The sequence below is a fragment of the Pseudarthrobacter sp. NS4 genome (assembly GCF_024758005.1).
Taxonomy (GTDB): Bacteria; Actinomycetota; Actinomycetes; order Actinomycetales; family Micrococcaceae; genus Arthrobacter.
In genome coordinates, this window is sequence record NZ_CP103288.1 from 3699120 (window position 1) to 3756790 (window position 57671).

At 63.4% G+C, this 57671-nt stretch carries 44 protein-coding genes and 1 pseudogene (2 of these 45 cut by a window edge); 23 read left to right on the plus strand and 22 right to left on the minus strand.

The window, feature by feature from the left end; all coding sequences use genetic code 11:
* Nucleotides 1–1210, plus strand: partial view of a PucR family transcriptional regulator gene (locus NXY83_RS17530; RefSeq protein WP_258803485.1) — the 3' portion only. The gene continues 359 nt to the left of window position 1, outside the view; 1210 of the gene's 1569 nt are visible here — the last part of the coding sequence; the start codon falls outside the window, past its left edge; its stop codon occupies nucleotides 1208–1210.
* 13 nt (nucleotides 1211–1223) lie between these two features.
* On the opposite strand, the gene NXY83_RS17535 is transcribed toward NXY83_RS17530, so the two are convergent.
* From NXY83_RS17535 to NXY83_RS17555, 5 genes are all read right to left on the minus strand, one after another.
* Nucleotides 1224–2063 carry an IclR family transcriptional regulator gene (locus tag NXY83_RS17535; RefSeq protein WP_258803486.1) on the minus strand — a complete coding sequence of 280 codons (840 nt, stop codon included), beginning with the start codon at nucleotides 2061–2063 and terminating at the stop codon, nucleotides 1224–1226.
* A gap of 84 nt (nucleotides 2064–2147) precedes the next feature.
* Nucleotides 2148–3401, minus strand: coding sequence for an aminopeptidase P family protein (locus NXY83_RS17540; RefSeq protein ID WP_258803487.1), 1254 nt, complete (start codon nucleotides 3399–3401; stop codon nucleotides 2148–2150).
* Nucleotides 3402–3458: 57 nt separating this feature from the next.
* Entirely contained in the window at nucleotides 3459–4868 is a 1410-nt protein-coding gene (locus tag NXY83_RS17545) for an MFS transporter (RefSeq protein ID WP_258803488.1), read from the minus strand.
* A gap of 245 nt (nucleotides 4869–5113) precedes the next feature.
* Nucleotides 5114–5626: an OsmC family protein gene (locus tag NXY83_RS17550; RefSeq protein WP_258803489.1), complete on the minus strand. Its 513-nt coding sequence runs from the start codon at nucleotides 5624–5626 to the stop codon at nucleotides 5114–5116.
* Between the two features lie 30 nt (nucleotides 5627–5656).
* Nucleotides 5657–6448: a GOLPH3/VPS74 family protein gene (locus NXY83_RS17555; RefSeq protein ID WP_258803491.1), complete on the minus strand. Its 792-nt coding sequence runs from the start codon at nucleotides 6446–6448 to the stop codon at nucleotides 5657–5659.
* 213 nt (nucleotides 6449–6661) lie between these two features.
* Between NXY83_RS17555 and NXY83_RS17560 the strand changes: the two genes are divergently transcribed.
* Together NXY83_RS17560 and NXY83_RS17565 are read left to right on the plus strand one after the other, a co-directional pair.
* On the plus strand, nucleotides 6662–8032 hold the full coding sequence (locus NXY83_RS17560; RefSeq protein ID WP_258803492.1) for a pectate lyase family protein: 1371 nt from the start codon (nucleotides 6662–6664) through the stop codon (nucleotides 8030–8032).
* Nucleotides 8032–9912, plus strand: coding sequence for a pectinesterase family protein (locus NXY83_RS17565; protein WP_258803493.1), 1881 nt, complete (start codon nucleotides 8032–8034; stop codon nucleotides 9910–9912). Before NXY83_RS17560 ends, NXY83_RS17565 begins: the two co-directional genes overlap by 1 nt.
* Before the next feature lie 216 nt (nucleotides 9913–10128).
* Here NXY83_RS17565 and NXY83_RS17570 read toward each other — a convergent pair whose 3' ends face one another.
* The 4 genes from NXY83_RS17570 to NXY83_RS17585 all read right to left on the minus strand — a co-directional run bounded on the left by NXY83_RS17570 (nucleotide 10129) and on the right by NXY83_RS17585 (nucleotide 14892).
* Entirely contained in the window at nucleotides 10129–10797 is a 669-nt protein-coding gene (locus tag NXY83_RS17570; protein WP_258803495.1) for a GntR family transcriptional regulator, read from the minus strand.
* 42 nt (nucleotides 10798–10839) lie between these two features.
* Nucleotides 10840–11826 carry an ornithine cyclodeaminase family protein gene (locus NXY83_RS17575; RefSeq protein ID WP_258803496.1) on the minus strand — a complete coding sequence of 329 codons (987 nt, stop codon included), beginning with the start codon at nucleotides 11824–11826 and terminating at the stop codon, nucleotides 10840–10842.
* A 72-nt stretch (nucleotides 11827–11898) separates the two neighbouring features.
* Nucleotides 11899–13233, minus strand: a complete 1335-nt coding sequence (locus NXY83_RS17580; RefSeq protein ID WP_258803497.1) for an amidohydrolase family protein — start codon at nucleotides 13231–13233, stop codon at nucleotides 11899–11901.
* A gap of 171 nt (nucleotides 13234–13404) precedes the next feature.
* Nucleotides 13405–14892, minus strand: a complete 1488-nt coding sequence (locus NXY83_RS17585; protein WP_258803498.1) for an amidohydrolase family protein — start codon at nucleotides 14890–14892, stop codon at nucleotides 13405–13407.
* A gap of 162 nt (nucleotides 14893–15054) precedes the next feature.
* Here NXY83_RS17585 and NXY83_RS17590 point away from each other — a divergent pair, with 162 nt between their 5' ends.
* The 4 genes from NXY83_RS17590 to NXY83_RS17605 all read left to right on the plus strand — a co-directional run bounded on the left by NXY83_RS17590 (nucleotide 15055) and on the right by NXY83_RS17605 (nucleotide 18729).
* Entirely contained in the window at nucleotides 15055–16509 is a 1455-nt protein-coding gene (locus NXY83_RS17590) for a DUF3100 domain-containing protein (protein WP_258803499.1), read from the plus strand.
* Nucleotides 16510–16596: 87 nt separating this feature from the next.
* On the plus strand, nucleotides 16597–17829 hold the full coding sequence (locus NXY83_RS17595) for an amidohydrolase family protein (RefSeq protein ID WP_258803500.1): 1233 nt from the start codon (nucleotides 16597–16599) through the stop codon (nucleotides 17827–17829).
* Between the two features lie 142 nt (nucleotides 17830–17971).
* Nucleotides 17972–18445, plus strand: coding sequence for an SRPBCC family protein (locus tag NXY83_RS17600; protein WP_258803501.1), 474 nt, complete (start codon nucleotides 17972–17974; stop codon nucleotides 18443–18445).
* Nucleotides 18446–18495: 50 nt separating this feature from the next.
* Nucleotides 18496–18729, plus strand: coding sequence for a hypothetical protein (locus NXY83_RS17605; RefSeq protein WP_258803502.1), 234 nt, complete (start codon nucleotides 18496–18498; stop codon nucleotides 18727–18729).
* Nucleotides 18730–18826: 97 nt separating this feature from the next.
* Here NXY83_RS17605 and NXY83_RS17610 read toward each other — a convergent pair whose 3' ends face one another.
* Complete coding sequence (locus NXY83_RS17610; RefSeq protein ID WP_397427606.1) at nucleotides 18827–19861, minus strand: hypothetical protein; 1035 nt, start codon at nucleotides 19859–19861, stop codon at nucleotides 18827–18829.
* Between the two features lie 415 nt (nucleotides 19862–20276).
* Nucleotides 20277–20723, minus strand: a complete 447-nt coding sequence (locus tag NXY83_RS17615) for an SRPBCC family protein (protein WP_258803504.1) — start codon at nucleotides 20721–20723, stop codon at nucleotides 20277–20279.
* Between the two features lie 275 nt (nucleotides 20724–20998).
* Between NXY83_RS17615 and NXY83_RS17620 the strand changes: the two genes are divergently transcribed.
* The gene (locus NXY83_RS17620) at nucleotides 20999–21580 is read left to right on the plus strand and encodes a GNAT family N-acetyltransferase (protein ID WP_258803505.1); all 582 of its coding nucleotides are present in this window, start codon (nucleotides 20999–21001) and stop codon (nucleotides 21578–21580) included.
* On the opposite strand, the gene NXY83_RS17625 is transcribed toward NXY83_RS17620, so the two are convergent.
* Together NXY83_RS17625 and NXY83_RS17630 are read right to left on the minus strand one after the other, a co-directional pair.
* A complete protein-coding gene (locus NXY83_RS17625) occupies nucleotides 21555–23006 on the minus strand; it encodes an HNH endonuclease signature motif containing protein (RefSeq protein ID WP_258803506.1) in 1452 nt (483 codons plus the stop codon). The two genes, NXY83_RS17620 and NXY83_RS17625, sit on opposite strands and share 26 nt — an antisense overlap.
* Nucleotides 23007–23206: 200 nt before the next feature.
* Nucleotides 23207–24094 (minus strand): class I SAM-dependent methyltransferase, encoded by an 888-nt coding sequence (locus NXY83_RS17630; protein WP_258803507.1) that lies wholly within the window; start codon nucleotides 24092–24094, stop codon nucleotides 23207–23209.
* A gap of 186 nt (nucleotides 24095–24280) precedes the next feature.
* On the opposite strand from NXY83_RS17630, the gene NXY83_RS17635 reads away from it, so the two are divergent.
* Both NXY83_RS17635 and NXY83_RS17640 read left to right on the plus strand, forming a co-directional pair.
* Nucleotides 24281–24847, plus strand: a complete 567-nt coding sequence (locus tag NXY83_RS17635) for a hypothetical protein (protein ID WP_258803508.1) — start codon at nucleotides 24281–24283, stop codon at nucleotides 24845–24847.
* Entirely contained in the window at nucleotides 24844–27732 is a 2889-nt protein-coding gene (locus tag NXY83_RS17640) for an ATP-binding cassette domain-containing protein (RefSeq protein ID WP_258803509.1), read from the plus strand. The genes NXY83_RS17635 and NXY83_RS17640 overlap by 4 nt, the downstream gene beginning before the upstream one ends.
* On the opposite strand, the gene metH is transcribed toward NXY83_RS17640, so the two are convergent.
* The gene (gene metH / locus NXY83_RS17645) at nucleotides 27722–31363 is read right to left on the minus strand and encodes a methionine synthase (RefSeq protein WP_258803510.1); all 3642 of its coding nucleotides are present in this window, start codon (nucleotides 31361–31363) and stop codon (nucleotides 27722–27724) included. The genes NXY83_RS17640 and metH overlap by 11 nt on opposite strands.
* A 430-nt stretch (nucleotides 31364–31793) precedes the next feature.
* Here metH and NXY83_RS17650 point away from each other — a divergent pair, with 430 nt between their 5' ends.
* The 4 genes from NXY83_RS17650 to NXY83_RS17665 all read left to right on the plus strand — a co-directional run bounded on the left by NXY83_RS17650 (nucleotide 31794) and on the right by NXY83_RS17665 (nucleotide 36051).
* Nucleotides 31794–32675, plus strand: coding sequence for a hypothetical protein (locus NXY83_RS17650; RefSeq protein ID WP_258803511.1), 882 nt, complete (start codon nucleotides 31794–31796; stop codon nucleotides 32673–32675).
* Between the two features lie 477 nt (nucleotides 32676–33152).
* Nucleotides 33153–34025: a sce7726 family protein gene (locus NXY83_RS17655; protein ID WP_258803512.1), complete on the plus strand. Its 873-nt coding sequence runs from the start codon at nucleotides 33153–33155 to the stop codon at nucleotides 34023–34025.
* On the plus strand, nucleotides 34025–35011 hold the full coding sequence (locus NXY83_RS17660; RefSeq protein ID WP_258803513.1) for a sce7725 family protein: 987 nt from the start codon (nucleotides 34025–34027) through the stop codon (nucleotides 35009–35011). The genes NXY83_RS17655 and NXY83_RS17660 overlap by 1 nt, the downstream gene beginning before the upstream one ends.
* Nucleotides 35008–36051, plus strand: coding sequence for an RES family NAD+ phosphorylase (locus NXY83_RS17665; protein WP_258803514.1), 1044 nt, complete (start codon nucleotides 35008–35010; stop codon nucleotides 36049–36051). Before NXY83_RS17660 ends, NXY83_RS17665 begins: the two co-directional genes overlap by 4 nt.
* A gap of 91 nt (nucleotides 36052–36142) precedes the next feature.
* Here NXY83_RS17665 and NXY83_RS17670 read toward each other — a convergent pair whose 3' ends face one another.
* The 3 genes from NXY83_RS17670 to NXY83_RS17680 form a co-directional block, all read right to left on the minus strand.
* Nucleotides 36143–38161: an ABC transporter ATP-binding protein gene (locus NXY83_RS17670; RefSeq protein ID WP_309484094.1), complete on the minus strand. Its 2019-nt coding sequence runs from the start codon at nucleotides 38159–38161 to the stop codon at nucleotides 36143–36145.
* Nucleotides 38158–39891, minus strand: coding sequence for an ABC transporter ATP-binding protein (locus tag NXY83_RS17675; protein WP_258803515.1), 1734 nt, complete (start codon nucleotides 39889–39891; stop codon nucleotides 38158–38160). Before NXY83_RS17675 ends, NXY83_RS17670 begins: the two co-directional genes overlap by 4 nt.
* A gap of 487 nt (nucleotides 39892–40378) precedes the next feature.
* On the minus strand, nucleotides 40379–41161 hold the full coding sequence (locus NXY83_RS17680; RefSeq protein ID WP_258803516.1) for a FadR/GntR family transcriptional regulator: 783 nt from the start codon (nucleotides 41159–41161) through the stop codon (nucleotides 40379–40381).
* A 203-nt stretch (nucleotides 41162–41364) separates the two neighbouring features.
* Here NXY83_RS17680 and eat point away from each other — a divergent pair, with 203 nt between their 5' ends.
* From eat to NXY83_RS17715, 7 genes and pseudogenes are all read left to right on the plus strand, one after another.
* Nucleotides 41365–42804: an ethanolamine permease gene (gene eat / locus NXY83_RS17685; RefSeq protein ID WP_258803517.1), complete on the plus strand. Its 1440-nt coding sequence runs from the start codon at nucleotides 41365–41367 to the stop codon at nucleotides 42802–42804.
* A gap of 76 nt (nucleotides 42805–42880) precedes the next feature.
* Nucleotides 42881–44263, plus strand: coding sequence for a glutamine synthetase family protein (locus NXY83_RS17690; protein ID WP_258803518.1), 1383 nt, complete (start codon nucleotides 42881–42883; stop codon nucleotides 44261–44263).
* A complete protein-coding gene (locus NXY83_RS17695; RefSeq protein ID WP_258803519.1) occupies nucleotides 44244–45005 on the plus strand; it encodes a gamma-glutamyl-gamma-aminobutyrate hydrolase family protein in 762 nt (253 codons plus the stop codon). The genes NXY83_RS17690 and NXY83_RS17695 overlap by 20 nt, the downstream gene beginning before the upstream one ends.
* Nucleotides 44986–46353 carry an aldehyde dehydrogenase family protein gene (locus NXY83_RS17700; RefSeq protein ID WP_258803521.1) on the plus strand — a complete coding sequence of 456 codons (1368 nt, stop codon included), beginning with the start codon at nucleotides 44986–44988 and terminating at the stop codon, nucleotides 46351–46353. Before NXY83_RS17695 ends, NXY83_RS17700 begins: the two co-directional genes overlap by 20 nt.
* A 28-nt stretch (nucleotides 46354–46381) precedes the next feature.
* Nucleotides 46382–47161, plus strand: coding sequence for a 3-oxoacyl-ACP reductase (locus NXY83_RS17705; RefSeq protein ID WP_258803523.1), 780 nt, complete (start codon nucleotides 46382–46384; stop codon nucleotides 47159–47161).
* 1106 nt (nucleotides 47162–48267) lie between these two features.
* Entirely contained in the window at nucleotides 48268–48525 is a 258-nt protein-coding gene (locus tag NXY83_RS17710; protein WP_309484095.1) for a DMT family transporter, read from the plus strand.
* Nucleotides 48526–48619: 94 nt separating this feature from the next.
* A pseudogene (locus NXY83_RS17715) lies at nucleotides 48620–48942 on the plus strand (DMT family transporter).
* A gap of 213 nt (nucleotides 48943–49155) precedes the next feature.
* Here the strand turns inward: NXY83_RS17715 and NXY83_RS17720 are convergent.
* From NXY83_RS17720 to NXY83_RS17730, 3 genes are all read right to left on the minus strand, one after another.
* On the minus strand, nucleotides 49156–50541 hold the full coding sequence (locus NXY83_RS17720) for an MFS transporter (protein ID WP_258803524.1): 1386 nt from the start codon (nucleotides 50539–50541) through the stop codon (nucleotides 49156–49158).
* 59 nt (nucleotides 50542–50600) lie between these two features.
* Nucleotides 50601–52547 (minus strand): FAD-binding monooxygenase, encoded by a 1947-nt coding sequence (locus NXY83_RS17725; RefSeq protein WP_258803525.1) that lies wholly within the window; start codon nucleotides 52545–52547, stop codon nucleotides 50601–50603.
* Nucleotides 52548–52664: 117 nt separating this feature from the next.
* Complete coding sequence (locus NXY83_RS17730; protein WP_258803526.1) at nucleotides 52665–53192, minus strand: MarR family winged helix-turn-helix transcriptional regulator; 528 nt, start codon at nucleotides 53190–53192, stop codon at nucleotides 52665–52667.
* 437 nt (nucleotides 53193–53629) lie between these two features.
* Between NXY83_RS17730 and NXY83_RS17735 the strand changes: the two genes are divergently transcribed.
* The gene (locus tag NXY83_RS17735) at nucleotides 53630–54679 is read left to right on the plus strand and encodes an MBL fold metallo-hydrolase (protein WP_258803527.1); all 1050 of its coding nucleotides are present in this window, start codon (nucleotides 53630–53632) and stop codon (nucleotides 54677–54679) included.
* Nucleotides 54680–54693: 14 nt separating this feature from the next.
* Complete coding sequence (locus NXY83_RS17740; RefSeq protein ID WP_258803528.1) at nucleotides 54694–56037, plus strand: MFS transporter; 1344 nt, start codon at nucleotides 54694–54696, stop codon at nucleotides 56035–56037.
* A 25-nt stretch (nucleotides 56038–56062) separates the two neighbouring features.
* Here the strand turns inward: NXY83_RS17740 and NXY83_RS17745 are convergent, their stop codons facing one another.
* Nucleotides 56063–56995 (minus strand): LysR substrate-binding domain-containing protein, encoded by a 933-nt coding sequence (locus tag NXY83_RS17745; RefSeq protein ID WP_258803529.1) that lies wholly within the window; start codon nucleotides 56993–56995, stop codon nucleotides 56063–56065.
* A 421-nt stretch (nucleotides 56996–57416) separates the two neighbouring features.
* A protein-coding gene (locus NXY83_RS17750) for an LLM class flavin-dependent oxidoreductase (protein ID WP_258803530.1) crosses the window boundary here: on the minus strand, nucleotides 57417–57671 show its final stretch. 813 nt of this gene lie beyond the right edge of the window; only the last 255 of its 1068 coding nucleotides appear in the window; its start codon lies beyond the right edge, outside the window; its stop codon occupies nucleotides 57417–57419.

The window sequence follows — 57671 nt, forward strand, 5'->3', positions numbered from 1 at the left end:
CGTCATGCAGGCCATCAACTCCATCCTGGTCAGCGAATCCGTGGGCCACCTCCAGCAGGCCGACGCCGCCACCCGCGCGATGGCGGCCGAGCTGGCGCACGGTGCGTCGCTGGACCAGATCCTCGGCGTCCTGGCGGGCATCATCAGCTCGGCGGTGAAGCTTATCTCCCCCTGGGGCGTCTCCCTTGGCAGCGGGGTGCCGGCTGACTGGCAGGGAAACGACGACGGCGGGAGCAGCCCGGGAGGAAAGGATGGCCTTCCCGAGGTGGCCCGGGGAACGGTGCTCAGCGTGGACATTCCCGTGCGCGGCGTGCTCATGGGCCGGCTTGAGGTGGAGATTCCCGACGGGGTGGATGCGGGCCTGGCGCGCGTGGCCGGTGACCGCGCGGTAGACATCCTGGGCCTGGCGCTCCTGCAGCACATGCCGCCGGGGCTGCATGCCCAGGCCGGGGCGGAACTGATGCGGGCCGTCCTTACCACCGCCCCGGCGTGGCGCCTGGAGCAGCTGGCTCCGGCCGCCGGTTTTCCGGCGGATTCCCCCGCCGTGGTGGTGGCCATCCATGCGGCGTCGCCCCAAAAGCTCCGTCGCGCGATCGAGTCATTCCTGAGTTCCAACCGGATCCCCAGTGCCGCCTACCAGGACGACGCAGAGTTGGTGGTGATGATCGCCCTGCCCCCTACCGACACTGCCGGTGAGCGGCGGAAGCTTCTGGACTCCATGCAGGGGCTGGACGGCGACCACGACGCGACCATAGCCGTGGGGCCGCTGGGAGGCGGGGTTGCGGAAGCTGCCTGGTCGCTGGCTGAAGCGCGCCGCGCCCTGGATGTGCGCCAAATCCGACGCCGGAATGCGTCCCCGCGCAGGCGGCACCCTTCCCAGGGCCTGGTAGTTGTTGATGCAGAGGACACCGCCGTGGAGAGTCTTGCATTGACTCGTATTGACGCATCGGCCCGGGACGCGTTTGTGAACCGGCAGCTGCGGGCGGTTTTGGACCATGATGCCCAGCGCCAGTCGCAGCTGCTGGAGACTCTGGAGGTGTGGCTGGACTCCGGCTGCAACACCGCCCAGTCGGCGCGGGAACTGCACCTGGAGCGGCAGTCGATGCACCACCGGCTGCAACGGATTTTCGAGCTCTGCGGCGGCGACCCGCGGGGCACGGGCCGGTTGGCTGCCCTGCATCTGGCGGTGCGGATGGCAGGCCTGCCTTAAGTGCGCCCCGGGCTCAGTTGGTGGTGCGGCCCCCAAGGCGGGTGGTCACCTGGGCCGCTGCCGTGACGCACGCCTCCCCCAGGTTCTCGAGCCGTTCACGGGAGACGCGGAAGCGGGGAGCAGGGATCAGCACGACGGCGACGACGTCACCGCGGTGGTCCTGGACGGGCGCGGCAACCCCCACTTCGTCCATGGAGGACTCGCCGTAGTTCTCCGCCCAGCCCCTGCGGGCAACGTCCTGCAGCCTGGCTTCGTACGCCTCGAGGCCGGCGTCGTCCAGGCCCGGGTAGGTGATGGTGCCGCTGCGGAGCAGTTCGCGGACCCGCTCGCCGGGCTGGGTGGAGAGGAAGACCTGCACCGAGGCGCTCATGGCATCGCGGTACCGCGCGCCGAGGGGCGTGGTGTGTTTGATCTGGTGGTGGCTGGCGATCTGCTCCACGCAAATGGCCTCGTCACCGTTCCAGACCATGAGGGCGCTGGTCTCCCCCGTCTGCTCCGTGAGCCGGCGGAGCACCGGGTAGGCCACGCGGCGTTCTTCCATCTCTGCCAGCAGCGGCCCGGCGACGGCGATCAGCCCGAGGCCCAGGCGGAACCGGCGGGTTTCCGGGTCCCGTTCCACCAGGTTTTCCTGCTCGAAGGTGGCCAGGATCCGGGAGACGGTGCTCTTGTGCATCCCTACCCGGTTGGCGATCTCGGTGACGCCCAGCAGCGGCTCGTCCGCGGTGAAGGTGCGCAGGACGGCGATGGCATTGACGACGACGGATGCGCCTTTTGTGTCCGCGCTTCCGTTGCTGCCGTTGCCGTTAGCCGGGGCGTTGAGGTCGCTGGTGTTCTTGGCTGCTGATGGGGTCATGGTAGCCATCATCTTTCCTTATCTTCGGCGGAGACGCCGAAAGCGGCGCCGCGTTGACCGCGGCGCCGCTCCGGGTTGTGGCTCCTACGCGCCGATGATGTTGTACTCCGGGCCGAACGGGAACTTGGTGATGTTCTCGGCACCGTCCTCGCCCACCACCAGGATGTCGTGCTCGCGGTAGCCGCCGGCGCCGGGCTGGCCGTCAAGGACGGTGATCATCGGTTCCATGGACACCACCATGCCGGGTTCGAGGACGGTGTCGATGTCCTCGCGAAGCTCGAGTCCGGCTTCACGGCCGTAGTAGTGGCTGAGGACGCCGAAGGAGTGGCCGTAGCCGAAGGTGCGGTTGGCCAGCAGGCCGTGGCTGACGTAGATCTCGTTCAGTTCGGCTGCGATGTCCTTGCAGACGGCACCGGGCTTGATGAGTTCCAGGCCGCGCTTGTGCACCTCCACGTTGATGTTCCACAGCTCCAGGGAACGGGCATCCGGTTCGCCGTAGAACAGGGTGCGCTCCAGGGCCGTGTAGTAGCCGGAGGTCATGGGGAAGCAGTTCAGGGACAGGATGTCGTGTTCTTGGATCCTGCGGGTGGTGGCCCAGTTGTGGGCGCCGTCGGTGTTGATGCCGGACTGGAACCACACCCAGGTGTCACGGATTTCGGAGTCGGGGAAGGTCCTGGCGATTTCGTGGACCATGGCCTCGGTGCCGATCAGCGCCACTTCGTATTCGGTGATGCCGGCGGTGATGGCGTTGCGGATGGCCTCGCCGCCCAGGTCGCCGATGCGGGCGCCGTGCTTGATGACTGCGATTTCCTCCGCGGACTTGATCATGCGCTGGCGCATGGCGGCCTGGGCAACGTCCACCAGGGTGGCGGATTCGAAGGCGGCCTGGATCTTGTTGCGGTTGTCCAGCGGCAGGGAGTCGTCTTCGACGCCGAGCCGGCGGACGTTGATGCCGCGGGTGCGCAGGGACTCCTGGATGGCGTGGATGTAGTTGTCCCGGCGCCAGTCCGTGTACACCAGGTTGTCGCCGTAGCTGCGGCGCCAGGGCATGCCGGCGTCAATGTTGGCGGTGATGGTGACGGTGTCGTCCTTGGTGACCACCATGGCGTAGGAGCGGCCGAAGTAGGTGAACAGGAAGTCGGAGTAGTACTTGATGGAGTGGTAGCTGGTGAGGACGACGGCGTCCAGTTCCTTCTCTGCCATGATCCGACGGAGGCCCGCCAGGCGGCGCTCGAACTCCACATCGGAGAAGGTGAGCTTCTCCTTCTGCCCGTTATGCAGCACTTTGGTGCGCTCGAGTTCGGCGATGGAGGAGATGTTCTCGGCAGTGGTGGTCATCGTGATGATGCCTTTCTATAGTGCGTTTCTTAAGGTGCGGTTGGTTGAGGAGGAAAGCTATTCGTGGCGCAGGGGCTCTTTGCCGGTTTCCCTGGAGAGGGCCACGGCGATCAGGGAGACGACGGCGGCAGCGACGAGATACCAGGCCGGGGCCAGGTCGTTGGCTGTGGCCGCGATGAGGAGCGTTGCCATGAACGGGGCGGTGCCGCCGAAGAGGGCGTTGGACAGGTTGAAGCTGACTGCAAAGCCGCTGTAGCGGACCCGGGTGGGGAACATTTCCGCCAGGAAGCTGGGCAGGGTGCCGTCGTTCAGGGTGAGCATGGCGCCCAGGAGGATCTGGACCAGGACGACGACCAGGAAGTTCCCGGTTCCCAGCAGCGCGAATGCGGGGACGGTCAGGACGATGAAGGAGACCGATGCGCTGATGAGCACCTTCTTGCGCCCATACCGGTCCGAGAGCATGCCTGTGAGGAAGATGAAGCCGATGTAGGTGATCAGCGCGATGGTTGTGGCCAGGAATGATTCGGTTTCGCCCAGGCCCAGCTCGGAGGACAGGTAGGTGGGCATGTAGCTGAGGATCACGTAGAAGCCGACGGCGTTGAGCAGCACGGCCCCGACGGCCTGCAGGAGTTGTCGCCAGTGGTTCCGGAAGAGGCTGGATACAGGTGCCTTGACGGCCTGGTCCTCGGCGGCCAGTTCGCGGAACACGGGGGTGTCTTCAAGCTTGGTTCGGATGTACCGGCCGATGAGGCCCATCGGGGCTGCCAGGAGGAACGGCAGCCGCCAGCCCCAGCTGTGCATCGCTTCGGTAGACAGCAGGGCTGTCAGCAGGCCGGCCATCAGGGAACCGAGGAGCAGGCCGGCGGCGGTGCTGGCAGGAACCACGGCGGCGTACAGGCCGCGCCGGTTGGCAGGGGCGTATTCCACCAGGAAGGCTGATGCTCCGGCGTATTCACCGGAAGCGGAGAAGCCCTGGAGAACCCTGATCATCAGGAGCAGGATGGGCGCCCAGATGCCGATCGTGTCGTAGCCCGGAATCAGCGCAATACAGAACGTTGCTCCGGACATGATCAGGATGGAAAGCGAGAGTGCCGTCCGGCGGCCCACCCTGTCGCCGATGTGGCCCCAGACAAACCCGCCAAGCGGGCGGACCAGGAACGAAATCGCGAAAAGGGCGAACGTCAGCAGAAGGCCGGTCTGGGGATCCGATTCGGGGAAAAAGACTGTCGCGATGGTGACGGCCAGGTAGCCGTAGACGGCGTAGTCAAACCACTCGACGAAGTTTCCGATAAAGCTGGCCGCAACCACCCGGCGTCGGACGTCCTTGCCTGGCCCGCCGGCCGTGACGGCATTAGTTGGATCAGTCACGCCGGAGCCTGAGGCACGTACGGCAGCTGCGCCCGAAGCAGGGCCGTTGGCGCCATCGGCAATGACTCCTGCCCCGGGTGCGTTTGATTCGTTGCTCATGTGTCCACCAATGAGAGTTGGAGTTGCATTCGTTGCAACACTGTTGTTTCAAGGTAGGCCGTGATCCACGCCACAGTCAATAGGGCTGGCAAGATTGTTTCAGCCTAACTGGGAAGCCTCTAGGTGAAACGCGGCCAGCGGAGGCGGAGTACGCCGGATCCAAATGTTGCACGAGAAGCAACGGCGTTCCCGCACGAACGAAGACCGGATGACGACGGGGCGATCTCCGCCGTCATCCCTTCTCCTCAGCCGAGCCGGAGATCCAGTTCCACCGGGACGGCCCGCCGCACTGCATCGTCCACCGGGCAATGCTTCAGCCCCCACTCGACGATGTCCCGGACGGCTGCTTCATCCGCGGCTGATTCCACCCGGACCGCGACGCGCATGCTTGCCGGGCCAGCAGGCACGTCGTCCGCGATGCCGAGAATGCCCCGGTCATCAGATTCGCCGTCCACGTCGACTTCCAGGCCGGACAACTCCACGCCCTGCTCGGCGGCGCGCATCACGATGAGTGTGGCCGCACACGAGGCGTAGGCAGCACGGAAGAGCCAGCCCGGCGAGGGAGCTGAGCCCGTTCCGCCCACACCCGCCACCATGTCGGTGACGAGGGAGGAACCATCGGGGCCGGCCACGCGGATCCGAAGCCCGTCCTCCACGGCGGCGGATGCAACGGAATCGCGGTAACGGGCTTCGTCAGGATGGGCGGCCAGATAGGTTTTTGCTGACGTGATCGCCTCGGCTATTCGCGAGTTGCCCATCGGTGGTTCCTCCGCCCATAGTCTGCAGCATCACAATGCTGGGGCTTCTTCCTCCGCCAGCCTGATCATGCGGAGTTCGTCCTCCACCGCCCGGGCCGGCCAATACTCCTTCGCCAGCTCATCCGCCCAGATCCTGTCGGCTGCCGGGAAGAGCTTGTGGAGCAGTCCGGCCGCATGAGCCAGCGCAATGAGAGCCAGGGTCCTGTCATCGGGCCGTTGCCCACCAGGCTGAGCGGCATCGGAAGGCCCGGCGTCAGTTTTCGCGGCATCGGAAGGCCCGGCGTCAGGCGCCGCCGTATCAGCCGCTTGCCCATCAGTGGCCCCGGCGCCGGCCGCCGTAGAATCAAGTACCCCGGCCTTGGTGGATGAACCCTTGAGTGCCGCCTCGATCTTTTTCAGGAGGGCTGCTTCTGGACCGTGGTCCTTCTCCGGATACCGCACGGTCCGGAAAAAGCCCAGGTGCTTTTCGCCGACAGGTTCCACGATGCCCAGCGACGCCATCCGCTCATAGACGCGCTGCACCTCGGCACGGCCTTCCAGTATGGAGACCCATCGCTTGGGTTTGTGGGGCCGTGATTTGTGACGGATCAGCTCCAGCTCGCGTTGCAGGTCGGTTGCGGGGGTGGCACCCGTAGCCCTGACATGCTTCCCCTGCAGCTCGATGGCACCGATCATTTCCAGCTCGGCCAGTATGGCTCCTGCCAGGGTGGTCCTGAGCGCGAACACCGGAATTTCAGGTTTTCCGTCTTTATCGTTTGTTGCCAGAAGGAGGAAGGCTTGAGGGAGGTTCAGCTCCGCCGCCTTCGGTGATTCCTCGTTCATAAGACCATGGTGCGCCCGCAAGACGGCCATCACAATGCCGGATTTAAAGGCAGCCCGCGAGGGCGGTGCTTGAGGCGCCTGATGACGAAGTGAAAATTCCCCCTTGCCGAGAAACCGCTTTCTCGATAGTGTCCTTTTCAGCGCTTCGCAGTGACCGGCGTCATAGTGGCCGCAGGCCGGAGCGCAGTTCATTCCAATGACGGAAGAGAAAACATGCGAAAAGGCAGTACCTACTTGTCCATCTCCGCAGCCATAGCGGTGGCAGGAGCGCTGATGGTTTCGGCCCCTGCAGGTGCATCCCCCAACCCGGTGGCGGGCCCCTCGGGCCAGACCGCGCAGACACCCCTGGAGCGCCAGGTCCTGTCCCCGGGCGACGGCTGGGCCTCCGCAGGTACAGGCACCACCGGCGGTTCGGCAGCAGTGGACGCGCACGTCTACGACGTCTCCACCAAGGCCGAACTGCAGGCGGCCTTCGCAGCCGCCGGCGTGCAGCCGAAGATCGTCCGCGTGCACGGCACCATTGACGCCAATACCGCGCCGGACGGCTCGCCGATGACCTGCGAAAACTATTCAGAGGGCACCGGCTACAGCCTTCAGCAGTACCTCACGGACTATGACCCGGCCACCTACGGCCGGGACAAGGAGCCGGCAGGCCCCCAGGAAGACGCCAGGCGGGCGGCTGCCACCAAACAGGCACGGAACATCCGCGTAGATATTCCCAGCAACACCACCGTCGTCGGCGCCACTCCGGACAGCAGCATCACGGGAGCGGCCTTGCGCATCAACGGCGCCAGTAACGTGATCGTCCGCAACCTCACAGTGCGTGACGCCCATGACTGCTTCCCGTCCTGGGATCCGACGGACGGGTCCGAGGGTAACTGGAACAGCGAGTACGACATGCTCCAGGTGATCAACAAGGCCACCAACGTCTGGATCGACCACTCCGAATTCACCGACGCCCCCAACCTGGACAGCAACCAGCCCGTCTACTTCGGCCGCCCCTACCAGGTGCACGACGGCGCCGTGGACGTCACCAACGGCTCGGACCTGGTAACGATGTCCTTCAACCGGTTCGCTGACCATGACAAGCTGCTGCTGATCGGCTCCACTGACAACACCAACCGTGGGGACCCCGGCAAGCTCCGCGTCACCATCCACCACAACGAGTTTGTGAATGTCGGCCAGCGCGCCCCCCGGGTCCGCTTCGGCCAGGTGGACGTGTACAACAACCACTACGTGGTAACGGAGGACAGCACTGTTCCCTACGGCTACACGTTCGGCGCCGGATTCGACTCCCACCTCTACGCCGAGGCAAATGCCTTCACGCTTCCGGCCGGGATTGACCCCGCGAACATCATCGGGCGCTACAAAGGCAGCGTCATTACCACCATCGGGAACACTGTCAACGGCAAGATCACGGACCTTCGCGCCGTGTACAACGCCAGCGCCTCGCCCGCAAACCAGCTGGCGGAGGACACCTCCTGGACGCCCACGCTGCGCACCCAAGTCCATCCTGCCCAGGCCGTACCCGGACTGCTTAAGAGCTCCACCGGCCCCATCTTCACCGCAGGCGGAAAAGGCTGATGGCCGCCATTCTGCCGAGCCGGCGCAGCGTCCTGGCCACCCTGGCACTTACCGCAGGAACTGTGGCCCTCTCGGGAACGGGCATGGCGAACGCCTTCACGCAGACAACCCTTGACCCAACGAAACCCCGCACCAAGCCGGTGATCTTCGTCGTCGGGGACTCGACGTCGTCGGCGTACCAACAATCCGAGCGTCCCCGCGCCGGCTGGGGACAGGCCCTGCCGCTCCTGCTGGGGCCGCAGGCAACCGTCTTTGACTACGCCTGGTCCGGGGCGTCGTCCAAGAGCTTTGCCGACGCCGGACTGCTGGACCGTGTGCTGGCCTTGATGCAGCGCGGCGACTACCTGCTGATCTCCTTCGGCCACAACGACGAGAAGGTGACGGACCCGGCCAGGGGAACGCTTCCGGACTCCACCTTCAAGGAGTACCTGAGCCGCTACGTGGACGGGGCCAAAGCACGCGGAGGCAGGCCCGTCCTGGTCACTCCCGTGGAACGGCGCCGCTTTGATTCGTTCGGCAATGCCCGTGATTCCCACGGCGCGTATCCGCAGGCTGTGCGGGAACTCGCTGCGGCGTCCGGCACCCCGCTGGTGGACCTGGCGGCTTCCTCAAAGGACCTGTGGCAGCAGTTGGGGCCGGAAGGAACCAAGTCGCACTTCCTGTTCCTGGCTCCCGGCGAGCACCCGCAGTATCCGCAGGGCTCCGAGGACAACACCCACTTCCAGGCCGCAGGCGCCTTGGCGGTGGCCCGGCTCGTGGCACGCGAACTGCAATCCAAGGAGATTGCCCCGCCGGGCTACTTCCGGAATCTCGACGGCGGCGCCGATCCGCTGCTGGACATGTACTGGCCGGCGGAGCGCCCCATCGATGTCCCGGTGACGCTCGACGTCGGACCGGGCAGGACCTTCGCGACCGTACAGTCCGCCGTCGACTCCGTGCCGTCGAACAGCACACGGCGGACGGTCATCAGGATCCAGCCGGGCACTTATCGGGAGGCCGTGCGGGTGCCGAGCAACAAGCCCCGGATCTCGTTTATTGGGCAAGGCAGCAGGCCGGAGGATGTGGTGCTCGTCTTCAACAACGCATCCGGCACGCCCAAGCCGGACGGCACCGGAAACTTCGGCACGTCAGGGAGCGCGTCCGTACGGATTGACGGGGCGGACTTCGTGGCCCGGAACCTGACGTTCAGCAATGATTTCGATGAGGCCGCCAACATGGGGATGAAGGACCGCCAGGCAGTCGCGCTGCACATCACGGCTGACCGGTCGGTGTTGTCCAACGTGAGGATGCTTGGCAACCAGGACACCCTCCTGGTTAATTCGCCCCGGTCAGGCGTCCAGGCCCGCTTTTACTTTGACGGCTGCTACGTGGAAGGCGACGTTGATTTCATCTTCGGCCGCGGCACCGCTGTGTTCAGTGGCTGCGAGATCAAGTCCCTGGACCGCGCCTCGACGACGAACAATGGCTATGTGACGGCAGGAAGCCTGGATCTGTCGATTCCGTATGGCTACCTCTTTGACCAGTGCCGGCTTGTCTCGGATGCTGCGGCCAATACCGTCCACCTGGGCAGGCCGTGGCATCCGAGCGGTGACCCGAGAGCGGTGGCGCAGGTCCTGGTCAGGGACTCGTGGCTCGGCGCCCACATCTCCGGCACGCCCTGGACCGACATGAGCGGGTTCTCATGGCGGGAGGCACGGTTCCACGAGTACAACAACCGCGGTCCCGGCGCCCAGGTGACCCCCGACCGTCCGCAGTTGCCTGGGGCTGAGGCAGGCAACTTCACGGTCAGGAACTACCTGCAGGGCACGGACGGCTGGGCACCGCAACTTGCGGGTACGACGGCGGACTGCAGCGTAGTGCCATCGGAGGTGGCCGCGTAACTCTTGGCGGACGACGGCGGGACCTCCCGCCGTCGTCCGTTCACGTTAGTGCCACCGTCGTTGAGCGCCTATCGGCGATGTTCGTGGGGAGGGTCCAGTCGGGCCGCCTGGGGGCGCCTGGCCGCGCAGGACCAGGGCGCCCAGCATATTTCACCTATGGCCACAGCCGTAGGGACACTCCTGCCCAATGGTGAGCGTCCGACGGCGACGGGGGGATCACCGTTCCGGCAGTCGCCCGGCAAGTCCTTGGAGCGACGGTTCACGGCCCAGCTCGACATGTGCGAAGGCAAGCGCCGCAGCAAGGTCCGCCTTGCCGTCATAGATTGCCTGGCACAGGCCCAGGTGTTCCGCGCACTGCACCTGCGGGTCACGGTGCCCAGTCAGGGTGAAGAGCCACTGCATCCTGCCCAGCAGAGGCTTCATGGAGTACTCCAATAGCGAGTTGCCCCCCAGCGCCACGATTTCTGCATGGAGCGCCGTGTTTATGAGTGGTATCTGGGCATGGTCGTGCCGGAGCGTTGCCTCTTCTGCCAGGCTCATTACCTGCTGCAGGCGCGACGATGACCCCCCACTGGCCGCGGCCTGGGCGGCGAGGCGCGCGGCGAGGACTTCGAGGCTGAGTCGCACATCGAAGAGCTCGTTGACGTCCCGGAGGGTGATCTGCTTGACGGTAGCCCCGCGTCGGGGCGAGGTATCAATGAAGCCTTCGGCTTCCAGTTGCTGGAGGGCTTCCCGGACGGGAACCCTGGAAACATCCAGGGCTTGGGACAGCTCCCGTTCCCTGAGCCGGGATCCCGGAGCGAACTCCCCTGAGATGATCAACTCCCGGATACGTGCGCGGGTAGTATCGGCCGAGGACGCGGGAGATTCCGCCTGGACTGTCACTGAAGCCTCCGTTATGTGGCAGCGTTTAACTGCCCCGCTTTCTCAATTATTCAGCTCGATGTGCGTGCCGACGCCCTGGTCGAGCGCAGCGTCATACAGCAGCCGCCCGATGGCAAGGTCCTGCAGGCCGATGCCCACCGAGTTGAACAAGGTTACGTCCTCATCCCCCAGGCGCCCTGCTTTTGTCCCGGCGGCCACGTCACCAAGTTCAGCCTCCACATCCTCGAAGCCCATGACGCCTTCGGCCACCGGGATGATCAACCCACCGGATTTGGCCCTCGCCGTTGCGATGCTGTCGACGAAGATCCTTGCCCGCAGCATTCCTGCCGTATCGATCTCCCGGTGATCCGCCCTCGGACGTGATCCGACGGCGTTGATATGGAGTCCGGGCTGGAACCACTCGCCTTTAACCACAGGTTCAACGGCCGGCGTCAGGGTGCACAGCACGTCGGCAGTCTGCACCACTTCCCGGACGCTGGATGCCCGCGTGATGTTCAGCCCGTAGTCGGAAATCCCGTCACAAAAGGCGCCGACGGTGTCCGCCGAACGGGACCACACCACCACGTTTTCGATCGGCAGGACGGCCAGGATTGCTTCCACATGTGCCACGGCCAGGGCACCCGCCCCCACCAGTCCCAAGGTGGTGCTGCCGGGCCTCGCGAGGAGCTTCGTTGCCACGGCGCTGGCGGCGGCAGTGCGGACGCGGGTGGGGACTTTGCCGTCGAGGATCGCCAGGGTTTCCCCGTTCAGCTGGGAGACGAGCATGATGGTGGACCGTTGCGTGGGCAGGCTGACCGCCCCGTTGTCCGGGATGTCCGCCAGCAATTTCACCGATGCCAGCTCCTCTGCGTCGGACAGCGCCGCCATGGGCAGGAACCTCGCGTCCGAGGACGGCAGGAGGAGCGAATCCGGCGCCGGCTGGACAGCAGTGCCCCGGCTGAGGCCGGCAAAGACGCGCTCGACGGCGGCAATTGTCCCGGGCATATCGGCCAGGGCCTGGAGCTCGGAGGCTTTAAGAATCAGGGTCATGAGATGGCTTTCTGGAAGGGACGGCGCGTGACCAGGAGGCGCCGGGATAGGAGGAGGCGTGCGTCCGGCCGGTCAGAGGGTGTTCCGCACAAGGACTCCCTGTGCCACCACCGCACTGATCTGCTCCAGGGCGGAGGCGCTGTTCAATGGATCGGAGTCCACGATGACGGCATCTGCAAAGGCCCCGCGCACCAGGCGTCCGGCGTTCCCACTCCAACCGAGCAGGGCAGCCGCATTAACCGTCGCGGCCCTCAGCGCGTCCAGCGGGGAAAGTCCGGCTTCAGCGAGCAGCCGTACTTCCGTGCCGATCGGAGTCACGTCCGACCCGAAGGAGTCCGTGCCTGCCACGACCGTCACACCGGCTTCATGGGCTGCCCGCACCGCTGCCCTGATGACCGGGGTGTACTCCTCGCCCCGCGCGGCGAGGACCGGATTGGAGGAGCGTGCCATGCTGGTGATGGCATCCATGGTGGGCGTGAAGTAGGTGCCGCGGCGGGCCATCCGGGAGATCGTCTCCTCGCTGACGAAGACGCCGTGCTCGATGCTGCGCACTCCGGCACGGACGGCACCGTCAATCCCCTCAGCACTGTAGGCGTGGCACAGGACGCCCGCCTTGCCGGCCGCCTTGACCACCGCGGAGAGTTGCTCGTAGCCGTAGACCAGTTCGCGGGGGTCCTGCTCAGCCAGACCGGCGCGCGGGTTGGCCCGGGTCTTGATGACCTGGGCACCGCGTTTCAGGTTGACCCGGGTGAGGTAGGCAAGGTCCGTGGGCTCGGTGACTCCCCCTTGGAGGGAGGCGAGTGGTGCGAGGTCGGGGTCCGCGAGGAGCGAGTCCCCCAACTCCGGCGAAACGAACAGTCCTGCCGGGCTCATCCGGGGTGAGGCGCCGGCTGCCCAGACAGGCAGGGCAGCGAGGGCAACGTCCTGGTAGAAGCTGCTCGAGCCGCTCCTGACACTGGTGGCCCCGCCCTGCAGGATGGCCCCGGCATCGGACAGCGCATTTGCGTGGACATGCACGTCGATGAGGCCGGGAAGGACCCAACGGCCGGAGGCATCCACTATGCGTGCCCGGCCGGCAAGGGCAGCCACTTCACGCCGGGTTTCCTCCCGACTGCCGACGGCGGTGACCTTGCCTCCTTCCAGCACCAGGACCCCATCTTCCACCACACCACCCGTCTTCGGATCAACGATGGTGCCACCCTCGATGATCAGGGGCGGGGGTGACGCGGGGCGGCCAGGGTAGCCGGGATTCGCTGCGTTACCTTCCGCCTTCGCGGCCGGGGCGCTACCGAGCTGGGCTGCAAGCCCGGCCACCGAGATTCCGGCCAAGGCGGCTGCCCCGGCCAGGATGCCGCGGCGTGGAACAGCGGCGACTGGGACAGCGGGCGTGTGATCGTGCAGGCACATTGTTTTCTCCAAGGGACGGGCCCTGCCGAAGGAGCGGGCCGATACAAGTAGTTCAAAACCGGGATTCCCGGGAGGGCGGATAAACGTACCCGCAAGGTGCTGGCAGCCCTCCTGAGTCCTCACCCTACCGCGCTTGGTATACCAAGCCAAGAGTTGAGGAATGCACCACCATTAGCGGGCGGCGACGGCCGTTGTGATTTCCGCCCGCGGATAGGTGGGCGGAAACAGCTGCTCCGGGTCCCTGTGCCGGACGTCCCGCGTGGAGTAGGCCGCCCGCATTTTGTCGAACAGCCCCTGCCCCTCAGCCCGCAGGGCATCGAGGTCATAACCCGGGAGTGCACCGTCGACGACGACGGCGCGCCCCGCCACGAAGGTATCGGTCACCTGGCGCGCCGTGCCGTTCAGCACGAGCGTGCGGAGTGGGTCTTCGACGGCCCCGTTCCCGAAGTGCCCCAGGGAAACGATCGTGATGTCGGCCTGCGCACCGGGGGCGAGCCTTCCCAGATCAGCCCGCCCGAGGGCCCGTGCCCCGCCGAGGGTGGCGGCGTCGAAGTAGTCAGCCAGGGTCCCGGCGTCGGGCCTTTCCTCAACCAGCCGGGCCAGGTGCATGCCCACGTCCATGCCGCGCACCAGGTCGGGCGGGAAGGAGTCGGTGCCGAGGCACAGGTTGACGCCGGCTGCACGGAAGCGGTCGAACGAAACAAGCTGCTTCTGATAGCGGAAGGACGTCAGCGGGCAGTGCACAATGCTGACCCCGTGCCGGGCAAGCAGGTCCAGCGGCCCGCCCGGAGCCGACGCTGCGGGGTCCTTGCCGTTGATTACCACACCGTGCGGGATCAGAAGCCGGGTGCCGAACAGGCCGGTGGATTCCAACAGTTCCAGCACCCCGCGTCCGGCGGACTGCTGCAGGAGATCGTCCTCCAGCGGGGATTGGAGGCAGTGGAGCCGCACCGGAACGTCCCACTCCCGGCCGATCCGTGCGGTTTCCCGCATGAGGTCTTCGGACAGTGTCTCAATCCGGCACGGCAGCAAGGCCCCGGTGACGAGCGGATCTGCGAGGGCGGCGGCATAGTCCAGGAATCGCTCTGCGTCGCGAAGGCCCGCAAGACCTTGGGTTTCGTCGAAGTGGACCTCGCGGCCGCCTGCGGCTGTAGTGACATGGACCCCTGACCGGTAAGCGGGTCCCAGGTAGCCACGCAGGCCGATCCGGAGGCTTGTCGCCGCCATATCCATGAGTTCGTCAAGGCCCTCGGCCCAGGAGCTGTGGATCTCCGAGGCGATGGGCATGTAAGTCGTAATGCCGTGCAAGGCGAGCTGTGCCAGTGCAAACTCGCGGACCTTGGCCCGCTCGGCCCGTGTGAACACATCCCGGCGGCCGTTGGCGAAGTAGTCCTCAGACCACAGATGGCCGGATGCAACCTCCGGTGAGGGCCACGAGTCCAGAATGAGGTGATCGATGTCAGCCAAGGCATCCAGGTCGATCAGGCCAGGCATAATCAGGCTCTGGCCGTAGTGGCGCTCCTCGTCAACCGGACCGTCGTAGTTGCGTCCCACGAAGACGATGGAGTCACCCTCGAAGACGACTTCACCGTCCTCAATCAGGGTGTGCTGTTTTCCATCGAATCCCAGAACGTACCGGGCCGAAATTTTCTTGTACAACGTGCCTCCTTGCACAGGGGCCGGGGCCTCACCCGGGCATTTGAAAATGTGACTTGCCTCTCAGTGGTTCCGAGTATACAGTCTTTTGGTATACCAAGCGCAAGATTCGCAAAAGCGAGATGTCTTGCCCAGGATCCCCAACCCCCTCGAAAGGCCTGCGTCATGCGCAATGAAGCGAAGACCACAGTCGGCCCCGCGACTGCCTTAGTGGACACGCCGCCCACACGTTCTTTCCGTGCCAGTCCCGCCATGTGGCTCGCGATGATCGGGATTTCCACCGCTGTGTGCGCCGTGGCCATCATGATCGGAACCCATAAGTTCCATCTCGGCCCGGCCGCCATCGTCCTGATGCCCATCCTGTGGACCGTGCTCATCGGCGGATTCCTCGGCGTCCAGAAATGGAAACCCATCGGAGGGCGTGCCCGTGCAGTGTCCACCCACCTGATGGACGTATCCATTGTTTTCTTCCTCGCAGGCCTCGGCACCCAAATCGGCCCGTCGCTGACGAAGTTCACCAACATCGGCCCCGCGATCCTCCTGCAGGAGGTCGGCCACGTGGTGGGCACGGTGATCCTGGCCCTGCCCGTGGCAGTTGCGCTCGGGTTGGGCCGCACGTCAATCGGCGCCACCTGGTCGATCGACCGTGAGTCCTACCTTGCCTTCGCCATCCAGCGCTTCGGCGTCCGCTCCCCCGAGTACCGCGGCGTCTTCGCGGTGTGGGTGCTGGGCAGCGTCTTTGGCGCCGTGTTCATCTCCCTCCTGGCCGGCCTTCTCGGCGGGCTGGACTTCTTTGATCCCCGAGCCCTCGCGCTGGGCCTCGGACTCGGCTCCGCGTCCATGATGCTCGGCGGCGTGGGTGCCCTGTCCATCCTGTATCCGGAGATGGCAGGGGAAATCATGGCCCTCGCCGCACTGTCCAACCTCGTCACCAACATCGTGGGATTCTACGCAGGCGTATTCATCGCACTGCCGATGTGCCAGAAGCTCTACAAGATGTGGTCGCGCCTGTTCGGGCGTGACGACCTGGGCCGCCGTGTCCGGCGCGGCTCCCTGGTAGGTGCAGGCGGAACCGTCGCGGGCACCTCAGGCCAGGCACGCACAAGCGGGGCCCTGAGTGAATCGGATGAATCGCCGGATATCGAGGCTGTGGATGTCAACGGCATCGAGGCGGACCCCACCGTCGTCAGGTCACGCAGGACATGGCTGATTGCGTTCGCCGCGACCGGCGGGGCCGGTATCCTGTTGAACGCTCTGGGCACAGGTTCGGCGCGGCCCTTGGACGTCGTCGGCGTGCTCATCCTGCTGGCCCTTACCGCCGTCGCACTCGTGCTCGCAAAGCTCGTTCCCGCGGTCCCGTCCAGCATCTGGGTTTTGGCTCTGGCCACCATTGCCTCTGCGACCTTCTTTCCCTTCGGTCCTTTCATCGCTTCCACGACGCAGAACATCAACGTCCTGTTCGCGGGCCTGCCGATGATCGCACTGATCGGCATGTCACTCGGCAGGGACGTCAAGGCACTGCGCTCACTGAGCTGGAAGATTGTCATTGTCGCCCTGATGACATTCACGGCCAGCTTCATCGCCGCGGCAGTCATCGCGCAGGTTGCCTTGAACTTCTAGTACACGCTGCGGCAGGGAAGGTGCCGGTCCCGCGGGATCGGCACCTTCCCTACTGTGGTTCGTAGCACCAGCCGAAAGGAATGCACCATGATCATCGCCAATGTCCGCCCCTGGGGCAGGGACGCCGTGGACCTCGAGGTCCGCGAGGGACGGATCGCAGCCATTCACCCGGCGGGGACCGCCGTCGTATTGTCCGATGCTGACGGCGTGGCAGTGGACGGACGGAACCGCATAGCCATGCCGGCGTTCACCGACGTGCACGTCCACCTCGACTCGACCCGCATCGGGCTGCCGTTCCGGGAGCACACTGCCTCGCCCGGAGTGTGGAATATGATGTGCAACGACCGGGAAAACTGGCGCGATACCCCCGTCCCCTACCGCGATGTTGTGGCGGGAACGCTGGAACGGATGATTGCGCGGGGCACCACCCGCGTCCGTTCCTACGCCCAGGTCGACGTGGACTGCAAGCTTGAACGCTTCGAGGCAGTGATGGCCGCCAAGGAACGCTTCGCCCACGCCGCCAGGGTAGAGGTCATGGCTTTCCCCCAGGCCGGTCTTCTGCTTGAGGAGGGCACCGTGCCGCTCCTTGAGGAGGCCCTCCGTGCAGGCGCCACCACTATTGGCGGTATTGATCCCTGCCAGCTGGACCGGGACCCGGTCCGCCACCTCGATATCGTGTTCGGTCTGGCTGAGAAGTACGGGGTCGACGTCGACATTCATCTGCACGAGCCTGGCCACCTGGGGGTTTTCAGCGCTGAGCTTGTGTTCGACCGCACCCGCGCCCTGGGCATGCAAGGACGCGTCTCGCTGTCCCATGCGTACGATCTGGCCAACATCCACCCCGATGTGACCGCCCGGCTGGTGGAACAGATGGCAGAACTCGACATCGCCTGGGCGACCGTCGCCCCGGCGAGCGGCGGCGGCCAGTTCGACCTTGCCCAGCTGGCCCAGGCCGGTATCCGCGTCGGTTTAGGGGAGGACGGCCAGCGGGACTACTGGAGCCCCTACGGCAATTGCGACATGCTCGAACGCACGTGGCAGCTGGCTTTTACCCACCGGCTGCGCAAGGACCGCCTGATCGAGCACTGCGCGGCGATCGCCACGATTGGGGGCGCGTCCATCATTGACCGCTCCGTCCAGCGCCTCACTGGTCCCGACGACCGGCCCGGCTTCGCTGTTGGAGATCCGGCAGACATCGTCCTGGTCGATGGCGAAACGATCACGAGCACCGTCATGGACCGCGGCGCCGACCGGACCGTCATCCACGATGGCCGGATCGTCGCCGATGGGCTGACCGTTCTTCCGAGACCGGTCGTGTAACCCGTATCCCGCCCGTGACGGACGACGGAGGGGCCTCCCGCCGTCGTCCGTCATCTTTGTGCGCCCGCAACAGCATTTCCCCTAGTCACACAGGTACTAAGTGTGCTTACCATATTAATGCCACCTATTTAGGAGGAAAGAGATGGAAACAGTAGAAGAAACTGTGGAGGTCGCTGTTCCCGTGCGGACGGCGTATGACCAGTGGACACAGTTTGAAACGTTCCCTGAGTTCATGTCAGGTGTTGAGTCCGTCACCCAGTTGACTGACACCACCAATCACTGGGTGACCAAGATAGGCGGTGTGGAGCGTGAATTCGACACCGAGATCGTGGAACAGCAACCCGATCAACGGATTGCCTGGCGCAGCGTCGACGGAAAATCCCACGCGGGTGTAGTCACGTTCGACTCACTGGGCCCGACGGACACCAAGGTCGCCGTCAGATTCGAATGGGACCCGGAAACCTTCGTTGAAAAAACCGGAGCCGCCCTGAACCTCGATCAAATGCAGGTCAAGGCCGATATGCGCAAATTCAAGGATTTCATTGAGTCCCGCGGCACTGAAACGGGTGCCTGGCGCGGAGAAGTGGAAGACAGCGGCCCGACCGGGCAAATCTGAGGCGACAGAACGTCTCGAACCATCCCTTATAAGTAGGGAGTGTTTTCACCATGGCGATCTGCGATACCTGCGGAAACGATTACGACAAAACCTTCACGATCAGCAAAGACGGCCAATCCGGCACATATGACAGTTTCGAGTGCGCCATCCATGCCATGGCACCCGCCTGCAACCACTGCGGTTGCCGGATATTGGGGCACGGGGTTGAGAGCGCCGAAGGTATGTACTGCTGTGCGAACTGCGCCCGTCATGCCGGGGAAACCGAGGCTGCCGACCGGGTCTGAAGAGTGAAGGCCCGCCTTTGATTCGAGACAGCCAGGACCGATATTAGGAAGCGGACGACGCCGGGGCCTCCCGGCGTCGTCCGCTTCCGTTTGGTGCCTACTGGCTGAAGGGGACCTTCTCCCAGGTCAGGACGCCGGCGTCGGAGCTGTTGCCGGCCACCGTGAACCGGACGTAGTTGGTGGCATTGGCGGAGCCGTCCACGGTGATGCGCTGCAGGTCGTCCGCGGCGGGCTGTCCGTAGATGTCCAGCCACGGTGACCCCGCGGCCAGCGGCTGGTTCTCGGCGAAGACGTGGCTGTCCCCGTTGATGAGGTAGACGGGGCGGTCGAAGCTGTTGGTCCCCTCGATGATGGCCGCAATGATTTCACGGAAGCCGGAAACGATTTCCGGGTTGGCGGTGGCCGCGGCGAGCAGCGACGGATCGAACATGTCGGCCTGCGTCATCAGCACCACGGCGCGGTCGTTGCGGCGCTCGGCGTCCGCGAAGGTGCCGCGGATCTGGTCCAGGACGGCGTTCGTCCGGTGTTCAACTTCGGTCAACTGCTCGGGCGTGGCTGTGGTGTTGCCCAAACCGCTCCAGGGCTGCAGAGAGTTGTTGCTGCCCTGGATGTTCAGCACGGAGAAGGCTACGCGGTTCTGGTTGAAGCGGACGTTTTCGGGCAACCCAAGGTTCTCCTGGGTCTTCACCGGCATGGTGGCTCCAAGGGTCTTGCCGGGCTCGTTGAAGAAGACTTCCCGGAGCTTGTCCAGCCGTTCCAGCGGGTTGTAGGCACCGTTGTTGGTGCGGTGGCAGTCCACCCACTCGTTGTCGCCCGGGGTGAAGACCAGCGGGTGCGCGAAGGTGTCGAACTGCGTCCGGATGTTGGTGAAGTACTCGTCCGAGCAGACCGAGGAGCCGTTCTTGATGTCACCCACGTGGGTGACGAACTTCAGTTCCTTGTCTGCGTTGATGTCCTGGATGCGTGCGGGGAACTTGGCGATTTCGGCGTCGCCGTAGGGGATGTCGCCGATGACGCCGAAAGTGAACGCCTGATTGTCGGCGGCGTTGGCTGCAGTGGCGGGCTGGGACGCAAGGAGGCCGAGCACCAGGACGACTGCCGCCGTCGTAGTTTTCAAGGTCTTTGAAGGCATGGGGATGTTCCGGGGAGCGGGCTTGGTTGCCTCGGCTTGGGCCGGGGCTGCTGCCGTTCCGGCCAGGGAGGCAAGGACCGCGACGGCGGCGAGGGTGCTTTTCACGAACACGGAGTACTCCTGGTACCTCGGGGATGTCCGCCCGGGCGTTGGGGGTGCCGGACAGAAAGGGTGCGTGAAAAGACTGCTGGTTACGTGAAAACGTCCGAGGGCTGTGGGGTAGCCGAAAGGTGAACCGGACGTGACAGGCATCCGATGCGCAGATTAGGCGACCCGGTGGAGCGGGTAACGGAGAACGACGCCGCACACAGGGCATAAAGAACGACGGCGGGAGGCACCCGCCGTCGTCCGCCTTCTGTTCTAAGGCGTTGATTGCTCAGCTGGTCTGGCACTTCCGGCCAGTCGGGCCGCCCTCCTAGACTTCGCCACGCCAGGCGCCGGTTTCGGTACCGCGCGACTCAATGAAGTCCTTGAACTTCCGCATGTCGGCCTTTACCTGCATCTCGTCGATCTTCAGTGCCGCGCCTGCCTTTTCGGTGACGGTTTCCGGCGCCCATTCGAAATGGACTTTGACCTTCGTGTGATTGGCATCCAGCGGCGTGAACCGGATGATGCCGGCGTGGGACTTGCCGTCGATGCTGCGCCAGGCGATCCGGTCGTCAGGCTCCTGGTCGACTATTTCAGTATCGAATTCGCGCTGAACGCCACCCACCTTGGTAACCCAGTGGTTGGTGGTGTCGGTCAGCTGGGTTACGGATTCCACACCGGACATGAACTGCGGAAAGGATTCGAACTGGGTCCACTGGTTGTACGCGGTCCGCACCGGGACTGCGACTTCAACGGTCTCTTCAACTTGTTCCATCTGCTTCCTCCTCATGACGGACGGCCGCAACAGCGGACCGGCAGAGCTTGCCATCCTGCCAGTCAGGCAGCCGCCACCTCTGCACGATAAGTCCGGCCGCAACCTGTGTCCAGACCTTTGGAATCCCCAGGACGTCGCTCCACCGCTGGCCCAATCTGCTATGCCAATCAGGCACCGGGAGGTCGTAGATAGGACGGACGACGGCGGGAGGCGCCCGCCGTCGTCCGCTTTCGTTTGGTGCGCACTGGCAGCGCCCGCCGGTAGATTTAAGCCCGATGATTTCCATTGACCGGGACGACCCCGCACGCGGCGACGTCCATCAGCTCCTCAGCGAACACCTGGCGGACATGTTTGCCACGTCCCCGGCCGACAGCGTCCATGCCCTGGACCATTCCGCCCTGTCCGCGCCGTCAATTACGTTCTGGACCGCCCGTGAAGACGGCGATCTGCTGGGGTGCGGCGCACTCAAACTGTTAGAGTCCCCGCCGGGGTCCGCGGTGCACGGCGAGATCAAGTCCATGCGCACTACGGCAAGCGCACGGGGACGGGGCGTAGCCACCCTGATGCTCCGCCATATCCTCGACGACGCCCGCGCCCGGAACCTTGAGCGCGTCTACCTTGAGACTGGCACCCAGGACTACTTCGCTCCCGCACGCCGACTGTACGCCAGACACGGCTTCACCCAGTGCCCGCCTTTCGCCCACTACGTCCTGGACCCCAACAGCGTCTTCATGGAGCTCCGCCTGTCGGGACCCGATCCAACGGGGCACCGCAAACACAGCCGTCCCGCCGTTCCGTCAGGCGGCGAGGCACGTCCCGCGGCAATGAGCCTCAGGCGGCGAGGTGCGTCAGGATGACCTGTTCCAGTGGGCTGAAGGCGGCGGGCACGCAGCCTGGTGGCATAAGTGGTGGTTCCCGGTCCGGATGCTCGGCTGGATAATATCGGCCGGTCGGTGAAATCCAGCCAGGTGGCTGATCCTTCGTTGCCTGCGTTGGTGTCCATGCCGACCGGTGTTTGAGCCGGTGATGTTTTGGGCACGCCTGTCCAAGGTTGCTGATCCCGGTGCTCCCACCGTGCTGCCAGGCGGTGAGATGATCCACGTCATTATCCTGAGTGTGGTTGCTGCAGCCCGGGAAAGTGCATGTGCCGTCCCGCATCCTGAGCCACCGCTTCAGCGATTCCGGGAGCCGGTAGCTGGTGCGCCCGATTTCCAGCGGTGCCCCGTCGCGGGGGTCCACCAAAACGCGGTAGAACGAGCTCGCACCGTTGGCAACGAGCCTGCGTGCCATCGATGGCGGGACCGGGCCCAACCCATCGACATGGGCGGGTTCGTCGGTAAGGCCAAGGAGGGAGAAGACCGGGACGGTAACGAGCACATCAGCCTTAGGCGAGGGCACTTCTCCGGCGTTCTGGTTCGCACTGCCCAGCAGCAGCCCTGCGGCGACGTCGGCGCGCAACTGGGTGAGGTTGCGTGATTCGTGCGGGTCTTGAAGGCCGCGGGCAACAGCGGTGGTTTTGTTCCAGATGGCCAAGGCCGTGTCCCCGGGAAGGTAGAGCGATAGCCAGGCCATGCCGTCCCGGTCCGGGGCGTACTCCATCCGCCGGTCGGCCAATTTCTCCGCGTGGCGTTTCTCAACGGACTCGGGGTGGTGGCGTTCGCGCCAGGCCCGGACTTTCCGCCGGAACCGGGCGGGCACCAGCTCTCCGGGCGCGGCACCGCGGGCCGGGTTCGGTGCGTCCGGGTCGAAGAAGTGTGCCTCCAGGGCAGACGCTGCGGCGGGCGTAAGGCCGGTAGTTTCCTCGACCACGATGCGGGCGTGCTGCCAGGCGATGGTGCCGGTCTGCAGCGCATCGAGTGCCGCCGGCAGTGACGTGGTCAGCGCGTGGGCTTCTCCAAGGAGGGCGGATGCGGCGCGTTCGCCGATGGTGAGCACGCACGCGACTTCTGCCACCCGGCTCATCTCCCGCGCCGACGCCTCATACGCGCTGGCCGGCTGGGCTTCCATCGCATCTGCTGCCTCCGCGTAGGCGGCCACCAGGCGGACCTTCGCCGCCGCCGTCGCGGCCTCGACCCGCGCCAGCACCCCTAACCCGTCCAGGCACACCTCGGACAACTCCTGCAGTGGATCAGCATCAGCATCGGGAACACGGTCAGGCCCATCCAGGGTGGCCGGCGGGGAGGCAACAACAGCCACAAGCTCATCAACCAGCCCGGCCACCGACGCAACGGCAGCGGCCACCGCGGCCCTGCCGCCCACATCGATAACCACACCAGCTTCCATAGCCAAAGCATGACAGGGGGGTGTGACATTTTAGGAAGTTCCCGTTGTTGCTGAGTGGTGCGAACGGCTGCTACGCGTTGGAGGGTGCCCGGTGTACAACAGTTTGCCCCGTCCCTCTGAGGGTATGGCGGGCCTCGGCGCCCGTGCCCTCGTTCTGTTCTTCCAGAGTTTGACCTTAGTGCTGCTGGTGGCGCTGGCGATCAGGTTGGCTCCTGCTGCGTTGATTTGCCGGGTTCGCGTGGAGCCCCGTTCCCCCGCGCCTTCGACAGCGTGAATATCCCATAGCGCATCGCACCTGTGCGGTAGGCCAGGATCAGTCGGGGGACGCTCAGAGCGAAGATGCGATTGCGTGCGCCAAGAGCGAGGCGACGGGTCTCGCGATCAACGAGCAAGGCCTTCACAAGTCGACGGGCGCAGATCGGCCATGTGCGCGCGACGCGGCGGCTGACATCCTCATAGCCAGCGATCTCAAAACCCGCCGCCATCGCCATCGCCTCATACTCCTCGCGCGTGCCCATCGAGGGCAGGCGCCCTTCTCGGCAGATCGGCTCGAGCAGGTGGCGAACCTTCCATCCGCTGGCTTCAGTCTCGGCGAGCCACGCGCAGACGACGAGGCGGCCGCCGGGCGACAGCACGCGATGCGCCTCGGCGAAGAACCCGGGCTTGTCGACCATGTGCTCGCTCGACTCGATCGCCCATGTGGCACTGGCCGAGGCATCGGTCAGCCCGTTGACGAGCCAGTCGCGGAGATGGATATCCACGCCAGGTACGGGATGCGCGGCGGCATAGTCGGCCTGCTCGCCCGAAAGCGTGAAGCCGGTAACGCGGACCCTGCGTGTCACCGCGAGCTGCCTTGCAGTGGAACCATAGCCGCAGCCGATGTCAACGCACGCCTCGCCGGGCATAAGGCGCAGCCGGTCGCCGACCATGTCGACTAGCGCCTCGACCGCCTCGGCGGGCGTCTCGCGACCCGTCACCCATAGCCCGTGATGGACATGCTCGCCCCACACCCGCCGATAAATAGGATCGAGCTCGTCGTAGTGATCCGCGACCGCCACGGCGTTCTGGGAGATGTTGGGGACGATCACGCCATCACGTTATAACCCTGATCCATGCCACCGGAAGGGCCGGAAGGGTATGAAGCGGACGACGGCGGGACCTCCCGCCGTCGTCCGCTTTGTTTTGATCGGGGCGCCTGCCGGCTGGCTTGAAGCCCAACGTCACACAACGCCACGGCATCCAAATCCGGACAAGCAACGCCCTACCCTTAACAGGTGACTTTGACTAAGATTCGTACCGCCGCCGCGAGCTCCCTCGCCGCCGCAGGTCTCCTGTTTTCCCTCGCCGCCTGTTCCACTCCGGCCGCCAACCAGCCAACTGCCTCTGCACCGGCGTCACCGGCTTCCACGGCAACGGCTTCATCTGCCGCCGCTTCCGAGCCCTGCGACGGCGTGAAGGTCATTGTGGACTCGGGCGCCGTGAAGCAGGCTGCCGCTGATACCTCCACTTGCGTGCCCGTGACCGAGCCGACCGTGGCTTCCGAGATCCTCGACGAGGCAAACGTGAAGACCGAGGGCACTGAGCAATACCCCACTGAACTCGTGTGCCGGGTGAACGGTGTGCCCGCCGCGGACTTCGACATTGTGCACAAGGCCGGCACGTATAAGGAAGAATGCAAAGATACGCCCGCGGCCTTTGCCTACTGGGCTCTCTGGGTTAAGCCGGACGCCGGGGACTGGGCCTATGCCCAGGAAGGCCTCGCCACCCTCAAGGTGAGCCCCGGCGAGAGCCTGCAACTGCTCTTCACGGTCGACGGCGAACCGGCCACCCCCAAGGCATGACCTTCCGACCCGCGCCGTTACGCGCAGCGGCGGCCCTCGCCGTCGTCTTCGTCGCGGCGCGGGTCGTCTACCGCATCCTTTTCAACGGGGCGGGCATTGGTGCACCGGTTCTGCTCAACCTCCCGGCGATGCGACTGCCTGCCCCATTCGCCCATGTGGTCTTCCTCGGTCCGGTAACGGCACCTGGCCTGTGGGAGGCAGTCCTGTCCGCCCTGCCGATTGCCGGGATGATCCTCGGCTTCGGCCTGCTCAACGCCTGCGTGGACGTGGCCCGCGGCTTCGTGCACCTGGCCCGCCGCGGCCCCATGCAGGGCTTGGCCCGGACGCTCGTTGTGGCGTGGGCCGCGCTCCCGGCGCTTGCCGACGCCGTGGCCTCCGTACGCCTGGCGTTCCGCTTGCGGGGCGAACGGTTCGGACCCCGCGCCCTGGTGCCCGTGCTTGAGCGCACCCTTGAACACGCGAGCCGGGTTGCCGCGGCCCTGGAACTGCGCGGGTTCGGGAGCCGGGTAGCGCACCAACCCTTCAGTGCTTCCGAAGCGCCGGTCCTCGTCCGCGACGCACAGTTCCGCATTGGTGATGCGCAGGTGCGCGTAACAGAATTCACGCCGTCGAGCGGGTCAATATCGGTCATTACCGGGCCGACGGGCTCCGGCAAGTCCACCGTCCTGCGGGGTATCGCCGGCCTCCTCTCACACGTTGACGGCGGAGAGATTTCCGGCACCGTGCGCGTCGCCGGAACGGACCGTGCCGCCACGCCGCCGCGCGACACCGCCTGCCTCATCGGCGTCGTCCTGCAGAATCCCCGTGCAGCCTTCGCCAGCACCCGGGTCCGGGACGAAATCTCCCTCGCCCTTGAGCTGCGCGGCATGGCATCCGCTGCCTCTAAGGCGCGAGTGATGGCGGTTGCGGAGCGCATTGGAGTGTCGGAGCTGCTGGACCGGAATGTCAGCACCCTCTCGGCGGGTGAGGCGACCCTCGTGGCCATCGCCGCCGCAGTGGTGGATCATCCGGCCCTGCTCCTGGTTGATGAGCCCCTGGCCGACCTGGACACCATGGCGCGCGGACGCGTCATCGCCGCGCTTAGCGCCCTCGCCCGCGATGCCGGTGTCTGCGTCATCGTGGCGGAGCACCGGGCGGAAGCGCTCGTGCCCGTTGCCGACGCGTGGTGGACCATCGACGACGGCGCCCTGGTACCGGGTACCGCACCGTCGCCTTCTGCCCTTGCTACGGCAGGTCCGATCCCGGCAGAGCCCACGAATTCCACGCCCGTGCTGATGGCGACTAACCTCGCCGTGCACCGCAAGGGCAATCCCCTCGTGCGCGAAGCGTCCCTGACCCTGCACCGCGGTGAAGTGGTCGCCCTGGTGGGGCCGAACGGAGCCGGGAAGTCATCCCTCCTGGTCGCGCTCGCCCTGGGTGAGGGAACGGGCGGTGAGGGCAAGGTCGGTAAAGGCACGCGCAGTAACAGCACGGCCGACGGCGGCAGGGTCGACGGCGGCCGGGTCGCCCTCGTGCCGGACGCCTCGGACGACCTCTTCACACGCGATACCGTCGCGGCAGAGCTCCGCGCGGTGGAACGTCGCCAGGCGCGCGGAAAGAACGGCGAACAGCCCCCGGCTGGTTCCGCAGCTGCACACCTTGCCCGTTTGCGGGGAGACGTCCGGATTCCCATTGGGCACGAGCATCCCCGGGACCTCTCTGCAGGAGAGCGCAGGATCCTTGCCATCGCGCTGCAGACCATGGACGAACCCGAGGTTCTCCTGATCGATGAGCCGACCCGCGGGCTCGATCCCGCAGCTCGAGCAGCAGTCTCGGCGGCGCTCCGGGCTGCAGCGGACGCCGGCACCGCGGTCCTGATCGCCACCCACGACCTCGACTTCGCCCACGGCCTCGGCGCCCGGATCCTCCCGATGCATGACGGCGTCGCGCCCTCCTCCGCGCCGCCCAAAGTCCCTGAGCCGCCCCTGTTGTCCCCAAGCCAGCCAGGTGCCGGATGGGAACCACGGGTCGCGGACGAAGATACACACCGCCAGGCCGGGGAACGAAAGCCCCGCATCCGGATGCCCCGCGGCGTCGAGCTCGCCATCCTCGCAGTGGCAAACCTGCTGGCCCTCGCAGCCTTCTGCTGGCCGCTGCTCGCTGCGGCCCTCCCGCAGGATGCCGCCGCGGCACTCCCCTACGCGGCGCTGGCCATTGCGCCGCTCGCCGTCGTGGCCATCGCCGTGTCCGTCGACGGATCGGTCCGCTCCGCACACACGGTGGCACTGCTCGGCGTCCTGGCCGCAGTAGGTACGGCGGTGCGGGTGGCGAGCACCGGCGTCGGGGGCGTGGAAGCTGTCTTTATCCTGCTGATCCTGGCCGGCCGGGCCTTCGGTCCCCGTTTCGGGCTGCTCCTCGGCGCCGCCACCATCGCTGTCTCAAGCGCCCTGTGGGGCAGCATTGGGCCGTGGACGCCATTCCAGATCTTCGCCTGCGCATGGGTGGGCGCGGGCGCAGGGCTGCTCCCCCGCCGGGTGCGGGGCAAAGCCGAACTGTGGATGCTGTGCGGCTACGGCGCCGTGGCGTCCTACCTTTTCGGACTGCTGCTCAACCTGTGGTTCTGGCCCTTCGCGGTGGGCGCCGGCACCGGCATCTCCTACGAGCCCGGCGCCCCGCTGGGCACCAACCTCAGCAGCTTCCTGCTCTACTCGCTGCTGACGTCGACGGCGGGCTGGGACACTCTGCGGGCAGTCACCACGATCATCGGAATCGCTGTGGTGGGTCGGGCCGTCCTCGCAGCGTTCCGGCGGGTGAAGCCGGTCTCCAGCCCGGGCGGAAGCGCCGGCCGGCACGCCGCGCAGGCTCAATCGACCCGAGCCAGAGACCCGCTTCAACTCACACCTTGAAGTACTTCGCCTCCGGGTGGTGGAACACGAACGCGTCGGTGGACTGTTCGGGGTGCAGCATCAGCTCATCGCTGAGGACTACGCCCATCCGCTCGGGCTTCAGCAGCTCCGTCACCTTGCGGCGGTCCTCCATGTCCGGGCATGCGGGGTAGCCGAGGGAGAACCGCGCACCGCGGTATTCGAGCTTGAAGTACCCTGCCGTGTCCTTGGGCTCCTCGGCCCCGAAACCCAGCTCCTTGCGGATCCGGGCATGCCAGAACTCGGCAAGCGCCTCGGTGAGCTGCATGACCAGGCCGTTGAGCTCGTAGTAGTCGCGGTACTGGTTGGCGGCGAACATCTTGGAGGTGAACTCCTCGATCTTCGAGCCGGCGGTGACCAGCTGCACCGGCAGCACGTCAATCTGGCCGGATTCGCGCGACTTCACAAAGTCGGCCAGGCACAGGTGCCGGTCGCGGCGCTGCCGCGGGAAGTCGAAACGCAGCCGATCAGTGCCGATCGGACCTCCTGAACCACCGTCGGGGGCGAGCAGGCCCGCGGTGCCAAGGACGCCGTCGGGATCCGTATCGTGGTGCAGCACCACCACCTGTTCTCCTTCGGAGACCACGGGGAAGAAGCCGTACGCGACTGATGCATCGAGCATTCCCTCGCCCAGGATGCGGTCCAGCCAGTAGCGCAGGCGCGGCCGGCCCTCGCGTTCCACCAGTTCCTCGTAGGAGGCGCCGTCCTCGCCGCGGCCGGGCTTGAGCCCCCACTGCCCCATAAAGGTGGCGCGCTCGTCGAGGAACGCCGAGTAGTCGTGGAGCGAGACGCCGCGGACGATGCGCGTGCCCCAGAACGGCGGCGCGGGGACGGGGTTGTCGGCGGCGACGTCGGAACGGCCAGGCATCGCTTCCGGTTCGGTCACCGTGAACTTCGCGCCTCCCTTGTGGATGCGCTTCTTCAGCGGCGGAAGGCCGACGTCGTCCGGCGACTCGCCGCGGGCGACGCGGACCAGCGGGTCCATGAGGGCGAGGCCCTCGAAGGCGTCCTTGGCGTACCTGACGGTTCCGTCAAACTGCTCCGCCAGGTCCTGCTCCACGTAGGCGCGTGTCAGGGCTGCCCCACCGAGGATGATGGGCCACTTCTTGGCCAGGCCGCGGGACTGCAACTCCGCGAGGTTCTCCTTCATCACCACGGTGGACTTCACCAGCAGCCCGGACATGCCGATCACGTCAGCGTCGTGCTCCTCCGCTGCGGCCATGATCTCGGCGATCCCCTGCTTGATGCCGATGTTGACCACTTTGTAGCCGTTATTGGTAAGGATGATGTCCACCAGGTTCTTGCCGATGTCGTGCACGTCGCCGCGCACGGTGGCGATCACCATGGTGCCCTTGCCGGAGGAGTCAGACTTCTCCATGTGCGGCTCGAGCAGGGCCACCGCGTTCTTCATCACCTCGGCGGACTGCAGCACGAACGGCAGCTGCATCTCGCCGGCGCCGAAGCGCTCGCCCACAACCTTCATGCCCTCGAGCAGGTGGTCGTTGATGATGCCGAGCGGGGTCATGCCCTCACTGCGGGCCAGGTCGAGGTCCGCTTCAAGGCCCTTGCCTTCGCCGTCAATGATGCGCCGTTCCAGGCGCGCGCCCGTGGGCAGCGCCGCGAGTTCCGCGGCGCGCTGGTCCTTGAGCGCTGCGGTGTCGACGCCGGCGAACATGTCCAGCATGATGGCCAGCGGATCGTAGGTGGTGTTGCCGTCGGCGTCGTATTCGCGGCGGTCCCAGACGAGGTCCAGGGCAACCTTGCGCTGCTCCTCCGGCAGTGAGGCGAGCGGCACGATCTTGGCGGCGTCGATGATGCCGCTGGTCAGGCCCGCCTGCACGGCCTCGTGCAGGAACACGGAGTTCAGGACGACGCGCGCTGCCGGGTTCAGGCCGAAGGACACGTTCGAAACGCCGAGCGTGGTGTTGATCCCGGGGTACTTCGCGGTGATCTGGCGGATGGCCTCGATGGTTTCGATGCCGTCGCGCCGGGTCTCTTCCTGGCCGGTGGCGACGGGGAAGGTCAGGCAGTCGACGATGATGTCCTCGACGCGCATCCCCCATTCGCCCACCAGGGCGTCGACGAGGCGGGAGGCGATGGCCACCTTGCCCTCGGTGGTGCGTGCCTGGCCCTCTTCGTTGATGGTCAGGGCGATCACGGCGGTTCCGTGTTCCTTCACGAGCGGCATGATGCGCGCGAAGCGGCTGTCCGGGCCGTCGCCGTCCTCATAGTTGACGGAGTTGACCACCGGGCGGCCGCCGATGTGTTCGAGCCCGGCCCGAAGTACGGCCGGTTCGGTGGAGTCCATGACCAGAGGGAGCGTGGAGGCCGACGCGAAGCGTGAGACGATCTCCTTCATGTCGGCCACGCCGTCGCGCCCCACGTAGTCGATGCAGACGTCCAGCAGGTGCGCGCCGACGCGGATCTGCTCGCGGGCGATATCGACGCAGTCGTCCCAGCGCTCTTCGAGCATCGCCTGGCGGAACGCCTTTGAACCGTTCGCGTTGGTGCGCTCACCGATGGCGAGGTAGGAGGCGTCCTGGTCGAAGTTGACGTGCTGGTAAAGGGAGGCGACGCCGGCTTCGCGTTCGGTGGGGACACGGGCGGCGCCGTTGCTGTCGGCGTTCGTCTTGCGGGTGCGGAAGGGCGCAAGGCGTTCGACGACGGCGGCCATGTGCTCCGGCGTCGTACCGCAGCAGCCGCCCACCAGGCCCAGGCCGAATTCGCGCACGAACTGCTCGTGCGCGGTGGCGAGTTCGGTGGGTGAGAGCGGGTAGTGCGCGCCGTTGGCGCCAAGGACGGGCAGGCCGGCGTTGGGCATGCAGGCGATGGCCACGGAGGACTGCTTGGAGAGGTGGCGCAGGTGCTCGCTCATCTCATCCGGGCCGGTGGCACAGTTCAGGCCGATGGCGTCGACGCCGAGCGGCTCGAGCGCGGTGAGCGCGGCGCCGATTTCGGATCCCATCAGCATGGTTCCGGTGGTTTCGACGGTCACTTCGACGAAGATGGGGAGCCGGATGCCGCGGGTGACGATGGCCTGCTTGCAGCCGTTGACGGCGGCCTTGGTTTGCAGGAGGTCCTGGCTGGTTTCGATGAGGAAGGCGTCCGCTCCCCCGTCGATGAGGCCCTCGGCCTGCAGGGCGAAGGTCTGCTTGAGGTAGTCGTAGCTGGTGTGGCCGAGGCTGGGGAGCTTGGTGCCCGGGCCCATCGAGCCGAGGACCCAGCGCATCCGTCCGTCTGTTTTTTCTGCCGCCTCGGCACGTTCGCGGGCGATCTCGGCACCCTTGCGGGCGAGTTCTTCGATCCGGTCGTCGATGCCGTAGTCGGAGAGGTTTGACCAGTTGGCGCCGAAGGTGTTGGTTTCGACAGCGTCGATGCCCACGGCGAAGTACGCGTCGTGGATGTCCGCGAGGACATCCGGGCGGGTGTCGTTGAGGATCTCGTTGCAGCCTTCCAAGCCTAGGAAGTCGTCCTCGAGCGACAGCTCACGTCCCTGCAGCATGGTGCCCATGGCGCCGTCGGCAATGACGACACGGTGGTTCACCGCGTCCAGCAGCTCCTGCGAGCGGGCAGGGCGGGGGACGGACTCAATATCAAGCGCAAAACGAGGCATCTAAACAGGTTACGGGCGGCACGCCGAAACATTGCTTCGTGTTTCTGTGTGCTACGACGGGGGTAGGTGCCTCTGCCTACAGCCGGCAGCGGTAATTTCTAAAGCAGGGCGACGACGGGCCAACCTTGGGCGGATGCGAGTACGGCGCCACTTAAGCTGTTGCTGTTGTCGCTAGGCAACCAGTCGCGACCAGAACGCCACAACGCACGACTCTGAGATAGCTACTTCCAATCCCATAAAGGGGGGATGGCCTTACTAAGCCGCGGGACGCGAAGTCCCTGAGGTGAGTCCGTTCAGTCTCGTCCAGTCGCCTATGTAGTCCAAACTCACCCGGGCCACCTGCGTCATCGTCGCAGCTTCACTAGCAAGGTCAGAAACAGTAGCTTTGCGCCTCCACCGGTAACCGGACCGCTGCTGCCACAATGGGTAAATGGTTTCTCAAGACTTCTTTACCGACAGAATGAACGGTCCCGCCCCCAGGATCCACGACAATCTTCCCGAACCTACATCCCGGGGGCTTTATGAGCTGTTCAAATCGAAGGCAGATGGCCATTGGTTTGCTAACCATTTTCCGGAGCAATGCCAGGACGGCAAAGGTGTCGCTGGCACAAATTTCAGTGGGCTTTGGGGCAATGTACGTGCTTTAGTTCCGCAACTGGAGGAAGAGAAGTGGGGCGTATCTCCCATTCAGCCTGATGGTGCCGTATTCGACCTCATGGAATATGCGGCGAGCAAGCTCTCAAAGCCAGTCCAAGGTGTCTATCACAGCTACCTGGGGCACCATGAGCTCACTTTTGACCAAGCTGCCGGCCGGAAGGAGTTCCGGGAAGAGGTCAACCAGATCCTTCGGCGGGGAGGAACGATGTATGAGCTGAGTCCGAATTTGCAGATCGTCCGAATCGGCACGCCAGCGGTACAACAGGTCATCGCGCAGATGACACCTGCGAGTGGCGATCCAGATTTGGACGACCTGCTTCTGCGCGCCAAGGCTCTCTATATTTCTCACAAACAGGGTGATCGGGCTTTGGCCTTAGAGAAGCTGTGGGATGGCTTCGAACGCCTAAAGACAATAGATGTCCTAGGAAACAAAAAGCAGAGCGCCAACGCTCTGCTGGATCACATTGCTAGCAGCGAATTCAAGGCCTTCACTAGCACCGAGATGAAAGCCCTAACCGATTTTGGCAACCAGTTCATGATTCGCCATCATGAAACCGACAAACACCCAGTGCCAAAAGAAGCCCAGGACTACCTGTTCGCACGGATGGGGTCCCTGATTGTATTCCTACTAAAAGCCAGCAATCGCCTCGGCTGACGTGCTGCTGGGCGGGGCACCTTCGACGCCCTATCGTAGGGAGCCCTGGGGATGCAACCACTCCAGGCCTATGAGGTGCTGAGAACTATTAGCTGTACCGTCCAACACGTATCGGACAGACCAACGCCGCAAAACCGTTAGTCCCGACCAACAGGCACTCCAACTTGCCGCTTCCGTTTACCGCCACTCTGATTGCCGTCCGTCCGGTGAGGGCAGATGTCGGCATATGACAGCAGAGACTTCTCTATCTCGCCCTTGACCGGCCCCGCGGCCTCCAGTGTTTTGCCCGGAAATGGAGTGTCAATCGGGAGGATTGTTCTTAACCGCTGCGGAGAGTGCGTCCTAGGCAGACAACTCCACACGCTTGTCAGACCTCAGATGGACTATGGCGTTCAACCACCGTCGCCGTCTGGCGAGGAGCGATTGAGAACCCGCTCATGCCTAGACTGTATGCATGAACCAGACTGAGGAGGAGACGTGACCGCCGCAGTCAATCCACTCGTCGGGAGAAGAGCGGTACCCATATTCTCCTCTTCAACACTGCGGCAGGTCATGAACGGAGAAGTCCCTAGACAAGCAGAGGGGCTTCTCCTCTCCATGGCGAGAGAGCGGATAATACCCTCTGGAATTACGCGCCACGAAGCCCTAGAAATTCTGGATGGCGTTCTTCGCAAGACTTATCGAAACGAACACGTCTACAAGTCCACTATTGTCAACAAAATCCTACTGGGCCGCCACACGTTGCGTACAGCCACCTTGGTAAATGAATTTTCCGTTGGAAATTCTTGCGTCGACACAGTGATCATAAATGGCGAAGCCACCGCATATGAGATTAAGACCGAACTGGATTCCAGCGCAAAGCTGACCAAACAAATTTCTGACTATCGGAAGGTTTTCCGGAAGATCAACGTTGTTGTCCATGAGTCGATGGTCGATAACTACTCTGAACTTGTAGCAGGGACAGATGTCGGCTTGTTGGCACTAACCTCCAAGCATCGTCTTTCGGTCAAGAAAGTCGCAAAGTCCAATACTTCGAGCTTGGACGTGACCACGATGATGAAGGCGCTCCGCAAGAAGGAGTACACCGAGGTCTTGATTCGCCACTTCGGCAGATCGCCATCAGTCCCCAGTACACAGCATTTCTCGCAGTGCCTGGATATGGCACTATCAATCGACCCGGTCATCTATCAGCGACACTTCGAGGATGCGCTAAGGGCGAGAAAACCACGCGAACCGAGCCTCGCCTTGGACACTCCTTGTCACCCACTGAGGTATGTTTACTTGCAGTTGGACCCCGCCCGTTCACATTATGAGCGGATTGACCGATGGCTGAGAGGCACCGTTGACTGATGTACTACCCATATTTGCGAGGGAAACAGTTTGAGCTTTTAGCGATCAAGGAGATGGCACAGGATGAAACACTTTCGGAGCTTGTTCACCCTGTAATTGAGCCGGTAAGGGATATCGACGGCGGAGGACTCGAACGGTGCATCTTAGAACTACATAAACGTGGGTTACCGTCCACGATAATCGTAAACCCGCAAGTTGGACATTTAGCTGGCGAGCCTGACTCTACTCGTGACATGGTGACTTTCCTTAACGACCGGCCCCACTTATTCGCCTATATAAACCTCGGCATCTTAGTAACGGCAGGTATGCCAATTGCTCAGATTCTTTCCGACCTTACCAGCCTTAGTGTCGCAAACTCGTCTGTCTCTCTTTTGCACCGGGACTTCCCGGATGACGCGTCTGATTTATTTAAGATCTTTGATAAACATACCGTGGCCGCACAATTTGTTGATTCACAAGATGCGACGCGTCGCTACCGGACCCTGGCGGACTATGCAGAATACCGAAGTGATTGGGGCGCTGTCCCCTTAGTCAAGTGGCAGGATCATTTCCCCAAACAAATGCGGAATATTGACTACGTAGATCTGCCCGAGCAGCTCTTTTCTGATGACCATCTCTATTTTGAAGAAGATGGTTTTGTGGGAATTTCCGACTTTCAAACTATCGGGGACGGCTATCAGGACGGCGGTCGGCTCCCGCGGGCGGTGGTGCTTCATCTGACTTATCAGAGGGAATCCTCGGGCCCACTTTACATAAGACACTTCGCTTCAGACTCAAACCTCGACGCTGCCGATACGGCAGGTAAGTTCTCCGAAGCGGTGGCAAAGCTTGTCAGATTCGCAGACGATCGCGAACTTCAAAATCCTGCCGTCGAGAAGTTTCGTTTCTATGAGTCCACCGGTGGTTTCCCCGGGCTCGGTACTCTCAAGAAGGTCTCCATACAAAATCACATTTATGTGATGCAGAAGGCGCTGGAACAAAAATGAAGGCTTGCCGTGCATGTTTCAACGGCGCAGGTCCCATAGATGTTGCGGCAAAACGTCCAAATCATGGTGTTTGTGATTTTTGTGCCCCAATTGCCTCTGACGGTATGGTTTGGGACATTTCCACTTGGGAGAACCAGTTCGCGAGCTTATTGGACAAGTATGAAGTTGCCCAATCCGGGCTGGGCCAACCCATTGAAGCCCTCGTCAAAAGTGACTGGGATATTTTTTCTTTCGACGAACTTCCTCGGATCCGGGCGTTCCTGCAATCTGCTTTCACTACTCCCCATCCCCTATTAGACGGCGCTGTCCTATCGCAGCGGCGGACGACGTCAGATCAAATCGACCACATCGACACATGGGACCGGTATGTTCGTCATCTGACTACAACCAACAGATTTTTCCCTCCCCGCGATCTCCCAGCTGAATCGCTAGATTTCTTAGGTGAGGTGATATTGAAGAACAGCCGAACCGTTGAGGTGGGCAAGCCCTATTTTCGCGGGCGCCCGACAGGCCGCTCTGTTCCTTTCGATATCAGCGAGATGGGCATGCCCCCGGCCCGTGTTGCTTCTGGAGGGCGCGGAAACCCAATCGGAATACCACACCTCTACGTGGCTTCTGATCCAGAAACGTGTGCGGCGGAATGCCGAGTCGGTCTAAATGGTTTCGTGTCTATTGCAACTTTCAGAGTAACCTCAGAGTTGAACGTACTGGATCTGGCGGTAGTCGATTCCATCAATCCGTTCACGACAGAGGGTGATGTCTCTAACTATCTTCAAGCCCGCTCATTCTTGAAAAGGCTGCGGGGTGAGATATCGATCCCGGCCAGAAGCGTTGACGTGCAAATGGATTATATCGCTACTCAGTTTCTATGCGAGTATGCAAAACACCTCGGGCTGCACGGGGTAATGTACCCAAGCACCCTGAATGAAAACGGCACAAATCTCGTTCTGTTCGGTACTGAAAGAGTAGCCGCAGACGAGAAGGTCGACCTGTACTTAATAGTCCGCGATGAATTCAGCCTAAGGCAAATCGAGATGTAGCAGGACGGTCTGCGTCATCCACCACATTCTGGCAGGCAGATACTCCGAGGCATCATGCTGCGAGTCAACGCATGGTTCACTGGCCACATGGCTAAACCTCCGCCACCGGAGCCGCGAACTGGGCCTCGTACAGCCGCGCGTAAGCCCCGCCCGCAGCCAGCAGCGAAGCATGCGTCCCCTGCTCCACGATCTGGCCGGCCTCCATCACCAGGATGAGGTCGGCGTCGCGGATCGTGGACAGTCGGTGGGCGATAACAAATGAAGTCCGGTCCGACCGCAGGGCGCTCATCGCTTTCTGCACCAGCACCTCGGTCCGGGTGTCCACCGAAGAAGTCGCCTCGTCCAGGATCAGCACAGAAGGCCGGGCAAGGAACGCCCTCGCGATCGTCAGCAGCTGCTTCTCCCCCGCGGACACGTTCGCACCCTCGTCGTCCAGCACGGTGTCGTACCCGTCAGGCAACGACCGCACGAACCGGTCCACGTACGTAGCCCGCGCCGCCTCCAGGATCTCGTCCTCCGAAGCAGAAGGCCGGCCGTACGCAATGTTGTCCCGGATCGTCCCGCCGAACAGCCACGTATCCTGCAGCACCATCCCCAGCCGCGAGCGCAGCTCGCGCCGGGGCACCGAGGTAACGTCGACGCCGTCGAGCGTTATCCGCCCCTCATCCAGCTCATAAAACCGCATCATCAGGTTCACCAAGGTGGTCTTGCCCGCCCCTGTGGGCCCCACAATAGCCACCGTCTGCCCCGGCTCCGCCACCAAAGACAGCCCAGAGATCAACGGCTTGTCCGGCGAGTAGGAGAACGTCACGTCCTCGAACACCAGCCGTCCCCGCCCGAACACCGGCCCGGCAGAAGGGGCAGGCTCCACCGATTCCTCGTCCTCGTCCAATAACGAGAACACCCGCTCCGCGGACGCCACCCCGGACTGCAGCACGTTGGCCATGGACCCCAGCTGCGCCAGCGGCATGGTGAACTGCCGCGAGTACTGGATGAACGCCTGCACGTCGCCCAGCTGCATCGCCCCGGACGCCACCTGCAGCCCGCCCACCACCGCGATCCCCACGTACACCAGGTTCCCGATGAACGTCATGGCCGGCATGATCAGCCCGGAAATGAACTGCGCCCCGAAACTCGCCTGGTACAGCTCCGCGTTCTTCTGCCGGAACCGCTCCTCCACCTCGCGCTGCCGGCCGAACACCTTCACCAGCGCATGCCCGGTGTACGTCTCCTCGATCTGCCCGTTCAGCTCCCCCGTGTTCTTCCACTGCGCCACGAACAGCTTCTGCGAGCGCTTGGCGATCAGCGCCGTGATCCCCAGCGTCAGCGGAATGGTCACCAGCGCGATCAGTGCCAGCGTGGGCGAAAGGATGAACATCATCACCAGCACGCCCAGCACCGTCAGCACGGACGTGACCGCCTGGCTGATGGTCTGCTGCAGGCTTTGGGAGATGTTGTCCACGTCGTTGGTCACCCGGCTGAGCAGCTCGCCGCGCTGGATTGAGTCGAAATACCGCAGCGGCAGCCGGTGGATCTTCGCCTCGATCTCCCCGCGCAGCCCGAACACCGTCCGCTGCACCACCCCGTTCAGCACATACGCCTGCACCCACATAAACGCCGACGACAGGACATACAGCACCAGCGCCCACGTCAGCACGTTCCCCACCGCGGCGAAGTCGATCCCCTGCCCCGGCGTCAGCGCCATGGGCGTGAGCATGTCCGCCTGCTGGTTCTCCCCCGCCGCCCGCAGCTGCGCGATCACCTGCTCCTTGGTGGTCCCGGCCGGCAGGTCCCGGGCCACCACCCCGGCGAAGATCAGGTTGGTGCCCTCCCCCAGCAGACGCGGCCCGATCACCGAGAGCGCCACGCCGGCCACCGCCGTGACGAACACCAGCAGCAGCCACGCCCGTTCCGGCCGCAGCCTTCCCAGCAGGCGTTTGGCGGACGGCCAGAAGTTCATCGGCTTCTCCGCCGGGACGTTCATCCCTGCGAACGGTCCGCCCCTCCCCGGTCCGCCTGCCGGGCGGGGAATGCGTACGACGTCGGCGCTTCCGGTTGTGGAGCCCGGTGCGGCTTTGGTGCCGGTTCCGGGAGTGGCTTCCGGGCTCATACCGTTTCCTCCGCCGCCAGCTGGGAGGAGACGATTTCGCGGTACGTCTCCGAGGTCTCCAGCAGCTCACTGTGCGTTCCGCGCCCCACGATCCTGCCGTCGTCGAGCACTAGAATTTGGTCAGCATCCACGATGCTGGAGACGCGTTGGGCGATGATCACCAGCGTGGCGCCGGCGGTGCTGCGCTTGAGGGCCTGGCGGAGGCGGGCGTCGGTGCCGGTGTCCAGCGAGGAGAACGAGTCGTCGAAGATGTACAGCTCGGGCCGCTTCACCAGGGCCCGGGCGATGGCCAGCCGCTGCCGCTGCCCACCGGAGACGTTGGTGCCGCCCTGGCTGATGGGCGCGTCCATGCCTTCCTCCATCCGCTCCACGAAGTCTCGGGCCTGGGCGATGCGGAGCGCTTCCCAGAGCTCCTCCTCAGTGGCGTCCGGCTTGCCGTAGAGCAGGTTGCTGCGCACGGTGCCGCTGAACAGGTAGGGCCGCTGCGGGACCAGGCCGATGTGCCCCCAGAGCAGGTCCGGGTGCAGCTCGCGCACGTCCACGCCGTCCATCCTTACTGCCCCGCTGGTGGCGTCGAACAGCCGGGGCATGAGGTTCACCAGGGTGGTCTTGCCGGACCCGGTGCTGCCGATCATTGCCGTCGTCTGCCCTGCCCTGGCGGTGAAGCTGATCCCGGAGAGGACGGGCTGGTCGGCACCCGGGTAGGCGAATCCGACGTCGCGCATTTCCAACTCGCCGCGGCGCACGTCGCTGCTCAGGGGGTTCTTTGGCGGCCGGACGCTCGACTCGGTCCGCAGCACCTCGCCGATCCGGTCCCCGGAGACGGCGGCGCGCGGGATCATCACGGCCATGAACGTGGCCATCATGACGGACATCAGGATCTGCAGCAGGTAGCTCAGGAACGCGATGAGCGTGCCCACCTGCATGGAGCCGTCCTGGATGCGGAACGAGCCGAACCAGATCACGGCGACGCTGGAGACGTTCAGCACCAGCATCACCATCGGGAACGCGAGCGCCATCAGCCGGCCGGCGCGGAGGGCGGTGTCCGTGACGTCCTCGTTGGCACGGGCAAAGCGTTCGGTCTCGATGTCCTCCCGGACGAAGGCGCGGACCACGCGGATGCCGGTGAGCTGTTCGCGGAGGACGCGGTTCACGGTGTCGATCCGCTTCTGCATCTTGCGGAACAGCGGCACCATCCGGACGGTGATCAGTCCAACGGCGATCAGCAGCACCGGGACGGCGACGGCGATCAGCCAGGACAGCTGCACGTCCTGCCGTACCGCCATGATCACCCCGCCGATGCTGAGCATGGGCGCGGTGACCAGCATGGTGGCGGACATGAGGACCAGCTGCTGGACCTGCTGGACGTCGTTGGTGGACCTTGTGATGAGGCTTGATGCGCCGAACCTAGTGACTTCCTGCTCGGAGAACTCCCCCACCCTCGCGAAGATGGCTGCTCGAAGGTCCCGGCCCACGCCCATTGCCGCCTTCGCCGCGAAGTAGACCGCGATCACCGCGCACACGATCTGCAGCAGGGTGATCGCCAGCATCACGGCGCCCAGGCTCAGGATGTAGCCGATGTTTCCCTTGGCCACGCCCTCGTCGATGATGTCCGCGTTCAGCGTGGGCAGGTATAGGGACGCGATGGACTGCGCCAGCTGGAACACCACGACGGCGGCCAGCAGCGGCCGGTGCGGCCGGAGGTATTCAACAAGCAGTTTCCAGAGCAATGGCGGCTCCTGACACGGTGTCCACAAAACGTGGTGCGAGGGTCAGTTTACGTCCGGAGGCTGGGACTTTGGGGTTTGCTGTGACCACTTGTCCAGTGCTGTCTCTGCAGCATCAGTCAGCGCGGTGCGTGACATCTCGGCCGGGCCGATGTCCATGTCACGGGCAGCGCAAGGAAGAACGAGACCAGCCCGTCGAGGTCCGCTGACTCCCGAGGCTTCTGGCCGCAGCCCCTGTCCCTGATCCCGTTGTGCAGCGGGAAAAACGTCTCCTTCGGATGTCAGTGGCCAGCTGAGGCCACAAAGGATCTTGGGGTCCATAAAGATGAAGTAGCCGCCCCTCACCCCCAACACCAGGGAGACAGCGGCTACTCCATTTAACTGCGTACGTTGTTCGCGCGATCCGATATGCCGCAGAGGACCGGACACATCCCGGAAGGCGATGGATATCCCGCCATCGGTCTCCCCTATGGGAGCGCCGGCTGGAGTGTCAATTGAGCACGTCGGCGATTGAGGGGCCGGCACGGGAATTCGGCGGCTTCGGCGCCGTATCTGGAGATCCGAGGAATCCGTTCAGCAGCGAAGCGGTTCCTTCCAGGTGGTCCTGGGTAGCTTTGAAAGCCGCTTCATCATCACCGCGCAGGATAGCGTCCACAATGGCTTGATGCTGTCGGTTCGAATGCTCCAGGTTGGGCTCCAGAAAGGGAATACGGTCCAACAGGTCGCTCACTCGCGCCCGAACATCTGCCACTGCGGCCGCCAGGCTTGGTGAACCCGCTACTTCGGCGATGGCTACGTGGAATCTGGCGTCCTTGGGCCGGTACAGGTCCGAAGGTGCTGATGCTACCTCGGCCAGAGTGTCCAGCAAATGCCGGCGTTGCGCGGGAGAAAGTCGGGCCTTGGCAGCCAGTGACGCAGCCGCGGGTTCCAGGACACTGCGAAATGTGAGCACGTCCTCGACCTCGTCCGGATTGAGGCCGGCGGAGCGCCCGGGATCCACGAAGCGGCGCTTGGCGACGTAGGTGCCACCGTATCTGCCGCGCTGAACTTCTACGTAGCCCGCCTTTTGCAGCTCCGCCAGGGCGTCGCGCAAGGTGGCCCGTGATACGCCCAGCAACTCAGCAAGCTCGCGCTCTGCCGGCAATTTGGCTCCCGCGCTGAACAGTCCCAGCTTGATGTTCTGGAGCAGCCGCTCGATCGTTTCTTCGAAGGCGTTCCCACTCCTGACAGGGCGAAGGAACCGGGCTGGTGTTTCGAACGAGGCCTCTTCCATACGTCAATCATATTCCGGTATAGAAAAATACCTATAGATGCCTGTCGCGCTGAGCGCTCGTGCGGAGAATGGAACAGCGTCGAAGGCTAATGACGGCTCCGTGAACGTTGAGGGCTTGACTCTGGGGCGTGACCTGACCCACACTGTTTCCAGACTTATGGACTGTAAATAGACCATTAACATCTTGGAAGAAGGCAAACAGTATGACACCTTCGCATTCGAACAAGCCTGTCAAAGACGACATCGGCTATCTTGAGCACCGCCAGCTGAAGCGTGGCGCTGCCGGATGGGTGCTGCTGGCAGGACTGGGTGTTGCGTACGTTATTTCTGGAGATTTCGCGGGTTGGAACCTTGGTTTAGCGCAGGGCGGGTGGGGCGGGCTTCTCATCGCATTTGTGCTTATGGGCATCATGTACACCTGCATGGTGTTCGGTTTAGCGGAACTTTCCTCCACCTTGCCGGCCGCTGGTGCCGGGTACGGTTTCGCGCGTAGGGCACTGGGCCCGCTTGGTGGTTTCGCTACGGGTATGGCGGTGCTCATCGAGTACGCCGTTGCACCGGCCGCCATTGCAATTTTCATCGGGGGATACATAGAGGCGCTGGGACTGTTCGGACTCACGAACTCCTGGCCGGTTTACCTGGTCACCTATGCCGTCTTCATCGGAATCCATCTGCGCGGTGTGGGCGAGGCGTTGAAGATGATTTTCGCGATCACTGCCGTGGCGGTCGTGGCCCTGGCCGCTGTCGTCATCGGCTTGATCCCGCACTTCAATCCGGCAAACCTTTTTGACATCGTTCCCGACGGCTCCCCCACATCGAGCGCTTTTCTTCCCATGGGCATCAGCGGGGTCCTCGCAGCACTCGTTTACGCCATATGGTTCTTCCTCGCAGTCGAAGGCGTGCCCCTGGCGGCCGAGGAAACCGCGAATCCGAAGAAAGACATGCCCCGCGGCATCATCGTCGCCGTGTTGATCCTGGTCATCTTCGGTTCACTGATGCTCATTCTGGTTCCCGGTGCGGCCGGCGCGTCGGCGATGAGCGGATCCGACAATCCCCTGCCGGAAGCACTCCGCCTGGCCTACGGCGGCAACACCATTCTTGCCGACTTCGTTAACTACGCGGGACTGGCAGGTCTGGTGGCCAGTTTCTTCTCCATCATCTTCGCCTACTCACGGCAGCTCTTTGCACTATCGCGGGCCGGATACCTCCCGAAATGGATGTCACTGACAGGCAAACGACGCACACCCTATTGGGCGCTCATCGTTCCCGGCACCATAGGCTTTATCCTGGCCGCCACCACAGGCAACGGCGCTCTGCTGATCAACATCGCCGTGTTCGGCGCCACCGTCTCATATGTCCTGCTTAATCTCTCCCACATCGTGCTGCGAAGGAAAGAACCGGATCTCCCCCGCGGATACCGGACTCCCGGCGGGGTGGTCACCACCGCCATCGCGCTTGTCCTTGCTGCTGTGGCCGTCATCGCCACCTTCGTTGTCGACGTCTTCGCTGCATCCATCACGGCTGCACTTTTCGGCGCTGCCCTCCTCTATTACTGGTTCTACAGCCGGCACCGGGTTGTCGCAGGGGCCCCGGAAGAGGAATTCGCGCAACTGGCTGCAGCCGAGGCCGAGCTTAAAAGCTGAATAATCCCCTTGCTGGGTCGATAACCCGCACCCAAACCCTCCCCTATTGACCAAGACGGAAGTTACGGAAACAAAAATGACACACGAAACCGCAGGAAATCCCGCTAACGCTCAGCTGAGCGTCGAGCAACTGAGGGAAAAGGTAGCCTCTGGCGAGATTGACACCGTAGTCGTCGCCATCACTGACTCCCAGGGCCGCCTGCAGGGAAAGCGCTGCGGAGCCCGGTCCTTCCTCGAAGACGTACTGGGCCACGGCGCTGAAGGATGCAACTACCTCCTCACGGTGGACGTGGAGATGACGACCCAGGACGGTTACGCCATGTCCTCGTGGGAAAACGGCTACGGCGACATGGTCATGCGCCCTGACCTCTCCACTTTGCGCCTGGTCCCATGGCTGGAGGGTACGGCCATGATCCTGTGTGACGTTCTTTGGCTTGACGGCCGCCCCGTCAGCCAGTCACCACGCCAGATTCTCCGCGCGCAGGTCGAAAAGCTGGAAGCCCTGGGCTACCGCGCCCACATCGGTACAGAGCTCGAGTTCATCATGTTCGATGACACCTACGAGGAGGCCTGGGACAAGAAATACGAAGGCCTCACCCCCTCGACCCGCTACAACCTGGATTACTCACTCCTGGCCACGGCCCGGCTGGAACCGGTGATTCGAAGCATCCGAACGGGCATGGAAAAAGCAGGCCTCATAGTCGAATCCTCCAAAGGCGAATGCAATCTGGGGCAACAGGAAATCACTTTCCGGTACGCAGAAGCACTTACCAACTGCGACAACCACGCCTTTTACAAGAATGGCGCTAAAGAGATTGCAGCCCAGCACGGTAAAAGCATCACGTTCATGGCCAAATACAACGAGCGTGAAGGCAGCTCCTGCCACATTCACTTCAGCCTGACAGACTTGGACGGCAACCCTGTGCTGGCCGGAGACGGTCAACATGGCTTCAGCCCTGTCATGGAGCACTATATGGCCGGACAGCTTGCCGTCATGCAGGAACTGTCATACTTCCTCGCACCGAACATCAACTCCTACAAGCGGTTTGTTGAGGGCAGCTTCGCGCCCACCGCCATCGCATGGGGACTGGACAACCGCAGCTGTGCTCTGCGCGTGGTCGGCCGTGGCCCCAGCCTGAGGGTCGAAAACCGGGTAGGGGGCGGAGACGTCAACCCGTACCTCGCCGCTGCTGCCCTCATTGCAGGTGCCATCCACGGCATCGAAAACAAGCTCCCCCTGGAACCCATCACAACCGGCAATGCGTACCAGTCGGATGCAGACCGCATTCCGACAACCCTGCGGGAAGCCCGCGCACTGCTGATCAACAGCGAGATCGCCCGCAAGGCCTTCGGCGATGAAGTGGTGGACCACTACGCGCACGCCGCCGCCATCGAGATCAAAGCCTTCGACAGCGCAATCACGGATTGGGAGCGCAAGCGTGCCTTCGAACGCCTCTAACACTTACCGTCCCCGAATCGGCCTGACCACCTACTACCAGGAAGCCTCGTGGGGGGTCTGGAAATCCGATGCCGCCGTCCTCCCCGGGACTTATGTCCAGGCTGTAGTGGCTGCCGGTGGCACGCCCATCCTTCTGCCGCCTGTGGGTACGGACCCTACAGTTGTTGAGTTGCTTGACGGGCTCATTATCTCCGGGGGAAGCGACGTCGGGCCGGAGAACTACGGGGCAGAAGCGCACGAGCTCACACGAGCGCAGCCCCATCGGGACCTTCACGACATCGCGCTGACCCGGGCCGCGCTGGCCGCGGAACTTCCGCTCTTTTCCATTTGCCGGGGAGCCCAAATCCTAAACGTGGCACTGGGCGGTTCGCTCATCCAACACATCCCCGACATCAATCCTGAAGCCCAGTACCAGCCAGCACCAGGTGTTTTCGGCACTGTCGAATTCACCACGGCTCCGGGAAGCATCTCCCAAGATCTGCTCGGTCCCCGCGCCAGCGCCCCGTGCTACCACCACCAGGCCATGGACAACATCGCCGATGGCCTGCGCGTCACCGCAGCAGCAGCTGACGGCACAGTCGAAGCCCTGGAAACCACATCTGGAGGATGGGTCCTGGGCGTACAGTTCCACCCCGAACAAAATCCAGACGACCTTCGGCTATTCAACGGATTCGTCGAAGCAGCACGCAACTACCGCAACGAACGAACGGAGAGTCCGGTCAATGTCCACCAGCACGTTTGATGTACTAAACCCAGCCACCGAAGATGTCATCGAGACGATATCCCTTGCCTCGTTGGAGGACACAGACAGGGCCATCGAAAAAGCGGCTGCAGCCTTCGAAACCTGGCGCCACGTCGCCCCTGCAGACAGGGCACTCTTACTGCGCAGATTCGCCTCCGCAGTGGACGCCGACCTGGAAAACCTTGCCCAGCTGGAGGTACGCAATGCCGGGCACACCATCGGCAACGCCCGGTGGGAAGCCGGGAATGTCCGCGATGTCCTGACCTACTACTCCGCGGCCCCTGAACGGCATCTCGGCCAGCAGATTCCAGTAGCTGGCGGGGTAAATGTGACCTTCCACGAACCCCTCGGAGTCGTTGGGGTTATCGTCCCCTGGAACTTTCCCATGCCCATCGCAGCATGGGGTTTCGCCCCCGCCCTGGCTGCCGGCAACACCGTCGTTCTGAAACCGGCCGAACTGACGCCAATGACCGCCATCCGACTCGGACAGCTGGCCAAGGAAGCAGGGCTTCCGGAAGGCGTCCTGCAAATCATCCCGGGTAAGGGTTCAATAGTCGGGGAACGATTCGTCACCCATCCTGCCGTCCGGAAAATTGTCTTCACCGGCTCAACCGGCGTCGGCAAGCGGATCATGGCCGGCTGCGCTGACCAGCTCAAGCCCGTCACCCTGGAACTGGGCGGCAAAAGCGCCAACATCATCTTCGCCGATTCCGACCTCGAAGCCGCTGCATCAGCGGCTCCAGGGGGCGCTTTTGACAACGCCGGACAGGACTGCTGCTCACGCTCGCGGATCCTGGTCCAGGACAGTGTTTATGAGAAGTTCCTCGGACTCCTGGAGCCTGTAGTTAAAGCCCTGCAGGTCGGGGATCCCAGTGACGAGGCTTCGTTCATGGGTCCACTGATTTCTGCGGCCCAGCACCGGACAGTCTCCAGCTATGTCCCGGATAGCACCTCCATCGCCTTCCAAGGCTCCGCCCCGGACGGCAAGGGCTTCTGGTTCCCACCCACCGTCCTTACGCCCTCCCGCGACGACCGGGTTATGCACGAAGAAATCTTCGGTCCCGTCGTCGCCGTCGTTCCTTTCAAGGATGAGGCCGACGCGCTCCGCCTCGCCAACGACTCAATCTACGGACTCTCAGGATCCATCTGGACACGGGACGTCGGACGGGCGCTCAGGATGGCCCGAGGACTTGAGTCAGGGAACCTCTCGGTCAACTCCCACTCCTCAGTGCGCTACTCCACCCCCTTTGGAGGCTTCAAACAGTCAGGGCTGGGACGCGAACTCGGGCCCGACGCCCTCGACGCCTTCACTGAAATAAAAAACGTTTTCATCTCCACCAACCCGTAACGCCACCACAAATAAGGAAAGTCAAAAAATGATTGAAGTAATCTCTAACCGCCTCAAGGGCCGCAGCGCTGTCATCACTGGCGGCGCCAGCGGAATCGGACTCGCAACAGCCCGCCGCTTCGCAGCCGAGGGCGCAAACGTAGTCATCGCCGATCTGGACTCAACCTCAGGACAGCGCGCGGCCGAGGAAGTTGGCGGTCTCTACGTAAAGGTCGACGTCACCAGCGAAGAAGAAGTGAAGAACCTCTACGCCGTAACCAACGACACCTACGGAAGCGTCGACATCACCTTCAACAACGCCGGAATTTCGCCCGCCGACGACGCGTCGATCATCGACACGGGTATCGATGCTTGGCGCAAAGTCCAGGAAGTCAACCTGACCTCCGTCTTTTACTGCTGCAAGTACGCTCTGCCCTACATGCAGGCCCAGGGTAAGGGCTCTATCATCAACACCGCCTCTTTCGTAGCCGTCATGGGAGCTGCGACCTCGCAAATCTCCTACAGCGCATCCAAGGGCGGGGTACTGGCCATGAGCCGCGAGCTGGGTGTTGAATTCGCTCGCCAAGGCATTCGCGTCAACGCCCTTTGCCCGGGGCCGGTCAACACACCGCTGCTGAAGGAACTCTTCGCGAAGGACCCAGAAAAGGCCGCACGACGCCTCGTCCACGTCCCCCTGGGCCGGTTCGCCGAGCCGGAAGAACTCGCCGCCGCCGTAGCGTTCCTCGCCAGCGATGACTCCTCGTTCATCACCGCATCAGCCTTCCTGGTCGACGGCGGTATCGCCGGGGCGTACGTTACCCCTGAGTAAGCCGCAAACCGTGCCGGGCCCCGTTCGGTCCGTGGCCCGGCACGGATACTCGTCACCGCAGGCTCTGATGCAGTCAAGGTCAGCCCGGGAACTGCGTCGCAGCGCATAGAAATCGATCACCAACCGACTAGGAACGCCGTTGTAAACGATCTCTTCCCTTGCCATATGGCGGAGGCTCTGATGCCAAAATCACGGCGGGTCTCATGGAGACACCTCGCGGTCGGCCGGGTCGTAAAAATTCTGGAGGAGGGGGTGGACATAGGCTACGGGACCGTTGACGACTCCATGCCAGACGGATCCATCGTATGGGTCGTACTTCACGGCATCGGCGAAAGAAGAATGCTCCATAAGAAGGACAGCGTCAACCTCCAACTCGTCGAACTTCCTCAGTCCTGCTCCCCAGTGTTGACCGTTGCCCGGCGAGGAGATCGTGTCTAATAAACGTATAGAACGGGCAGCAGACTAGCCTCCCGGGCCGCTTTCCCCTTGAAGGACATCGCAAGATCGGTAACCGGCGCCATAGGGATCAGTGAAACACGGAAACGACCGACAGTACTTGCCGTGGCGGCCGATTCTCGCTCTGAAAGCGCCGCCGGTATTCCGTGGCCTCGTGGAGAAGGCGAAGTTTTGCCGCACCGTAACCACGTTCCCGAATCGGCAGTCGGCGGAGATCTGGTCTATCTACAGGTCAGTGGTCTCGAGCAGCCGCCGGGCAGCGTCCAGGCGGCGGGCGCGGATCCAGGCTGCCGGCGTCATCCCCGTTGCTACCCGGAAGGCACGGAAGGCGGGGACAAAAGCTCGTCAACGACGCAGGTTTCGCTGACGCAAAGACCGTGCACACGACACTTTTTGCGCTGCTGGAATCGAACTGGGCAGCCGTGGCCGATACTGGCACGTGGACCAGTGCCCTGGAAACGAGGCAGGTCCTCACAAGGAGCGGTCCCGGGAGCTCCGCCGTTGCCGTGCCGAACTGGTCCCCCGAGCGTAACCAGCAGGCCTGGGCTTCCCACCTGTCTTTGCCCGTGGGAACGCCCAGGAACACCAGCAGCAATCGCGCCGTTGCATACACGGGGACCAAGCCCCACCGAACCTCAAGGACTTGATACATGAAGGGGATTCTTCTCGCCGGCGCGATCGTGAGTGAGGTGACGGCGTCCCTCTCCTTGAAGGCGGCCCTTGATGATCCTGCTTTCTTCATCGTGGTGGTTCTCGGTTATTCCGCTTCCTTCGGCTTCCTCACAGGAGTCCTCCGCAAAGGCCTCGGTCTTGGAGCCGCCTACGGCATCTGGGCCGCGTTGGGAGTGACACTCACCGTGCTGCTGGCCGCCCTCATCTTTGGCGAAGCGCTGACACCGATACGCTGATTGGCGTCGCCATGGTCATCGGCGGCGTGCTGTGCGTTGAACTCGGATCAGCCAAAGAGCCGGCGGAAGAACCCGCACAAGACATGGTCCGCTCATGATGTGGCTGTTGCTGACGGCGGCAATCCTCACCGAGGTGCCGCCACCCTCTTCCTGCGCGTTGCCTCCACCGGCAAACGCCGCTGGTACGTACCGGTCGCCATCGGATACTTCCTGGTGTTCACGCTCCTCACCCTGACCCTGCAGCAGGGAATGAGCCTCGAGGTTGCCTACGGCATCTGGGCCGCTGCCGGCGTCGCACTGACAGCCCTGGCAAGCCGTGTCTTCTTCAAGGAGACAATCACCCCCGTCATGATGCTGGGCCTCGGCCTCATCATTGGCGGCGTACTGCTCATCGAGCTGGGAGCAGCCCACTACTAGACGCAAACGTGGATGCGGCCGCCGCCGTCCAGCAACCCCACCAGGCGCTCCGGTTGGAGCATCGTGCCACTCCGGCGGTCGACGTTCATTCCGGGTCGTTTGCCCCCCACGACCAGACCGTGTTCAATTCTATGACTCGTCGCGTCTTCGGCAGAGGACTTGGTGCCTATAGGGCCGGGGCTTCGTGGCCCCGGCCCCTATTCCTGGATGTGATCAGGGTGTGCGGATGGGCTCTTCTGCAGCATGGGCGGTCCGCTTATCAAATACGAACGATCCGACTTCCTGTTCGGCCTGGTTATGGATGGAAAGGTCGATGCCGGAGCGGTCCCGCACGAGTGAGACGGCCACGAGGGAGATGAGCGTCATCCCTACGAGGTACAGGGAGACGGCGTCTGTTCCGCCTGTGGCCTGGACGAGGGCTGTGGCAATGGTGGGGGCAAAGGCGCCGCCGAGGATTGCACCCAGGGCGTAGGAGATGGAGACGCCGGAGAAGCGTACCGAGGCGGGGAACATCTCCGAATACAGGGCTGCCTGCGGCCCGTACGCCAGGCCCAGGCCTACGGCGAAGATGGTCATGGCCAGGTAGAGCATCGGCAGGGACCCGGTGTTGATCATCCAGAAGAGCGGGAAGCAGGCCAGCAGCTGGGCGCCGAAGCCCAGGAAGTAGGTGTTCTTGCGGCCAATCCTGTCCGAGAGGTAGCCGGCGAGGTAGGTGAAGGCAAGCCATACTGCAGCACCGTAAGTGACGGCGACGAGCACGTCAGTGCGTTCATGACCGACGGCGGGGCCGGAGGCGTAGCTGGGGATGAAGCCGCCGGTTGCCATGTAGCCTGCGGCGTTGTTGCCAGCGAAGATCAGGGCGGCGACAATCACCAGCAATCCATGGCGGCGGAACAGTTCCACGATCGGTACCCTGGGCTGCTTTTTGGCTGCAGCGATTTCCTGGAAGACCGGGGATTCGTCCACCGCGCGGCGGACGAAGTAGCCGACGACGATGAGGACGATGCTCAGCAAAAACGGTACGCGCCATCCCCATTCGAGGAAGGCCGCGCCCGGGGAAATTACACCGGTCATGAGCGCTGTGACGCCGGTGGCCAGCAGCAGCCCCAGCGGCACGCCCAGCTGGGGGAAGGCCCCGGCCCGGCCGCGGCGGTCGCGCGGGGCGTGCTCAACGGCCATCAGGACGGCCCCGCCCCATTCACCGCCGGCGGAGATGCCCTGCAGGATCCTCAGCAGCAGGAGCATGATCGGGGCGACCACACCCGCCGTCGCATAGGTGGGCAGGAAGCCGATCAACGTGGTTGCGGCGCCCATGAGCACCAGGGTCATCACGAGCATGGCGCGGCGGCCGATCTTATCGCCGTAGTGCCCGGCGAGGAAGGCACCGAGAGGCCGGAAGAGGAAGCTGATGCCGACGGATGCAAATGACAGCAGCAGGCCGATGGATTCGCCGGCCGGTTCGAAGAACAGCTGGGCGAACACCAGGCCGGCGGCCGTGGCGTAGATGAAGAAGTCGTACCATTCAACGGTGGTGCCGATGACGGTAGCGAAGGCGACACGACGTTGGTTCGCCTTCGAACTGTGGGTGGACGTGCTCATGATTCTCCAGTGGGTGTGAGCGGTTATGGAGTGCTGCCGGTGGTGCTGACTGCGGTTGTTTAGCTGTTGATCAAGGCTGCGGGCACGCTCGGCAGTGCCGCAGGGGGAACCTCCGCTGGCCGGCGGTTTTGCAGGAGCGGGGCAAAGAAGGCACCCAGCTCGGCGGTTTCTGTCAGGGGCAGGACGTTGGCCACGTACTGGTCGGGGCGGACCACCACGACGACGCCGCCGCGGTCCAGGGCGCGGAGTTCGAAGATGTCAGCCTGGGGATCGGTGGCGTAGACCTTCTCGTAGTCGGTGAGCTTGAACGGGCCCACCTGAGGTTTAAAGACAGCGGGAACGGCACCGAGGTCAACGGCCGTGTGCGGGTGCTGGTAGATCACCTTGACGTCGAACCAGGCGTCAGGATCAGCGTCCGAGGGCGTTGCGGCCAGCGGTGATTCCGGCGAGTTCGCGAGCCACTCGGCGAATGTGTCCGTGCCTGACCCGGTGCCCGGAAGCGCGGAATCGGCGAACACGTAGATCCGCCAGCGGCCGTCGGCCTTGGCATGATGGCCCAGGTGGATGGGGTTGGTGTCGCCAACGCGGACCACGGGTGCCGATTTGAAGCGCTTGCCAACGGGAAAGCCCGTGGCCAGGCCCTGGTGTTTCGCCGGGGCCACCAGCATTGACGGCGCGTATTTGGTCATGAACCCGGCCGGGAACTCGGCGGTGCGCACATAGAAGTCTTCGAGGTCCGAGGGATTCTCGAACTCCTCTGGCCTCTTGGCCATGAGGGTGGACCACTGCTTGTCGAAGTCGATGAGGTTCTTCGCCACCACCTGGCGCTCTTCGGAGTAGGTGCTCAGCAGGTTCTCGGGGCTGCGGCCCTCGAGCACGTGCCCCAGTTTCCAGGCGAGGTTGAAGCCGTCCTGCATGGAGACGTTCATGCCCTGGCCTGCCTTGGCACTGTGGGTGTGGCACGCATCCCCGGTGATAAACACGCGCGGCGTCCGTATCCCGCGCTCCTCCGGCAGGACGTCGTCGAACCTGTCAGTGAGGCGGTGCCCCACCTCGTAGACGCTGTGCCAGGCGACGTTGCGGACGTCCAAGGTGTAGGGGTGGAGGATGTCGTTTGCCGTGCGGATGATCTCCTCGATGGAAGTGCTGCGCACTGCGCCCTTGTTGTTCGGGTCCACCTCGCCGAGGTCCACGTACATCCGGAAAAGATGGCCGCCTTCGCGCGGGATCAGCAGGATGCTGCCGCCCGTACCCGATTGGACCGCGCATTTGATGCGGATATCGGGGAAGTCGGTGACCGCCAGAACGTCCATGACGCCCCAGGCGTGGTTGGCCTGATCCCCGGCAAGGGTGCAGCCGATGGCCTCCCGCACCTTGCTGCGGGCACCGTCCGCGCCGACCACGTACTTGGCACGGACGATGCGCTCCTGCCCTTCATTGGGGCCTGATGTGTGCAGAAGGGTCACGGTGACGGGGTATTCCCCTTCTTCGGCCACGTTGAGGGAACGGAACTCGTACCCGTAGTCGGGTGACATGCGGGTGGGCGATTTGGCCATGAACTCGGCGAAGTAGTCCAGCACACGGGCCTGGTTAACCACGAGGTGGGGGAACTCGCTGATTTCGATGGGGTCATCCGGGGTGCGGGCAGTGCGGATGATGCGGGAGGGGTCAGCGGGGTCCGGTTTCCAGAACACCGTCTCGGTGATCCGGTATGCCTCGGCGATGATTCGCTCGGCGAAACCGAAAGCCTGAAAGGTCTCCACTGTGCGGGTCTGGATTCCGTCGGCCTGGCCAATGGCGAGCCTGCCGGGGCGGCGCTCCACGATGCGCGTGGTGACATTTGGAAACTGGGACAACTGCGCGGCCGCGAGCATGCCGGCAGGTCCTGTGCCGACAATCAACACATCGACCTCGTCCGGAAGCTCAGCCGGCCTGTTGATGCCGACGCCTGCTGCCGGTTGGACCCGGGGGTCTCCGGATACGTAACCGTGATGGTGAAACTGCACCGATTCCTCACTTCGTTGTAAGCGGTAAGCGTCTGGGTTCGTAGAACCGGACGCGTGGTATTTGAGTCGAACGTTGGGGGAACGTGGGACTACCCAGGTTGAAGGTGGCCTGAAGTCCTAGGGACGAGGCGGGTGGTGTTGTAGGAGTTTCCGCAATAGTTCAGCCAGGATCGCCGCCTCGGTGGTTGTCAGGCCGGCCGCCCAATCGCTTTCACGCAAACTGTTCTTGCGCGCGAGCTCTGCTACGCGTGACTCCCCCAGGGGAGTGAGCCGAACAAGTATTTTGCGCTTGTCTGTGCTGTCTGCCTCGCGGGCCACCAGCCCATACTTCTCCAAGGTGTTGAGCAGGCTCGACATGGAAGCTGTTGAAACGCTGGAAAGCCGTGCCAGCTCATTGGGATACCCCGCTCCAACAGCTCGAACTGCGAAGAGGAGCCTGAAAGCAGAAAAACTCAGGCCTGCAGGGCGGTGGATGCTGACTTCGAGGTCGGTTGTGATCCGGTTGGCCAGACGTATCAGGTTGAAGCAAAGGGCCATGGCGGCGGCATCGAACTCGGGAAACATCTCTCCCATGGAGTCGTTCGCAAGCTTTTCGAATTCGGTGCCACGGAGTTTTTCGTCCCCTGGGTTTGTCGGCTCGCTCATCGGTCGGATCGAAGCTCCTTTTAGTCCTGCATGCTCCTGGGCTACTGATGCCCTGCGTTTACAGCGCGAGCCGTCAGTACCTTCAGCTCTAATTTACTAGAAGTCTAGCTAAATCGCAACGGCTTTCTCTAAGTCCTGGCGGCGTAGTCCCCTTGTAGTCCTCAAACTGTCCGCGAAGACAAGTACTGGCAGACCCCGTAGGAACAAATCCTTCCGTAGAACTGTTAGACATCTAGTGATCGCAGCAGCCGGTTGGTTTACCCCCCGGGGCCAAACCAGTCAGCGGCAGATCATAGGCAAAACCGGTCAATTAGGTCGGTTTAAACAGTTTTACAGTTGTTTCGGCAAAGGGCACAGTTGGAAATGAGACCTCCGACACGCCAGTGGAGGCAGACGAAAGGCCCATCGTGACCATCACATCCTTGAAACCCTATGTAGTGACTCTGGGTACAGCCGGCGGGCCCCGCTGGTGGACAGGCGCCAACGCGGGGAAACGCGCAGGTATCGCAACCGCTGTCGTCGTTGGAGATGCTGTATATCTCGTGGATGCCGGCAGCGGGGTAGGTAACCAGCTGATGAAGGCCGGCTTCTCGGTGGGCAACCTCCGGGGAATCTTCCTTACCCATCTGCATTCTGACCATTGCATTGATCTGGCCAGTCTCGCAATTTTCGGGCTCTTCACCCTTCGCCCCGACCAGGAGCCAATCAGGATCATCGGACCCGGTGACCGTGGTGCACTGCCGCCCACATCGCCTCGAGCCGTGACTCCGCCGAAGCCACTCTTTCCGGATCACCCGACGCCCGGCACGAAGGCCATGTTCGAACATCTCATGCGCGCCTACGGAACCGACTTGAACGACAGGGTCATAGACGCGCTGCGTCCCTCACCCTTGGACCGTTTCACGGCCTCGGACATAGAACTTCCGCCCGGGACTGGTTATGACCCAAATTCAAACCCGACACCCCAAGGCATGCTTCCCTTTGAGGTCTATCGGGATGAACTGGTGACCGTCACAGCAACGTTGGTGGAACATCCGCCGGTTGCCCCGGCCTTCGCCTTCCGCTTTGATACCGCAGAAGGATCCGTAACAATCTCCGGGGATACCGCACCCTGTGAGAATCTCGTCCGACTCGCTCGCGGGACGGATTTGCTGCTTCACGAGGCGATCGATTTCGACTGGGTATCCCAAGCGTACGGAAATGTGGGAACAGAAGAAGCGCAGGCCTCGATGGACCATCACCGCCGGTCCCACACCTCGCCACTGGATGCGATCGCGTTGGCAGACAAAGCGGGTGCCGCCCGGTTGGCACTGCACCACCTGGTTCCCGGCACAACTCCCAAATCGGTCTGGCTCTCCCACGCCGAAAAATTTACTGGCGAATTCCTGGTCCCGGACGACCTGGACGTAATTTCTTTCTCCGCCATCATCGGCAACGCCGCCGATGATGCTCCCCACACTGAAGTAGAAATGGCATCTACCCCATGAAAACACCGGTAAATATGACCTCTTCAGCCCAGTTGGACGCTCCGGAAAGCCTGAAAGAAACAGGCTTTAACACCCCCCAGATGCGGCGCATCCTGGCGTCATCCTTCATCGGCAGCGCCATCGAGTTCTACGATTTCATCCTCTACGCAACCGCTGCCTCGTTGGTGTTCAACAAGGTGTTCTTCACCAACCTGGATCCCGCTGTAGCCATCTTCGCCTCGTTCGCCACCCTGGCGGTAGGCTACCTGGCCCGTCCGCTTGGCGGCATCGTTTTCGGCCATTTCGGCGACAAGCTGGGGCGTAAGGGTGTTCTGATCACCTCCATGCTCATGATGGGCATCGCCACCACCCTGATCGGGCTGCTGCCTCCGACCGCCCAGGTGGGCATGCTGGCCCCAGTTGCACTGATCGTGCTGCGCATAGTGCAAGGCCTTGCAGTGGGCGGCGAGTGGGGCGGCGCCATGCTCATGGCTCTGGAGCATTCGCCCAAGGAGCGCCGCGGCTTCGCCGCGAGTTTCGCCAACATGGGCGGCCCGGCAGGTGCTGTCCTGGCCACCCTCGCTGTTTCGGCCGTCTCGGTGCTGCCCAACGATCAGTTCCTTAGCTGGGGCTGGCGCATTCCATTCCTCATCAGCATCGTCCTGATCGCCATCGGCCTGGTCATCCGGCTCAAGGTTTCAGAATCCCCGCTGTTCCTGGCACTGGAGAACAAGGCCGAGGAAAAGAAGATCCCGCTTATGGAGGTCCTCACCAAGTATCCGATGAGCGTCATTAAGGGCACCCTCGTAGGGATGAGCTCCTACACCGTCCAGGGCCTGATGACCGTCTGGGCCATCTCCTTCGTCGTCGACAGCGCAGGTATGGACCGAACTGCTGTCCTGAACGTCAAAGCAATTGGCGCGACCTTGACCGTCGTGGGCATCTGGTACGCCGCCCGCTACTCAGACAAACTGGGCCGACGGCCTGTCATGTTCGCGGGTATCATCGCCGGCGCAGTCATGGCGCTGCCCATTATGTGGATGCTGGAACTGGGCGAACTGTGGCTCTTCGCCATCGCACTGTTCGTGGCCAACGGCATCATCCAGGCCGCGATCTTCGGGCCCTTCGGAGCGTTCTCCGCAGAGCTGTTCCCCACCCGGATCCGCTACACCGGCGCCTCCTTGGTCTATCAGCTCTCGTCAACCCTGGGCGCCGGGTTCACGCCAATGATCGTCAGCGGACTGGTGCTCGCAACAGGCGGAGCGCTCTGGCTGACCGGCGTCGTCTGGGCGGCGACCTTCGTGATCGCCGGGCTTTGCCTCCTGAGAGTCAAAGAAGGCAAAGACCAGGACCTTAGCGCCGAGAACATAAAACAATAACGCCGCCTAAGGAGCGGGAGCCGGTTCACGCCTTACGGTTGACCGGTTCCCGCTCCTTTCTGTCTCCGGCCTCTACACAGAAATCGATAAACGCACGCAACCGCAGACTGAGCCGATCGGATTGCGTGTACGCCACACAGATGTCGCTATGGCCCACCTTGCCCTCGATCTCCAGGATGGCCAGCGGCATAGCGTCATAACTTAGGTTGACGGGAGGACGCTGAACCAGGACGGTATAGCCAAGTCCCCTGGCCACCATGCCGCGCACCGCCTCAAGGCTGCTGGACTTCCACGCGATTTTCGGATCCAAGCCCGACATACGTAAATTGATCAGCTGATTTTCTCGAACCGAGGGGATGTCCAGCGAAACAAAATCCTCGTCGGCCAGCTCCGCGAGGCGAACACTCGTCCGTTTTGCGGCCCAATGGTCGCCGGCGACGAGTACATAGGGCCGGCCCGCCATTACGGTGGTGGATTCCACTCCGGGAATGAGGTGCCTTGTATGCGTCAAAACTGCGTCCAGGTAGCCGCTCAGCATTCGCTCTTGCAGCTGGGCGCCGTCCCCTTCAGTCAAGGTCACGTCAAGCCCAGGGTTTGGCTTCACAAAGCCATGCGCAATCTCAGGCAGCCAGAACGCGGACAGGCCGGTATAGCAGCCAATGGTCAAAGGCCCCACCAACCCCTGCTGCCGTTCAATAACACGTCCCTGAACTTCTTCGGCATGCCGCACCAAGGCTTGGGCATCGCGGAGGAAATAGGTACCGACCGCAGTCAATACGACCCCGCGTGCCCGATGACGAACAAGCAGCTGGGAACCGACAACACGCTCCAACTCCGTAATTGCCTGGGACATCGCGGCCTGGGAGATATGCGAGGCCGCGGCAGCCGCCGCGATTGACCCGTGATTAGCGACCGTAACGAAATACTGCAACTGCTTCAGGGTGTAATCCAGCACCATCTCAGCGTACTGCCGGGATGCTGAGCCGGATGTAGGGTGTCACCCAGCGTCGATCCTGGTGAACTTTGGTGATAACCGCGAGTTCTGCTCCAGCTGAAGGATATGCCCCTGCAGTGTCCTTCAAATCCTTGCGAGGCTCCTGGTCCAAGGGCTCACCGGAGAAGTTGGGCGGGTTCTCAGGCAGCGTAGCCCCCGCCAGTCGGGAGATCCAGCTCGCTGGTCCCCCTCTCGCAATTAAGGCCGACGTGGTGGAGTGGCGGACTTTACTCCTGCACGCATATCGGCACTGCTTGGTTGGACACTGCTTAGCTCACTTCATACTGGTCTTTTCCGGCTGTAGACTGCGGCACCGCAACGAAGACGACGGCGGGATGTCCCGCCGTCGTCTTCCCCCAGGGGGAGGCTGGCCCTCCACGTGGCATTAGCGTGCCGCGGTGGCCGGCTGTTCCTGGAAGGCGGGTACGACATGCTCGATGAAGAGCTCGAGTGAGCGCTTCTTCTCTTCGTGGGTAAGGCTGTTGTCAGCCCAGAAGCTGAACTCGGTTACGCCGAGCGCCTCGTAGCGGCGGAGACGCTCGATGACCTCACTGGGCGTCCCGATCATCGCAGTCTGGTGGAACGATTCCGGCGTGAATTCCGGACGGTCGGCAAACTTCTCTTCAGGGCTGGGCTCGAG

Coding starts and splice junctions, on each gene's coding strand:
- NXY83_RS17535 (WP_258803486.1), bottom strand. CDS start 2,063: ATGACCCCATCAGCAGCCAAGAACACCAGCGACCTCAACGCCCCGGCT.
- NXY83_RS17540 (WP_258803487.1), bottom strand. CDS start 3,401: ATGACCACCACTGCCGAGAACATCTCCTCCATCGCCGAACTCGAGCGC.
- NXY83_RS17545 (WP_258803488.1), bottom strand. CDS start 4,868: ATGAGCAACGAATCAAACGCACCCGGGGCAGGAGTCATTGCCGATGGC.
- NXY83_RS17550 (WP_258803489.1), bottom strand. CDS start 5,626: ATGGGCAACTCGCGAATAGCCGAGGCGATCACGTCAGCAAAAACCTAT.
- NXY83_RS17555 (WP_258803491.1), bottom strand. CDS start 6,448: ATGAACGAGGAATCACCGAAGGCGGCGGAGCTGAACCTCCCTCAAGCC.
- NXY83_RS17560 (WP_258803492.1), top strand. CDS start 6,662: ATGCGAAAAGGCAGTACCTACTTGTCCATCTCCGCAGCCATAGCGGTG.
- NXY83_RS17565 (WP_258803493.1), top strand. CDS start 8,032: ATGGCCGCCATTCTGCCGAGCCGGCGCAGCGTCCTGGCCACCCTGGCA.
- NXY83_RS17575 (WP_258803496.1), bottom strand. CDS start 11,826: ATGACCCTGATTCTTAAAGCCTCCGAGCTCCAGGCCCTGGCCGATATG.
- NXY83_RS17580 (WP_258803497.1), bottom strand. CDS start 13,233: ATGTGCCTGCACGATCACACGCCCGCTGTCCCAGTCGCCGCTGTTCCA.
- NXY83_RS17590 (WP_258803499.1), top strand. CDS start 15,055: ATGCGCAATGAAGCGAAGACCACAGTCGGCCCCGCGACTGCCTTAGTG.
- NXY83_RS17595 (WP_258803500.1), top strand. CDS start 16,597: ATGATCATCGCCAATGTCCGCCCCTGGGGCAGGGACGCCGTGGACCTC.
- NXY83_RS17600 (WP_258803501.1), top strand. CDS start 17,972: ATGGAAACAGTAGAAGAAACTGTGGAGGTCGCTGTTCCCGTGCGGACG.
- NXY83_RS17605 (WP_258803502.1), top strand. CDS start 18,496: ATGGCGATCTGCGATACCTGCGGAAACGATTACGACAAAACCTTCACG.
- NXY83_RS17610 (WP_397427606.1), bottom strand. CDS start 19,861: ATGCCTTCAAAGACCTTGAAAACTACGACGGCGGCAGTCGTCCTGGTG.
- NXY83_RS17615 (WP_258803504.1), bottom strand. CDS start 20,723: ATGGAACAAGTTGAAGAGACCGTTGAAGTCGCAGTCCCGGTGCGGACC.
- NXY83_RS17620 (WP_258803505.1), top strand. CDS start 20,999: ATGATTTCCATTGACCGGGACGACCCCGCACGCGGCGACGTCCATCAG.
- NXY83_RS17625 (WP_258803506.1), bottom strand. CDS start 23,006: ATGGAAGCTGGTGTGGTTATCGATGTGGGCGGCAGGGCCGCGGTGGCC.
- NXY83_RS17640 (WP_258803509.1), top strand. CDS start 24,844: ATGACCTTCCGACCCGCGCCGTTACGCGCAGCGGCGGCCCTCGCCGTC.
- metH (WP_258803510.1), bottom strand. CDS start 31,363: ATGCCTCGTTTTGCGCTTGATATTGAGTCCGTCCCCCGCCCTGCCCGC.
- NXY83_RS17650 (WP_258803511.1), top strand. CDS start 31,794: ATGGTTTCTCAAGACTTCTTTACCGACAGAATGAACGGTCCCGCCCCC.
- NXY83_RS17660 (WP_258803513.1), top strand. CDS start 34,025: ATGTACTACCCATATTTGCGAGGGAAACAGTTTGAGCTTTTAGCGATC.
- NXY83_RS17665 (WP_258803514.1), top strand. CDS start 35,008: ATGAAGGCTTGCCGTGCATGTTTCAACGGCGCAGGTCCCATAGATGTT.
- NXY83_RS17670 (WP_309484094.1), bottom strand. CDS start 38,161: ATGAGCCCGGAAGCCACTCCCGGAACCGGCACCAAAGCCGCACCGGGC.
- NXY83_RS17680 (WP_258803516.1), bottom strand. CDS start 41,161: ATGGAAGAGGCCTCGTTCGAAACACCAGCCCGGTTCCTTCGCCCTGTC.
- eat (WP_258803517.1), top strand. CDS start 41,365: ATGACACCTTCGCATTCGAACAAGCCTGTCAAAGACGACATCGGCTAT.
- NXY83_RS17690 (WP_258803518.1), top strand. CDS start 42,881: ATGACACACGAAACCGCAGGAAATCCCGCTAACGCTCAGCTGAGCGTC.
- NXY83_RS17700 (WP_258803521.1), top strand. CDS start 44,986: ATGTCCACCAGCACGTTTGATGTACTAAACCCAGCCACCGAAGATGTC.
- NXY83_RS17705 (WP_258803523.1), top strand. CDS start 46,382: ATGATTGAAGTAATCTCTAACCGCCTCAAGGGCCGCAGCGCTGTCATC.
- NXY83_RS17710 (WP_309484095.1), top strand. CDS start 48,268: ATGAAGGGGATTCTTCTCGCCGGCGCGATCGTGAGTGAGGTGACGGCG.
- NXY83_RS17720 (WP_258803524.1), bottom strand. CDS start 50,541: ATGAGCACGTCCACCCACAGTTCGAAGGCGAACCAACGTCGTGTCGCC.
- NXY83_RS17730 (WP_258803526.1), bottom strand. CDS start 53,192: ATGAGCGAGCCGACAAACCCAGGGGACGAAAAACTCCGTGGCACCGAA.
- NXY83_RS17740 (WP_258803528.1), top strand. CDS start 54,694: ATGACCTCTTCAGCCCAGTTGGACGCTCCGGAAAGCCTGAAAGAAACA.
- NXY83_RS17745 (WP_258803529.1), bottom strand. CDS start 56,995: ATGGTGCTGGATTACACCCTGAAGCAGTTGCAGTATTTCGTTACGGTC.